At 63.6% G+C, this 56,435-nt stretch carries 56 protein-coding genes and 1 pseudogene (1 of these 57 running past the window's edge); 22 read left to right on the top strand and 35 right to left on the bottom strand.

Annotation, left to right across the window (positions count from 1 at the left end; genetic code table 11):
* From RX331_RS21310 to RX331_RS21270, 9 genes are all read right to left on the bottom strand, one after another.
* Positions 1-563, bottom strand: partial view of an MBL fold metallo-hydrolase gene (locus tag RX331_RS21310; protein WP_317251877.1) — the 5' portion only. Its footprint begins 355 nt before the window's first position; only the first 563 of its 918 coding nucleotides appear in the window; the start codon lies at positions 561-563; the stop codon falls past the left edge of the window.
* A gap of 261 nt (positions 564-824) precedes the next feature.
* The gene (locus RX331_RS21305) at positions 825-1,655 is read right to left on the bottom strand and encodes an alpha/beta hydrolase (RefSeq protein WP_317251876.1); all 831 of its coding nucleotides are present in this window, start codon (positions 1,653-1,655) and stop codon (positions 825-827) included.
* Between the two features lie 260 nt (positions 1,656-1,915).
* On the bottom strand, positions 1,916-2,863 hold the full coding sequence (locus RX331_RS21300; RefSeq protein ID WP_317251875.1) for an AraC family transcriptional regulator: 948 nt from the start codon (positions 2,861-2,863) through the stop codon (positions 1,916-1,918).
* Positions 2,864-3,051: 188 nt separating this feature from the next.
* A complete protein-coding gene (locus tag RX331_RS21295; RefSeq protein ID WP_317251874.1) occupies positions 3,052-3,801 on the bottom strand; it encodes an SDR family oxidoreductase in 750 nt (249 codons plus the stop codon).
* A 280-nt stretch (positions 3,802-4,081) separates the two neighbouring features.
* Entirely contained in the window at positions 4,082-5,653 is a 1,572-nt protein-coding gene (locus tag RX331_RS21290; protein WP_317251873.1) for a winged helix-turn-helix domain-containing tetratricopeptide repeat protein, read from the bottom strand.
* Between the two features lie 215 nt (positions 5,654-5,868).
* Complete coding sequence (gene ppx / locus RX331_RS21285) at positions 5,869-7,371, bottom strand: exopolyphosphatase (protein ID WP_317251872.1); 1,503 nt, start codon at positions 7,369-7,371, stop codon at positions 5,869-5,871.
* Positions 7,372-7,383: 12 nt separating this feature from the next.
* On the bottom strand, positions 7,384-9,582 hold the full coding sequence (locus RX331_RS21280) for an RNA degradosome polyphosphate kinase (RefSeq protein ID WP_317251871.1): 2,199 nt from the start codon (positions 9,580-9,582) through the stop codon (positions 7,384-7,386).
* A gap of 145 nt (positions 9,583-9,727) precedes the next feature.
* Positions 9,728-10,405, bottom strand: coding sequence for a DnaA ATPase domain-containing protein (locus tag RX331_RS21275; protein WP_317251870.1), 678 nt, complete (start codon positions 10,403-10,405; stop codon positions 9,728-9,730).
* Positions 10,406-10,504: 99 nt separating this feature from the next.
* Positions 10,505-11,047, bottom strand: coding sequence for a CDP-alcohol phosphatidyltransferase family protein (locus RX331_RS21270; protein WP_317251869.1), 543 nt, complete (start codon positions 11,045-11,047; stop codon positions 10,505-10,507).
* 150 nt (positions 11,048-11,197) lie between these two features.
* Here RX331_RS21270 and purM point away from each other — a divergent pair, with 150 nt between their 5' ends.
* Genes purM through RX331_RS21255 form a run of 3 tightly spaced genes read left to right on the top strand, consistent with a single transcriptional unit; the run spans position 11,198 to position 13,706 of the window.
* Positions 11,198-12,271: a phosphoribosylformylglycinamidine cyclo-ligase gene (purM, locus tag RX331_RS21265; RefSeq protein WP_317251868.1), complete on the top strand. Its 1,074-nt coding sequence runs from the start codon at positions 11,198-11,200 to the stop codon at positions 12,269-12,271.
* Positions 12,268-12,921 (top strand): phosphoribosylglycinamide formyltransferase, encoded by a 654-nt coding sequence (gene purN / locus RX331_RS21260; protein ID WP_317251867.1) that lies wholly within the window; start codon positions 12,268-12,270, stop codon positions 12,919-12,921. Before purM ends, purN begins: the two co-directional genes overlap by 4 nt.
* Before the next feature lie 53 nt (positions 12,922-12,974).
* On the top strand, positions 12,975-13,706 hold the full coding sequence (locus RX331_RS21255) for a glutathione S-transferase family protein (RefSeq protein WP_317251866.1): 732 nt from the start codon (positions 12,975-12,977) through the stop codon (positions 13,704-13,706).
* Between the two features lie 47 nt (positions 13,707-13,753).
* Here RX331_RS21255 and RX331_RS21250 read toward each other — a convergent pair whose 3' ends face one another.
* Positions 13,754-13,963, bottom strand: a complete 210-nt coding sequence (locus tag RX331_RS21250) for a cold-shock protein (RefSeq protein ID WP_317251865.1) — start codon at positions 13,961-13,963, stop codon at positions 13,754-13,756.
* A gap of 354 nt (positions 13,964-14,317) precedes the next feature.
* On the opposite strand from RX331_RS21250, the gene RX331_RS21245 reads away from it, so the two are divergent.
* Positions 14,318-15,457, top strand: a complete 1,140-nt coding sequence (locus RX331_RS21245) for an autotransporter outer membrane beta-barrel domain-containing protein (protein WP_317251864.1) — start codon at positions 14,318-14,320, stop codon at positions 15,455-15,457.
* Between the two features lie 152 nt (positions 15,458-15,609).
* Here the strand turns inward: RX331_RS21245 and rnd are convergent, their stop codons facing one another.
* The 7 genes and pseudogenes from rnd to RX331_RS21210 form a co-directional block, all read right to left on the bottom strand.
* Positions 15,610-16,758: a ribonuclease D gene (gene rnd, locus RX331_RS21240; RefSeq protein WP_317251863.1), complete on the bottom strand. Its 1,149-nt coding sequence runs from the start codon at positions 16,756-16,758 to the stop codon at positions 15,610-15,612.
* 171 nt (positions 16,759-16,929) lie between these two features.
* Positions 16,930-17,226 (bottom strand): annotated as a pseudogene (locus RX331_RS21235) (hypothetical protein); the annotation flags it as partial.
* Between the two features lie 125 nt (positions 17,227-17,351).
* Positions 17,352-17,612: a type II toxin-antitoxin system prevent-host-death family antitoxin gene (locus RX331_RS21230; RefSeq protein WP_317251861.1), complete on the bottom strand. Its 261-nt coding sequence runs from the start codon at positions 17,610-17,612 to the stop codon at positions 17,352-17,354.
* Positions 17,613-18,005: 393 nt separating this feature from the next.
* On the bottom strand, positions 18,006-19,196 hold the full coding sequence (locus tag RX331_RS21225) for an ABC transporter substrate-binding protein (protein ID WP_410708301.1): 1,191 nt from the start codon (positions 19,194-19,196) through the stop codon (positions 18,006-18,008).
* Between the two features lie 83 nt (positions 19,197-19,279).
* Positions 19,280-20,137 carry a fumarylacetoacetate hydrolase family protein gene (locus tag RX331_RS21220; protein WP_317251859.1) on the bottom strand — a complete coding sequence of 286 codons (858 nt, stop codon included), beginning with the start codon at positions 20,135-20,137 and terminating at the stop codon, positions 19,280-19,282.
* 15 nt (positions 20,138-20,152) lie between these two features.
* Entirely contained in the window at positions 20,153-21,691 is a 1,539-nt protein-coding gene (locus tag RX331_RS21215) for a bifunctional 3-(3-hydroxy-phenyl)propionate/3-hydroxycinnamic acid hydroxylase (protein WP_317251858.1), read from the bottom strand.
* A gap of 74 nt (positions 21,692-21,765) precedes the next feature.
* On the bottom strand, positions 21,766-22,557 hold the full coding sequence (locus RX331_RS21210; protein ID WP_317251857.1) for a DNA-binding transcriptional regulator: 792 nt from the start codon (positions 22,555-22,557) through the stop codon (positions 21,766-21,768).
* A 139-nt stretch (positions 22,558-22,696) separates the two neighbouring features.
* Between RX331_RS21210 and RX331_RS21205 the strand changes: the two genes are divergently transcribed.
* A complete protein-coding gene (locus tag RX331_RS21205; protein ID WP_317251856.1) occupies positions 22,697-23,680 on the top strand; it encodes a VOC family protein in 984 nt (327 codons plus the stop codon).
* A gap of 14 nt (positions 23,681-23,694) precedes the next feature.
* Here the strand turns inward: RX331_RS21205 and RX331_RS21200 are convergent, their stop codons facing one another.
* Positions 23,695-25,167: a protein adenylyltransferase SelO gene (locus RX331_RS21200; protein ID WP_317251855.1), complete on the bottom strand. Its 1,473-nt coding sequence runs from the start codon at positions 25,165-25,167 to the stop codon at positions 23,695-23,697.
* 207 nt (positions 25,168-25,374) lie between these two features.
* Between RX331_RS21200 and aspS the strand changes: the two genes are divergently transcribed.
* A complete protein-coding gene (gene aspS, locus RX331_RS21195; protein WP_317251854.1) occupies positions 25,375-27,150 on the top strand; it encodes an aspartate--tRNA ligase in 1,776 nt (591 codons plus the stop codon).
* Positions 27,151-27,280: 130 nt separating this feature from the next.
* On the opposite strand, the gene RX331_RS21190 is transcribed toward aspS, so the two are convergent.
* Positions 27,281-29,257: a hypothetical protein gene (locus tag RX331_RS21190; RefSeq protein WP_317251853.1), complete on the bottom strand. Its 1,977-nt coding sequence runs from the start codon at positions 29,255-29,257 to the stop codon at positions 27,281-27,283.
* A gap of 258 nt (positions 29,258-29,515) precedes the next feature.
* Between RX331_RS21190 and RX331_RS21185 the strand changes: the two genes are divergently transcribed.
* Both RX331_RS21185 and RX331_RS21180 read left to right on the top strand, forming a co-directional pair.
* Positions 29,516-31,825: an NADP-dependent malic enzyme gene (locus RX331_RS21185; protein ID WP_317251852.1), complete on the top strand. Its 2,310-nt coding sequence runs from the start codon at positions 29,516-29,518 to the stop codon at positions 31,823-31,825.
* 279 nt (positions 31,826-32,104) lie between these two features.
* Complete coding sequence (locus RX331_RS21180) at positions 32,105-32,557, top strand: DoxX family protein (protein WP_317251851.1); 453 nt, start codon at positions 32,105-32,107, stop codon at positions 32,555-32,557.
* Positions 32,558-32,625: 68 nt separating this feature from the next.
* Here RX331_RS21180 and RX331_RS21175 read toward each other — a convergent pair whose 3' ends face one another.
* From RX331_RS21175 to RX331_RS21160, 4 genes are all read right to left on the bottom strand, one after another.
* Positions 32,626-33,135 (bottom strand): dihydrofolate reductase, encoded by a 510-nt coding sequence (locus tag RX331_RS21175; RefSeq protein WP_317258202.1) that lies wholly within the window; start codon positions 33,133-33,135, stop codon positions 32,626-32,628.
* A 59-nt stretch (positions 33,136-33,194) separates the two neighbouring features.
* Complete coding sequence (locus RX331_RS21170; RefSeq protein WP_317251850.1) at positions 33,195-34,151, bottom strand: polysaccharide deacetylase family protein; 957 nt, start codon at positions 34,149-34,151, stop codon at positions 33,195-33,197.
* A gap of 150 nt (positions 34,152-34,301) precedes the next feature.
* Entirely contained in the window at positions 34,302-34,874 is a 573-nt protein-coding gene (locus RX331_RS21165; RefSeq protein ID WP_317251849.1) for a glutathione peroxidase, read from the bottom strand.
* Between the two features lie 84 nt (positions 34,875-34,958).
* The gene (locus RX331_RS21160; RefSeq protein ID WP_317251848.1) at positions 34,959-36,578 is read right to left on the bottom strand and encodes a L,D-transpeptidase; all 1,620 of its coding nucleotides are present in this window, start codon (positions 36,576-36,578) and stop codon (positions 34,959-34,961) included.
* A 322-nt stretch (positions 36,579-36,900) separates the two neighbouring features.
* On the opposite strand from RX331_RS21160, the gene RX331_RS21155 reads away from it, so the two are divergent.
* Positions 36,901-37,377 (top strand): CreA family protein, encoded by a 477-nt coding sequence (locus RX331_RS21155; protein ID WP_410708300.1) that lies wholly within the window; start codon positions 36,901-36,903, stop codon positions 37,375-37,377.
* Positions 37,378-37,405: 28 nt separating this feature from the next.
* Here RX331_RS21155 and RX331_RS21150 read toward each other — a convergent pair whose 3' ends face one another.
* On the bottom strand, positions 37,406-37,711 hold the full coding sequence (locus tag RX331_RS21150) for a hypothetical protein (protein ID WP_317251846.1): 306 nt from the start codon (positions 37,709-37,711) through the stop codon (positions 37,406-37,408).
* A gap of 322 nt (positions 37,712-38,033) precedes the next feature.
* Between RX331_RS21150 and RX331_RS21145 the strand changes: the two genes are divergently transcribed.
* From RX331_RS21145 to RX331_RS21130, 4 genes are all read left to right on the top strand, one after another.
* The gene (locus RX331_RS21145; RefSeq protein ID WP_317251845.1) at positions 38,034-38,249 is read left to right on the top strand and encodes a hypothetical protein; all 216 of its coding nucleotides are present in this window, start codon (positions 38,034-38,036) and stop codon (positions 38,247-38,249) included.
* A 74-nt stretch (positions 38,250-38,323) separates the two neighbouring features.
* Complete coding sequence (locus tag RX331_RS21140; protein ID WP_317251844.1) at positions 38,324-38,728, top strand: hypothetical protein; 405 nt, start codon at positions 38,324-38,326, stop codon at positions 38,726-38,728.
* 99 nt (positions 38,729-38,827) lie between these two features.
* Complete coding sequence (locus RX331_RS21135) at positions 38,828-40,054, top strand: serine hydrolase (RefSeq protein WP_317251843.1); 1,227 nt, start codon at positions 38,828-38,830, stop codon at positions 40,052-40,054.
* A gap of 42 nt (positions 40,055-40,096) precedes the next feature.
* Entirely contained in the window at positions 40,097-40,546 is a 450-nt protein-coding gene (locus RX331_RS21130; RefSeq protein WP_317251842.1) for an ester cyclase, read from the top strand.
* Positions 40,547-40,555: 9 nt separating this feature from the next.
* Here the strand turns inward: RX331_RS21130 and RX331_RS21125 are convergent, their stop codons facing one another.
* The gene (locus RX331_RS21125; RefSeq protein WP_317251841.1) at positions 40,556-40,819 is read right to left on the bottom strand and encodes a DUF6719 family protein; all 264 of its coding nucleotides are present in this window, start codon (positions 40,817-40,819) and stop codon (positions 40,556-40,558) included.
* 81 nt (positions 40,820-40,900) lie between these two features.
* Complete coding sequence (locus tag RX331_RS21120; RefSeq protein WP_317251840.1) at positions 40,901-42,403, bottom strand: PLP-dependent aminotransferase family protein; 1,503 nt, start codon at positions 42,401-42,403, stop codon at positions 40,901-40,903.
* A gap of 75 nt (positions 42,404-42,478) precedes the next feature.
* Here RX331_RS21120 and RX331_RS21115 point away from each other — a divergent pair, with 75 nt between their 5' ends.
* On the top strand, positions 42,479-43,204 hold the full coding sequence (locus RX331_RS21115) for a pyridoxamine 5'-phosphate oxidase family protein (RefSeq protein ID WP_317251839.1): 726 nt from the start codon (positions 42,479-42,481) through the stop codon (positions 43,202-43,204).
* A 46-nt stretch (positions 43,205-43,250) separates the two neighbouring features.
* The gene (locus RX331_RS21110; RefSeq protein WP_317251838.1) at positions 43,251-44,528 is read left to right on the top strand and encodes an ArgE/DapE family deacylase; all 1,278 of its coding nucleotides are present in this window, start codon (positions 43,251-43,253) and stop codon (positions 44,526-44,528) included.
* Between the two features lie 115 nt (positions 44,529-44,643).
* Here the strand turns inward: RX331_RS21110 and RX331_RS21105 are convergent, their stop codons facing one another.
* On the bottom strand, positions 44,644-45,432 hold the full coding sequence (locus RX331_RS21105; RefSeq protein WP_317251837.1) for a cobalamin-binding protein: 789 nt from the start codon (positions 45,430-45,432) through the stop codon (positions 44,644-44,646).
* A 125-nt stretch (positions 45,433-45,557) separates the two neighbouring features.
* On the opposite strand from RX331_RS21105, the gene RX331_RS21100 reads away from it, so the two are divergent.
* On the top strand, positions 45,558-45,959 hold the full coding sequence (locus tag RX331_RS21100) for a PaaI family thioesterase (protein WP_317251836.1): 402 nt from the start codon (positions 45,558-45,560) through the stop codon (positions 45,957-45,959).
* 2 nt (positions 45,960-45,961) lie between these two features.
* On the opposite strand, the gene RX331_RS21095 is transcribed toward RX331_RS21100, so the two are convergent.
* The 3 genes from RX331_RS21095 to RX331_RS21085 form a co-directional block, all read right to left on the bottom strand.
* Entirely contained in the window at positions 45,962-47,011 is a 1,050-nt protein-coding gene (locus tag RX331_RS21095) for a phenylacetaldoxime dehydratase family protein (protein WP_317251835.1), read from the bottom strand.
* A 28-nt stretch (positions 47,012-47,039) separates the two neighbouring features.
* The gene (locus RX331_RS21090) at positions 47,040-48,053 is read right to left on the bottom strand and encodes a carbon-nitrogen hydrolase family protein (RefSeq protein ID WP_317251834.1); all 1,014 of its coding nucleotides are present in this window, start codon (positions 48,051-48,053) and stop codon (positions 47,040-47,042) included.
* A 152-nt stretch (positions 48,054-48,205) separates the two neighbouring features.
* Positions 48,206-49,159: a helix-turn-helix domain-containing protein gene (locus RX331_RS21085; RefSeq protein ID WP_410707931.1), complete on the bottom strand. Its 954-nt coding sequence runs from the start codon at positions 49,157-49,159 to the stop codon at positions 48,206-48,208.
* 254 nt (positions 49,160-49,413) lie between these two features.
* On the opposite strand from RX331_RS21085, the gene RX331_RS21080 reads away from it, so the two are divergent.
* Entirely contained in the window at positions 49,414-50,046 is a 633-nt protein-coding gene (locus tag RX331_RS21080; protein ID WP_317251833.1) for a GNAT family N-acetyltransferase, read from the top strand.
* Positions 50,047-50,141: 95 nt separating this feature from the next.
* On the opposite strand, the gene RX331_RS21075 is transcribed toward RX331_RS21080, so the two are convergent.
* Both RX331_RS21075 and RX331_RS21070 read right to left on the bottom strand, forming a co-directional pair.
* Positions 50,142-50,438 carry a hypothetical protein gene (locus tag RX331_RS21075; RefSeq protein WP_283028039.1) on the bottom strand — a complete coding sequence of 99 codons (297 nt, stop codon included), beginning with the start codon at positions 50,436-50,438 and terminating at the stop codon, positions 50,142-50,144.
* Between the two features lie 138 nt (positions 50,439-50,576).
* The gene (locus tag RX331_RS21070) at positions 50,577-51,260 is read right to left on the bottom strand and encodes a DUF2161 domain-containing phosphodiesterase (protein WP_317251832.1); all 684 of its coding nucleotides are present in this window, start codon (positions 51,258-51,260) and stop codon (positions 50,577-50,579) included.
* A gap of 173 nt (positions 51,261-51,433) precedes the next feature.
* On the opposite strand from RX331_RS21070, the gene RX331_RS21065 reads away from it, so the two are divergent.
* On the top strand, positions 51,434-52,165 hold the full coding sequence (locus tag RX331_RS21065) for a GrlR family regulatory protein (protein ID WP_317251831.1): 732 nt from the start codon (positions 51,434-51,436) through the stop codon (positions 52,163-52,165).
* On the opposite strand, the gene fabG is transcribed toward RX331_RS21065, so the two are convergent.
* The gene (gene fabG / locus RX331_RS21060; RefSeq protein ID WP_317251830.1) at positions 52,162-52,842 is read right to left on the bottom strand and encodes a 3-oxoacyl-ACP reductase FabG; all 681 of its coding nucleotides are present in this window, start codon (positions 52,840-52,842) and stop codon (positions 52,162-52,164) included. The genes RX331_RS21065 and fabG overlap by 4 nt on opposite strands.
* Positions 52,843-52,975: 133 nt before the next feature.
* Between fabG and RX331_RS21055 the strand changes: the two genes are divergently transcribed.
* The 3 genes from RX331_RS21055 to RX331_RS21045 all read left to right on the top strand — a co-directional run bounded on the left by RX331_RS21055 (position 52,976) and on the right by RX331_RS21045 (position 54,761).
* A complete protein-coding gene (locus tag RX331_RS21055) occupies positions 52,976-53,686 on the top strand; it encodes an SGNH/GDSL hydrolase family protein (RefSeq protein WP_317251829.1) in 711 nt (236 codons plus the stop codon).
* A gap of 109 nt (positions 53,687-53,795) precedes the next feature.
* Positions 53,796-53,996 carry a hypothetical protein gene (locus RX331_RS21050; RefSeq protein ID WP_057839937.1) on the top strand — a complete coding sequence of 67 codons (201 nt, stop codon included), beginning with the start codon at positions 53,796-53,798 and terminating at the stop codon, positions 53,994-53,996.
* A 72-nt stretch (positions 53,997-54,068) separates the two neighbouring features.
* Positions 54,069-54,761, top strand: a complete 693-nt coding sequence (locus RX331_RS21045) for a hypothetical protein (RefSeq protein WP_317251828.1) — start codon at positions 54,069-54,071, stop codon at positions 54,759-54,761.
* Here the strand turns inward: RX331_RS21045 and RX331_RS21040 are convergent.
* Complete coding sequence (locus tag RX331_RS21040; protein WP_317251827.1) at positions 54,758-55,504, bottom strand: tyrosine-protein phosphatase; 747 nt, start codon at positions 55,502-55,504, stop codon at positions 54,758-54,760. The two genes, RX331_RS21045 and RX331_RS21040, sit on opposite strands and share 4 nt — an antisense overlap.
* Positions 55,505-55,599: 95 nt before the next feature.
* Here RX331_RS21040 and RX331_RS21035 point away from each other — a divergent pair, with 95 nt between their 5' ends.
* Complete coding sequence (locus RX331_RS21035; protein ID WP_317251826.1) at positions 55,600-55,920, top strand: MliC family protein; 321 nt, start codon at positions 55,600-55,602, stop codon at positions 55,918-55,920.
* Positions 55,921-56,012: 92 nt separating this feature from the next.
* Here RX331_RS21035 and RX331_RS21030 read toward each other — a convergent pair whose 3' ends face one another.
* A complete protein-coding gene (locus RX331_RS21030; RefSeq protein ID WP_410707927.1) occupies positions 56,013-56,210 on the bottom strand; it encodes a DUF2735 domain-containing protein in 198 nt (65 codons plus the stop codon).
* Between the last annotated feature and the right edge of the window lie 225 nt (positions 56,211-56,435).

Below are 56,435 nucleotides of genomic sequence, written 5' to 3'. Positions count from 1 at the left end.
TCGCTCACGAACCGCTTGGCGGCCGACCGAAGCGCATCCGGGAAACCCTGCGGCATAGAGGTGTGGGAGAAATCGGGCGACTCCCAGAACTTGACCTCAGCGGCCGCCACGTGGATTCGGAGGTCTTTACGCAGTCGCTCCTTCACCCCCTCGACGAGCAGCCCGCCAACGTGGTCCATGTGCATGTGGGTCAGCACCAGGTCGGTCACGGACCCAAGATCGATGCCGGCGGCCTCCAGTCGCTTGATCAACTGGCCGGCTCGGGGCAAGTTCAAGTCCGGATCGGATCCTAGTCCAGCGTCAATGAGGATGGTCTTGCCGCCGCTACGCACCAAGACCACGTTCAGCGCCCAGTCGAACGCGTCCTGCGGCAGGAACATGTCTTTCAGCCAGGCCGCGCGGTCGGCCGGGTCGGCGTTGTGTCCCAACATTTGGGTTGGGAGCGGCAGCACGCCATCGCTGACCACCAGCACGTCAATGTCGCCGACCTTCAGCGCGTAGCGCGACGGAACGAGCTCTTCGGGTCCCGATGTAACGGGGTATGAGGTGTTATGCAGGTTCATGTTCGTCTCCTGTTTCATGGTAAAGGCGCCTGGTTGGTCTTGGTTCTGGCTGGTCTTGGTTGAGCAGGCCGCGCAGCCAGAGGAGCGCGGCCGCCATCGCTTGGGCGTATAGAGGTTGGTCACGCGCTCCGGATCGGCCGACCCGAGCGCCGCAGCGCGCTCGGGCGCGGGACGGCGAAGCCGGCGCCTATGATGACCAGTCGCGTGTGATCCACTCCTGTGGTTTGAGTTGCTCTGATGCAAAGACGAAAAGCGAAGACGCTAGGTCTTGATGAACGTAAGCAGTTCGGCGTTGACGAGGTCGGCATGGGTCGTGCACATGCCGTGCGGCAGCTTCTCGTGGATTTTGAGCGTGCTGTTCTTCAGCAGTTTCGCCGACAGGGGCGCGGAGTCGGCGACGGGAACGATCTGATCGTCTCCACCATGCATGACGAGCGTAGGCACCACGATGCTCTTCAGGTCCTCGCTGAAATCCGTCTCCGAGAATGCCTTGATGCCGTCGTAGTGCGCCTTGGCGCCGCCCATCATGCCCTGGCGCCACCAGTTCCAGACAACCGCCGGCGACGGCTTGGCGCCCGGGCGGTTGTAGCCGTAGAAAGGACCGCTCGCGAAATCGAGATAGAACTGAGCCCTGTTCGCGCCGAGCTGTTGGCGCAGGCCGTCGAACACTTCGATTGGCAACCCGCCGGGATTGGCTTCCGTCTTCAGCATCAGCGGCGGCACGGCGCCGATCAGGACCAGCTTGGCCGCGCCGCCCCGGCCATGACGCGCGACGTAGCGCGTGGCCTCGCCGCCGCCGGTGGAATGACCGACATGAATGGCGTTGCGCAGATCGAGATGCTCGACGACCGCGGCCACGTCGGCTGCGTAGTGATCCATGTCGTGGCCATCGCTCACCTGGCTTGAGCGACCGTGACCGCGGCGATCATGGGCGATGACGCGATAGCCCTTGCCGACGAAGAAGAGCATCTGCGTCTCCCAGTCGTCGGAGCTCAGCGGCCAGCCGTGGTGAAAGACGATGGGCGGGGCGGATTTCGGTCCCCAGTCCTTGTAGAAGATCTGTACGCCATCCTTGGTGGTGACGGAGGTCATGGGATCAGTCCTTTGAGCGGGGAATGTCGACGAGCTGTTTTCCTTGCCGGCCGCCGAAGAGGAGCGGACGGTGAGCGAAGTCGCGTAAATGAGCGCGCTTGCGAGCACTTTCCGGCGCGAAGTAGTTGCAAGCTGGCTGATGGATTTGTTCCTGACCATTCTCTTGTCTTCCCTGGTGTTGGCGAATGCTCCGTGATGTCTTAGCGAACCAGTCCTGCGGCTGCGCCAGCCCGATTGCTGTCATCGCAGAGCGATTGCTGTTACCGAAAGCGTCGTCGCCAATCGCTCGGAGTTTCTCCGGTCAGCCGCCTGAACGCCGCAGCGAAAGCGGTTTGAGAGGAGTAGCCAAGCGCCGCTGCGACCGACACGACGGATGAGTCAGTGTCGCGCAGCATTTTCATAGCCTGCTCGAGCCGGTGCTGGCGCAGCCAGGCATGAGGCGAAAGTCCGGCGCTTTCCTTGAAGGCACGGCAAAAGTGGAAGCGCGACAGGCCGGCATCCGAAGCCAGGGCAGCGAGGGAGACGTCGGCATCGCTGTCCGAGCGCAAGCGTTCGATGGCGCGCAGCAGGGTCTTCGGCGGCAGTCCACCCATGGTCGGCTGGAACGTGGTTGGCGAGCCGGTGTGAGCAGCCAGGATGCGCGTGGCCAGGAGGTCTGTCAGCTGGTGCCTGAACAGCTTATCCAGGGCCCCATTGCCCTCCAGAGCATCGGCCGCGCTCAAGAGCAATCGGGAAGTGATGGGGTCGGGATGCGCCGTTCGCTCCAGCAGATTGATCGGTGTGGCGGTGTCGGCTTCGGCGGCAACGCGCTTGAGCGTTGTGTGAGGAAGGTAGAGCTGAACGACGTCAACGGGCTTCGGAATATCCCATCGTGAGCTTGATCCTTCCGGAATGATTATCACGACCCCGCGACGGAACGTTCCAATCGCAACCGATCTTCCTGACCGCCGCTCCATGCGCTGCATCATACCGTTGTAAGCCATGACGACGTGGTGGGTCATGGGCTCGACGACGTCGTGCAATGGCTCGTGTTTCCAGTGGGCAATTCCGGCACCGGAGGGGTCCAAAGACACGTGAAACGGTGTAGTCCCGAGCACGCGTGCCATCTCCGCATCGGGACGCCCCTCGGCAACTGGCACGTTGCTCTGGCGCGCATCGGACGCGGCTGGCAGATCCTCCGACGGCTCACGCAAGTTCGGCTTACTCATGGTTTTGTGCTCGTGTTAGGGAGGGTAGATACGGCATGACGAGCAAGCTCCCGCTAGTCGTCATGATCCGGAATGGTCCGGTCCTTTCGCTATCAACTACGAAAGCGGCAAGCAGACGCGTGGGCTCTGTCTTGCTCGCGATGCGCCGGCCGTCGAGAGTATCGCTTTGCGGGCCTTGGTCGTGCCCGTCACTGGCAGATCTCGGCCAGCCAGTCCTCAAAACGCACGGCGCCGAGCCGGGGATTCTTGCCCGGCGTGAGAGACCGATCGTCCAGTTTTGCTCCGAAATAGCGAGCATGGATGTCGGCGACGACCTTGCGTGGGTCCTTTGTAGCGGTCAGGTATTGCCGGGCAAAATCATCGAGACTGAACGGTTCCGGTCCGGCCAGCTCGACGATTCCGTTGACTGGAACACCGAGCGTGATGTCGGCCAGGACAGCCGCGACGTCGTCTGAGGCCACGGGCTGAAACAGGGCGGGCGACAGTCTGACGATTTGTCCATCAGCAGAAGCATCGACGATCCCGCCGACGAACTCGAAGAACTGGGTCGCGCGCAGGATCGTGTAGGAGATCTTCGAGGCCTTGATCAGATTTTCCTGCGCGAGCTTGGCGCGGAAATAGCCGTTTTCCTGAAGTCGGTCGGTCCCGACAACGGACAGCGCAACATGATGGCGGACTCCGGCGGCGGCCTCGGCGGCGAGAAGATTACGGCCCGACGTTTCGAAGAATTTCAAAACCGCGCGATCCTCGAAGGAGGGCGAATTCGCAACATCGACGACAATCTCGGCACCCGAAAGCGTCTTGTCGAGGCCCTCGCCCGTGATCGTGTTGACACCCGTGCTCGGAGATGCCGGGATTATCTCGTGGCTTTTCCGGCGGAGTTGGCTTGTGAGCTTCGTTCCGATGAGCCCGGTGCCGCCTATAATCACGATCTTCATGGCTTTCCCTCGTCTTTTCGGGCCGCCAATGGCCTTGCTTGTGAAGCGAGGCTAGAATGCGCTCAGACGGGCCGAAAAGCCTTGCGGCCATGTTGGATTGCGGTTGGATTTGCCTTGGAAATTTGTCCAAGCGGCGCGCGGAAGCGCCATTTTTATTCAAAGATTATTGTCTGGATGCGGCTGGCGAGAGCTCAAGGGCGCTTCCGACGCATCCCGGTCGGATCGAAGCCGTTCGATCTTCAGCTCGTTCGGGGAGCAGGACTGCGAGCAAGCGGTGCCGTTACTCCGGCAACCCGGCCCTTCGCAGGCCTTCCGCGGCTACCGCGAAGTCCTTCGGTTGGACCAGCAGCCAGTCATCGAGCGTGGCAATTCGTAGCGTGGGATCGAGCCGGCGCACGTGATGCATGGCTTGTCGCGCTTCTTCCTCCCGGCCTGCAAGCGCGTGGCTTGCGGCCATAAAGGCCGCTACCCGCAGCACGTTCGGTACCTCCCGCCAAGCCATTTCCAAACAGGCGACGGCCGCGTCGAATCGCCCGGAATACAAATGCCCCATCGCGATGCCGGTCTGCATTTGAAATGTCTCCGGATCCAGCGGACTGAGACGCATGGCACGCGCGAAATATTCGATCGCACTATCATGTCTGCCAAGGGAAATTCGTTGGTACCCGCCGAGGTACCAGATCGTCGAGAGATTGGGATTGAGTATCATCGCCCTATCGACATAGGTGACGCAACTTTCGAGGTCACCGCCAAAATGAGGCCATGCATGCCCGCCTCTGGTCAGAGCGACCGCGTCATTCTTTCCCAGCGTCACGGCGTGTCGGCATAATCGCGCAGCCTCGTTGCCGTCTGCCTCGCGATCGTTGAGCCAACGATTCATCTTGCGCCAGTAGTAGCACCACGCCGCCATTCCATACGCGGAGGCGAACTCCGCATCGAGCTCGATCGCCTTGTAGAATAGAGGCAAAGCCTCATCGAGGCCGGCCCTGCTCGCAAGGTGAAACTTGGTCAATCCTCGCAAGTAATAGTCATAGGCGTGGAGGCTTTCGGTCGGCTTTCGGCTCGCACGCTCGATTTCGGCAAGTTCAAGCTGCGGCGCGATCGCACTAACGACGCCTGCGGCGACCGTGTCCTGCAGCTCAAAGATGTCGTCGAGGGTACCTTCGAAACGCTCGGCCCAGAGATGCACGCCATTGGTCGCATCAATGAGTTGCCCGGTGATGCGCACCCTTGTCGCCACCTTGCGCACGCTGCCTTCAAGCACATATCGCACGCCCAATTCGCGCCCCACCTGTCGGACATCTACGGCCCTGCCCTTGTATGTGAAGCTCGAATTCCGAGCGATAACGAACAGCCAGCGTATCCGCGACAAGGCCAGGATGATGTCCTCAACAACACCATCGGCGAAATACTCCTGCTCTGGATCACCGCTCAGGTTCTGAAACGGCAGGACGGCAACCGAGGGCTTGTCAGGAAGAGACGGCTCCTGGCGCTCATTCGAGTTAGCCTGCTCCGCGTTTCGGACGATGGCGCTATCGGGGCCTCTTGCCTCAACCTCGCCCACGAACCGGAGGCCCTTGCGGGCAATCGTTCGGATCAGGCGCTGTTCCTGGCCGCTATCGCCGATCGCTTTGCGCACCGCGTTGATATGGCTGGTGAGTGTTGATTCAGAGACGATGCGCCCGCTCCACACGGTGTCCAGCAGTTCATCCCTGGTGACGACGCGGTCGCGGGCTTGCACCAGGTAGACCAGCAGGTCGAACACCCTTGGGCCAATTGCAATTGCGGCCGAGCCGCGGCTGAGCTCTCGCCGATTAAGGTCGAGTACGTAGTCAGCAAACAGAAACTGCACCTTGTGCCCTTCGGTCGCATGCACGGGTGGCGAATACTGTGGCATAGCGCCAAAGCACCACCACCGGCAAGTCAAGGCATTGAGAGCACGTTGAAAATCGGGAAATATCTAGATTTCTCAAGCGGCACGATTCGCTTTCGGTCCTGCGATCGGGCCACATGCGAATGCGCTCCTCTGAATTTATGGGTTCACGCCCCTAGCAGGCGGTACCGTTCTCAGCTTCGTACGATCGAGCCGGCGCGGCCGACGAGGCGCGCCAGTTGCTTGAAGCGGCTGCCGACGCGGTCGGCGACAAGGTCGATCATGCGGTGCTCGAACACGAGCATCAGCTTGCGGCCGCGGGTGCGGAAATGCGTCGCGGGCAACACGCCGGTCCGTGCGGCCGAGATCAAATGGGCGACGCGGAACGCGGCGCCGAGAAGGCGGGCACGCTCGTCCATCGCCGGCGTCAGCAGCTCGCGGATGTGTTCCGGTGGCTCGTTCTCTTCGCTGAGCCCGGCGTAGCGATAGAACACCGACAGCGCGACAAAGGCGCGGCCCTGATGGCTGATCGAGCCGAAATTGCCATTGGTGATCAGGCTCAGCGTTTCCTCGCCGCGATGGTCGGGATGCACGCGCCAGCCGATGTCGGAGAGCAGGCAGGCGGCGTGGCGCAAGCGGCGTTCTTCCTCGGTCTCACGCAGCCTCACGACGCGCACCAGCCGGTCGGTCCAGGCCACCAGTTCCTCGGCATGGCGCGCCGAGCGCGACAAAAGCCCGTTCAGGGTTTGCGCCGCGCAGATGAAGCCATCCTTGGCGCGCTCATTCGGCGGGAGCATCTCGTAGAGCAGGCCTTCGCGCACGCCGAAAGTCGAGAACACGATTTCCTTTGGGCGGCCGATGCGGATGATGTATTCGAGCACCAAGGCGGCATAGGTCAGGAGCGGGCGGCGCGCATCCGCGACCACTTCGATGTCGGCGAGCATGTTGGCGGCGGCAAGCCGGCGCAGGCGCCGCGCGAAATCGAGCGCGTCGGAGGCCGGGATCGAATAGCCGTGCATGACGCGCAACGGATAGTCGCTCTGCACGATGTGGATGCGCGCCAGCGCGCGCCAGGTGCCGCCGACCGCATAGAAGGTGCGGCCATTGCCGGCCTTGAGCTGGGCGACGTCCGACAGTGCCTCGCGAACGATGCGCTCGGCGCGCTTCAAGGATTTCGCCGAGAGGTCCTGCAGCGCCAAGCTTCCGAGCGGCAGTGTGACGCCGCTATGGACGCGGCTCTTCTGCACGTCGATCAGTTCGAGCGAACCGCCGCCGAGATCGCCGACGATGCCGTCGGGATTGTGGATGCCGGAGACGACGCCGAGCGCGGATAGTTTTGCCTCGCGCGGTCCCGAAAGGATCTGAATGTGCGCGCCGCAGATGCGCTCGGCTTTGGCGATGAAGTCGGGACCGTTCTTGGCGTCGCGGCAGGCAGCGGTGGCGATCGCGAACACGCGGCCGACCTGCTGAATCCTGCATAGCGCCCGGAACCGCCGCAGCGCCGTCAGCGCCTTGGTGACGGCGTCTTCCGCCAGAAGGCCGGTGCTCTGCACCTCGCGGCCGAGCCCGCACAGCGCCTTCTCGTTGAAGATGGTGACGAGGCTGCGCGCCATCGTCTCATAGACGACGAGACGAACCGAGTTCGAACCGATGTCGATGACGGCAACGCTGGAAGCGCGCTTGCGCGGCCGCTTCACGGCCGCGGCCCCTTAAGACGATTGCTGACGCTCGTTGCGGCGCGTGAGGCGGCGCGGCGAGGATTCCTTGAGAGACTTTCCACGTCCAGACAGGCTCGGATTCGTCATGAAATAATTGTGCAGGTTGAACGGCTCTTCGCCTTTCGCGGCCTTCATACGCGTTGAGGACCCATCCGGCAACAACTGCCAGCTCTGCTCGGTATCCTTCAGGTTCGCGACCATGATCTGCTCGAGAACCTGCTGATGTACCGTGGGATTTTGCAGCGGGCAGAGCACCTCGACGCGGCGATCGAGGTTCCGCGGCATCATGTCGGCGGAGGAGATATACACAGCCGCTTTGGGGCCGGGCAGGCCCTGACCCATCCCAAAGCAGTAGATGCGGCCATGCTCCAGGAAGCGGCCGATCACCGATTTGACGCGGATATTGTCCGACAGGCCCGGCACACCGGGCCGCAGGCAGCAGATGCCGCGCACGACAAGTTCGATCAATACGCCGGCCTGCGAGGCCTCGTACAGCGCGTCGATGATATCGGGGTCGACCAACGAATTCATCTTCATCCAGATCGCGCCCGGCTTGCCGTGCCGCACGTGATTGGTCTCACCCCTGATGTGCTCGAGGATGCGCTTGCGCAGCGTCAGTGGCGATACCGCCATGCGTTCGATGTCGCTCGGCTCGGCATAGCCGGTGATGTAGTTGAAGACACGCGCGGCGTCGCGGCCGATGATCGGGTCCGAGGTGAAATAGGACAGGTCGGTATAAATGCGCGCGGTGACCGGATGATAATTGCCGGTGCCGGTGTGCACATAGGTCGTGAGATTGCCGCCCTCGCGCCGCACCACCATCGACAGCTTGGCGTGCGTCTTCAGTTCGAGGAAGCCGTACACGACCTGCACGCCGGCGCGTTCGAGGTCGCGGGCCCAGCGGATATTGGCTTCCTCGTCGAACCGTGCCTTCAGCTCGATCAGTGCGGTCACCGATTTGCCGGCCTCTGCCGCTTCGGCAAGGGCGCGCACGATCGGCGAGTTGTTCGAGGTGCGGTAGAGCGTCTGCTTGATGGCGACGACATCGGGGTCGCGCGCCGCCTGCTGCAGGAACTGCACGACGACATCGAACGATTCGTAAGGATGATGGACGATCAGATCCTTCTGCCTGATAGCGGCGAAGATGTCGCCGCCATGGTCGCGCACGCGCTCGGGGTGGCGCGGCACATAGGGCGTGAATTCGAGGTCGGGCCGGTCGAGCCGCGTGAGCTGCGAGAGCTCGTTCATCGCCAGCACGCCGTCGACCAGGAACACCTCGTCATCCGCCGCCGCAAGCGCCTGCCGCACAAAGGCGCACAGCGCTTCCGGCATCTTGGCTTCCATCTCCAGGCGGATCACCGAACCGCGCCGGCGACGCTTCAGCGCGGTCTCGAACAGGCGGACCAGATCCTCGGCCTCTTCCTCGATTTCGAGTTCGGAGTCCCTGATGATGCGGAAGGCGCCCTGGCCCTTCACGGTGTAACCGGGGAACAGTCGGCCGATGAACAGGCCGGTGGCCTGCTCCAGCGGGATCAGGTGCACGGCGCCATCCTTGCCGGCGGGCATGCGGATGAAGCGGTCGATCTTGCCGGGCATGCGGATCAACGCATTCATCGCCTTGCCGTCTGATGTCCGCGACAATTGCAGGGCGATGGTGAAGCCGAGGCTCGGGATGAACGGGAAGGGGTGCGCGGGATCGATCGCCAGCGGCGTCAGCAGCGGGAAGATGTTGCGGAGGAAGTGGTCCTCGAGCCAGCTCCGCTCCGCCTTGGTGAAGTCGTGGCCGTCGACCAGCTTGATACCGGCGTCCGACAGCGTGGTGCGCAAATCGCGCCAGATCGCCTGCTGGTCGGAGGCGAGTTCCGAAACCGTCTTGTTGATGAGGGCGAGCTGCTCGGCCGGCGTCAGGCCGTCAGGACTGCGTTCGGCGATGCCTTCGCGGACCTGCGCCTTGATACCGGCGACGCGGACCATGAAGAACTCATCAAGGTTATTGGCAGAAATCGACAGGAAGCGCACCCGCTCCAGCACCGGGTGGCCTGGATTGACCGATTCCTCGAGCACACGGCGGTTGAAATGCAGCCAGGATAGCTCACGGTTAATGAAACGCTCCGGGCTGGAAGCGATCGCGGGGGCAGTCTCGGCAGGCGTCTCTTTTTCTTTTATTTCAATAATTTGTGCCGATTCCATGAGGCTTTGATCCATCTCGGGCAAGATAAGGCCGACGTTACGCGTATGCGGCCCAGAGCATGTGATATTCCGATGACGTTTCAATGACATTGATGTTCCGCCCAAAGCCGCCGTCAAGGCGGCAGGAGGCAGCACCCGGTACCGCTCAGAGGTTGCGCAGCAGTTCCACGGCCAGGGCCCGGCTGACGGGCCGGCCGAGCCGCAGCGCCTCGGTATCCAACAGCTCGACCGCCTGACGGGCGGCGGCGTAGGAGCGCTCGATCCGGCTGACGAGGTAGCTCACGACCGTCTCGTCGACACTCATCTGGCGGTCAGCGCAGAATTTGACGATCAGGCCGCGGAGCAGGAGGTCATCGGGCGGCGACAGTGACACCACCGGCACGGCGCGCAGGCGGGAACGGAGATCGCGCAGCTCGATCTCATAGGCTGACGGCGGAACGCGCGCCGTGATCAGGATATAGGCCGCATCCTCCCGTGCCAGGTTCAAGAGATGAAACATCGCGCGTTCGTCGAAATCGGCCGGCCTCAAATCCTCGACAACGAGCGCTCCGGTGGCGAGTGTGCCGGGCACGGCCGTCGGGCTTAGCGCATGCGCCGCCGTCGAACGCGCGCCGGCCTGTTCGGCCCAGATCGCGGCGAGGTGACTCTTGCCGGAGCCCTCCGGTCCGACCAGCAGCATGATGCGGTTCGGCCAGTCCGGCCAGCTTTCGATCAGCGCGAGCGCGGCCTCATTGGCCGGACCTTCCAGGAAATTGTCGCGGGTCAGGCTCTCCGCATGCGGCAGCGCAAAGGCAAGCTGACGAGGTTGAACGCGAACTGCCACGCAGGTCTCCGGGCCGGAATCTTTGGGCATTCATAGCGTTTTCGAGCGAAATGGCTACCCGGTGGCGCGAAGAAAACGTACCAAAATAAGCGAACGCGCTTAGCTCGCTTCGATCGTGCTCATGTGCCGCACCCATTCGACGAGATAGAGCGAGACGGAAGCCAGGGTAAAGATCGTGACGAATCCCATCAGGATCACGTCATAAGGCGCGGGCCTGAAATCGAAACCGAGCGAGGCCAGCACCAGCGCCGCGAATGCCACCTGCGCCACCGTGTTGAGCTTGGAGACCATCAGCGGTTTCATCGCGACCGGCTTGTCGAGCAGCCACGACACGATCACCGCCGCGACGATCATGATATCGCGCGACACCACGAGGATGACCAGCCAGCGCGGCACCGCGCCCCAGATCCCGAGCGCGACGAAGATGGAGACCAGGAGCGCCTTGTCGGCGAGCGGATCGAGCAGGGCGCCGAGTTCGCTCGACATGTTGAACCGCTTGGCGAGGAAACCGTCGATGGCGTCGCTGACGCCGGCAATGACGAAGATCGCAAAGGCGATCTCCATCTGGCTGGACACGATCGCCCAGACGATGACGGGCACCAGAATGATGCGCCCCAGTGTAATGATATTCGGAATGCTCAACTCGGTCGCTTCCCGGCTCCCGGCCTTAGATCCGGCCCCTGGCGGGTTCTGCCGGTTCTTATCTACATAGTATATGCGCTGGGCCCTTGCGAGCCATTGCAGGATCGCTGAATTCCTCGTAACCAGCCGTCATCGTACTGGAATTTGGGCATGAACGACCGCAAAAACGGGCTCACTTACGCCGATTCGGGGGTCGACATCGACGCCGGCAACCGCCTCGTCGATCTCATCAAGCCAATGGTGCGCGCCACCGCGCGGGCCGGCGCCAACGCCGAAATCGGCGGTTTTGGCGGCCTGTTCGACCTCAAGGCGGCGGGCTTCAAGGACCCGGTGCTGGTGGCGGCGACCGATGGCGTCGGCACCAAGGTCAAGATCGCGATCGAGACCGGCCTGCATGGCGGCATCGGCATCGACCTCGTCGCGATGTCGGTCAATGACCTCGTCGTGCAGGGTGCGGAACCGTTGTTTTTCCTCGATTATTTTGCTTGCGGCAAGCTCGATCCGGAGGCCGCCGCGGCGATCGTGGCCGGCGTTGCCGAGGGCTGCCGCGAATCCGGCTGCGCCCTGATCGGCGGCGAGACCGCGGAAATGCCGGGCCTCTACAAGGACGGCGATTACGACCTGGCGGGCTTCGCGGTGGGAGCAGCCGAGCGCGGCACGCTGCTGCCAAGCGGCGACATTGCCGTGGGCGACGCCGTGATTGGATTGGCCTCGTCAGGCGTGCACTCCAACGGTTTCTCGCTGGTCCGCAAGATCGTCGAGAACTCGCGGATCGCCTGGGATGCGCCGGCGCCGTTCTCGCCGGTCATGACCCTGGGCGGCGCGCTGCTGGCGCCGACGAGGCTCTATGTGAAGTCGTGCCTGCGCGCGATTCGCGAAACCGGGGCGATCAAGGGCCTCGCCCACATCACCGGCGGCGGCTTCACCGACAATATCCCGCGCGTGTTGCCAAAGCATCTCGGCGTCGGCATCGACCTGGCGCGGCTGCCGGTACTGCCGGTGTTCAAATGGCTGGCGGAGCAGGGCGGCATCGCCGAGCTCGAACTGCTCCGCACCTTCAACTGCGGCATCGGCATGATCGCGATCGTCAAGGCGGATGCAGTCGAGCGGGTGACGGAAATCCTGACCGCAAGCGGCGAGACCGTCGCGCTGCTCGGCGAAGTCATCCCGGCCACGGGCGAACATCGCGTGGTCTACAACGGCCATCTCGATCTATCGCAATGAAACGCCGCGTCGCCATCCTGATCTCCGGGCGCGGGTCGAACATGGCCGCGCTGATCGACGCGGCGAAAGCCGCGGACTTTCCGGCCGAGATCGTCACCGTGATTTCCAACCGGGCCGATGCGCTTGGGCTGGAGAAGGCCGCCGCCAGCGGCATCAAGACTGACGTGATCGAGAGCAAGCCATTTGGCAAGGATCGCGCCGGCTTCGAAGCCGTCCTGCAGCGGGCGCTCGACGAAGAAAAGATCGAGCTGATCTGTCTCGGTGGCTTCATGCGGCTGTTCACCGCCGAATTCGTGCAGCGCTGGTACGGGAAGATGCTCAACATCCATCCCTCGCTGCTGCCGTCCTTTCCGGGCCTCGATCCGCATGGCCAGGCGCTGCGGGCCGGCGTGAAGCTCTCGGGCGCCACCGTGCACTTCGTCATTCCCGAAACCGACGCCGGCCCGATCGTGATGCAGGGCGCGGTCGCGGTGGCCGATGACGACACTGCCGAGACGCTGTCGCAGCGTGTCCTCGGCGTCGAGCACCGCATCTATCCCGAGGCGCTGCGCCTGCTCGCAAGCGGCAAGCTCCGCCTCGAAGGCGATTTCTGCAGGATCGCCGGCAGCATTGAGCGCGACGGCACCCTGATTTCGCCGCGGACGATCTGATATTATCTGCGGGTGAACGCGGCAGCCGCGCCCGCAAAATACATCGAGGTTCCATGATCACGCTCTATGGCTCCGGGCCGAATTTCGGCCTTCCCGACGCAAGCCCGTTCGTGACCAAGGCCGAGACCTTGCTGCGAATGTCGAAGCTGCCGTTCGAAAAAGCGCTGATGAGCTTTTCGAAGGCGCCTAAGGGCAAGATCCCCTACATCGAGGACGACGGCCAATTGCTCGGCGATTCCACCTTGATCCGCTGGCACCTCGAGAAGAAGTACGGCATCGACTTCGACCAGGGCCTCACCGCCGAGCAACTCGCGATCTCCTGGGCTTTCGAGAAGATGGCGGAGGACAATCTCTATTGGGCCACCGTCTATTTCCGCTGGATGCTCGACGATAATTTCCGCAAAGGGCCGGTCAACTTCTTCAAGGGGGTGCCCGCACCGGTGCGGCCTGTGGTCGTCTCGATGATCCGCCGGCGCTTACGCAAGACGCTGCACGGCCAGGGGCTGGGCCGTCACTCGGCCGACGAGATCACCGCGATCGGCATTCGCTCGATCGATGCGATGGCGGCCTATCTCGGCGACAAGCCGTTCTTCATGGGCCATGCGCCGGCCGGCATCGACGCCACCATGTTCGCATTCGCGGTGAGCGCGATCTGCCCGCTGTTCGAATCGGATTTGCAGCGGGCGGCGGCAAGCCACGATAATCTCAAGCGCTATGTCAGCCGCATGACCGCGCGCTTCTATCCGGAGCTGCAGGAGATCGCGGGGTGCAAGGCTGCGGCCTGAAAAGAAAATCCCCCGGGCGGTGCCCGGGGTTCAAGATGGTGCGGTTCCTAGGAGACCTTGAGGTTTTCGGCGGAAGTCTTTCCGCGATTTTCGACAAGGTCGTACTCGATGTGCTGGTTTTCGTTGAGAGTGGTGAGGCCCGCGCGCTCGACAGCCGAGATGTGGACGAACACGTCCTTCTCGCCGGCCGCCGGCTTGATGAAGCCATACCCCTTGGTGGGGTTGAACCACTTGACGGTGCCCTTGTGCAACGCCATCGCCATGTCTCCCTAGATAGTCCAGACATAAAAAAGACGCGGCCACGTTCTCCACGTGCCACGCCACAAACGGGCTCCCCGGTAGCTGCTAGATTTCCTGCTCGCGAAACGCACAGTCGAACGGCCTGAATCCGATTGCACCGCGGATTGCAACACGAAATTTGGTCGTTCGCAAGGTTTTGGCGCCCTGCCGCGAATCGTTCTGATGTCGCGGGCTGTGGCAGGCGGACAACATTCCCGCGTATTCGGCAGCGCGCCGATTGACCCTTTGCATCAACTGGGGGCAAATCGTTGCGGATTATCGGCATTTGCGCATTTTTCGCCTCGGCGCTTGGCCCTTTCGGAATGGACGGCATGCGCGGCTTACGGCGGCCTTCGCGAGCACTGGAGATCGGACCCGGGCGCGTGCTGGCGCGTCTGGCTGCCGTTGCGTTCGTTCTGATCGCCGTCATGTCGGCCGCGCACGCGCAATCGCCGACGCCAACGCCCACGCCGACACCCACGCCATCGCCGACGCCGAGTCCCACGCCGACCGTGATCAATTCAACGGTGACATCGGGCGCGGCGCTGACAAATCTCGGCAGCAATTTCCTGGAGCGGATGGGCAATCAGGCGGGCAACGGCTTCAACCGCCTGCAGCGGACCAATCCAGGCGGCGGCGGCGCCTCCGAGACCACCGAAGCGCCGCGCTACCGGACCTGGTTCGAGACTTACGGAAACTCGACCAAAAACGGCGCGGTCGGCGATTTCGTCGGCGACAGCAGGAAGACGTGGGGCGGCGTCGCCGGGATCGGCGCGCGGGTGGCGCCGGGCGTCAATATCGGCGTCTCGGTCGATCAGAGCCGCTCCGCGATCGATATTCCGCTGGCGCTGCAATCGGCGACGATAGACCTGACCCAACTCGGCTTCACGGCCTCGGTCGATAGCGGGCCGTGGACCTGGGCGAGCGCGGTGGTGCACGGCTTCGGCAACATCCGTTCACGCCGCGACACCGGCTTTGGGCTCGCGACCGCCGGATACAATGCGCGGCTCGACGGCGTGCTCAGCGAGATCAGCTATTACTGGACCAAGGACCAATACCGCGTCGTGCCCAAGGCTGCGTTCGAATATGTCCGCGCCCAGACCGGCACGCTGCAGGAGATCGGCGGGCTTGATCCGGTGTCGGCGACCGGCGCCACCGTGCAGCGCGGACGGGTGATGATCGGCGCGGAGGTCGGCCGCTACTGGATATTCGACGGCAAGATTCTGGATGTGTCGGGCTACGGCAAGTTCGTCGACAACCTCGTGCAGAATTTCTCCGACATCACCGTCAGCCTCGGCGGCCAGAGCCTGACCCTGCAGGGCATCGGCGAGAGCCGCTACGGCGCCGATGCCGGCGGCTCGGCCTCGCTGAGCCTGACCAACACCGCGCGGCTCTACGTCAATTACGACGGCAAATTCCGCGCCGCGATGCAGTCGCACCAGGGCACGCTGGGGCTGGAATTGAAGTGGTAGGCTCGTTCTTGTCCCGGACGCGATGCAGCGCGTAGCACTGCTTCGCAGAACCGGGACCCACGGCCGCAGCATGGACCCCGGATCGGCAGCGCATCACGCCGCAAGTGCGGCGCGCTGCGCAGCATCCGGGGAACGCAATTGGACAGTGTGCTTTAGGCTCGATCCACCCTGACGACGCGGCCTCGCTCGATCGCCAGCGCCAGCCGGCCGTGCTTCAGCGCAATCGCGGCTTCGCCGAACAGTTCGCGGCGCCAGCCGTGCAGCGCCGGCACGTCGGCATGATCGTCGGCCGCGATCTGGTCGAGATCGTCGACGGTCGCGATTACCTTGCTGGCGACGGCGTGGCGTTCCGACGTCATGCGCAGCAGCACCTTCAGAAGCTCGACGGTGGCCGCGCCATTGGAATTGCCGCGCGGCTTTTCGATCTTCGGCAGCATGTGCGGATCGCGGGCGAGGCCGCGCTGCACGGCGGCGATAATGTCGGTGCCCCATTTCGAACGGTCAAAGCCCTTCGGCAGCGAGCGCAGACCGGCGAGGCGCTCCAGCGAGGTCGGGGCGTGGGTGGCGATGTCGCCGACCGCATCGTCCTTCAGGACGCGCGAGCGCGGCACGTCACGGCTTTGCGCTTCCTGCTCGCGCCAGGCCGCGACTTCCATCAGCACCGCAAGCTCCTTCGGCTTGCGCACCCGCGTCTTCAGCCGCTCCCAGGCGCGCTCGGGATGGAAATCATAGGTCTTCGGCGAGGTCAGGATTTCCATCTCCTCACTGACCCAGTCGTTGCGGCCGCGCTTCTTCAGGTCGGCGTCGAGCGCCGCAAAGACGTCGCGCAGATGGGTGACGTCGGAGACCGCGTAATGCATCTGCTCGGGTGTCAACGGCCGGCGCGACCAGTCGGTGAAGCGGTGGGTTTTGTCGGGCCGATGGCCGGTGACACGCTCGACGAGCTGGTCATAGGCGATGCTGTCGCCATAGCCGAGCACCATCGCGGCGACCTGCGTATCGAAGATCGGATGCGGAATGGTGCCGGACTGGTGCCAGACGATCTCGATGTCCTGGCGGGCGGCGTGAAACACCTTCAGCACCGCCTCGTTGCCCATCAGCTCGAAGAACGGCTTGAGGTCGATGCCGGGCGCCAGCGTGTCGATCACGACGGCCTCGTCCTGGCTCGCCATCTGCACGACGCAGAGCAGGGGGTAGTAGGTCGTCTCCCGCAGGAACTCGGTATCGACCGTGATGACCTTGTGCTGGGCGAGCCGGGAGCAGGCCGCGGCGAGGTCCGAAGTGGTAGTGATCAGATCCATGAACAATCCATGACGCGCGGGTAAGGCGTTCTGCCGAAAACGCTGATATGTCAAGGGTGTCCCGAAGGATTTGAGCCCCGCATTTGAGCCTGAACACGGCTTTTTTGCGTCCCAATCGGGGCCGGGCCGGTGCTCTCCCGTTGGCGGTCTGCCGGTCTTTCAGAATCCGGGTCAGCGCCGCACGGCACGGCCCTTGTTCTGTCGCGCCAGCTCAAGAAACTTCGCCTTGATCTGGGCGAACTGGCCGGGCGGGATGAAGCCATAGCTGAACACGCCCGACCGCCCGGGCAGTGGCGACAGCCCAGCATTTGGCCATTCGTCAACCTTGTATTCGGAAACGATCACCCAGCTCGGCGCGTCATCGAGGCCCTGGGCGTGCTTGACCTTCGTGGGTATTTCGACGCCGACCGTGTCGGCGCCCGGCGGCGAGTGCGTGATCGGCAACACCACTACAAAGCGCGGTTTCGTCGGACTATCGCTCGCGGCGACGAGGCAGGCGGGACGGTCTTTTCCTTGATCACGTCCGGCGGCTGCCTCGTGAGATCAGAGATAGTTGTAGCGGACGATAGGCCCCGGCTTCAGATCGGGAAACGTCACGCTGCTGGCTTCACTTCAAGAGGTCGTCGAGCTTGGCGTGTTCGGAGTCCACGCTCCACCGCATCGATAATCACCGACGTTGCATCTGATGTCCGATGGGTGCGCTTGGCGGCAGCGGTAAGCCAATCATATTGTTCAGCCGACACCAGCACGAACTCGCGCCGGCCGTGCCGTGTAATCTCTACGGGCTCGCGTTGCGCCTTATGCTGGAATTCACCGAACTTGCGCTGGAATTCCAGGGCGGTGGTCTTGACCATTGCCGATAGCCTTCATTGAAGTCTCAGAATTATACGTATAATACGTATATCCTGGGATGGCCAGAGCAATGGGATGGCTAGAGCAATGCCGCCTCGCAGGGGCATGGTCGATTTTGAGAGTTTCCAAGCCTTACTCGTAACCGATGTGCCGAGACCGGCGCCGGCCTGACGGGATCGCAAGCACGGCAAGGCAGAGCGCAATCATCACCATTCCCATGAATTCGAAGGCAAAGGCGTCCACGGCAATTCTCCCTAATATGCCGTTAGATTTGTGGGAGCGCGTTGACCGTTTGTTAATTTGTGGAACGGGGAGAGGTGCCGCGTGTGGTGATGGTGGATGAGCGCTTAAGGATTGCGGTTAACGCAGATGAGTATCACCGCACTCTCCACCCGCTACTTGCCGACCAGACTGCACTTGCTGCGGTCGAGCGGCCGGAACGCATGGTCCGGAGGGATGGTTGCGACCAGTTTGACGAAATCCCATGGGCGCTTGGATTCCTCGGGCGATTTGACCTGAACGAGATAGAGGTCGTGCACCATGCGTTGGTCCTCGCGGATTCTGCCATTCGGGGTGTAGGCGTCCGATACCGGCGTTGCTTTCATTTTTGCCATGACGATCGTGCCATCGTCGCTGTCCGCGTCTTTCACTGCCTGCAGATAATGGCGGACCGCGGAGTAGACGCCAGCCTGGATCTGCGAAGGCATCGCGTTCCTGCGTGCGAAGAATGCATCGGAGAAGCGGCGCGCGGCCGGGGATACGTCCTCGAAGAAGCTGGTAACGATGAGATCACCTTTGGTCGCTTTAAGCCCGATCGCCTGGATGTCCACGTTCTGGAACGACATCGGCACAATCTTGATGCCTTGGCTGGCCAGGCCGAATTCCTCGGCCTGCTTGATGGCGGTCGCGTTGTCACCGGCGACGTTGATCGCCAGTATTTTGGCGCCCGACGCCTGTGCCTGTAACAGGAAGGAGCTGTAATCCGGCGTGCCCAGTTGCGCCTTCACACTGCCGGCAACCTTGCCGCCGAGTTCGGCGATCCGGGCGCGGGCCGTGGTTTCGATCGAGTGCCCGAATGCGTAGTCACCGGTGATGAAGAACCATGGCTCCTTGCTGTTCTGCATGATCCCTGACACGACCGCTGTGGCCGTCGAATAGGCGTCCTGGGTCCATTGCACGCTGGTCGGTGCGCAGGCCTCGTCGGTCAATTGATTGGCGCCGGCGCCGGAGATCAGGAAGATCTTTCCATTGGCACGCACCAGCTCCTGGACTGCCAGCGCGGAGCCCGAACTGCCGCCGTCGGCGATCGCCTGAAGGCCGTCCCGCTCGAACCACTTTCGTGCCAGCGAGGTCGCGATATCCGGCTTGTTCTGATGATCGGCTTGCAGGATCTCGATCGGCTTGCCGTTGATCTTGCCTCCGAATTCTTCCGCGGCCATTCGCGCGGCCTCGACCGATCCTGCTCCCATCGCGGTGGCGAACACGCCGTTCATGTCGGTGAGCACCCCGATGCGAATGGCATCGCCCTTAATCTCGGCCTGCGCCGACGACGCGGAGAGGATGACTGCGAGCAGCCCGATGGTCATTGCCGATGTGCGATAATAGCCCACGTCGTTTTCTCCACTGGATGTTGTTGGATTTCGCCGCGCCTGGCGCCGGCGTTGGTCGGTTAGGCCGCTTCCGCGACGACGTTGTTGCGCAGGATACCGATGCCGCTGATCTCGACCTCGACGGTGTCACCGGGGCGCATCCACAAGGGCGGGGTGCGTTTGGCGCCGACTCCGCCCGGCGTTCCCGTGACGATGACGTCGCCCGGCGCGAGAGGGAAGATCGTGGAGATGTAGGCGATCAGCTCGGGTACGGGCGTGATGAGGAGGTCGGTTGCGGTGTTTTGCACCACTGCTCCGTTGAGCCGTGTCTGGAGCGTGAGCTTTGAAGGGTCGGGAATTTCGTCCGCCGTCACCATCCACGGCCCAAAGCTGCCGCTTTCCGCGAAGGACTTGCCCGCTAGAAACTGGCTGGTATGGCGCTGCCAGTCGCGGATGCTGCCCTCGTTGTAACAGGCGTAGCCGGCGGCATGCTGAAGCGCGCGCGCAGGCGGGATGTGCCGGCCTGCTGCACCGATGATGACTGCCAGTTCCCCCTCGTAGTCGAAATCGTCGCTCACTTTCGGCTTCACGAGCGGCTGCAAGTGTCCGACCTGGCTGCACGGAAAGCGCGCGAACAGGGCCGGTTTCTCCGTCACCGTCCTGCCGGTCTCTTCGACATGATCGCGGTAGTTCAGGCCGACGCAGATGATCTTGCCCGGATCGGAAATGACCGGCGCAAAGCTGATCTCGTCGAGGTGATGGTCGGCCTGAGCGGAGTATGCCAGCCGTGCTGCATCAGAAAGTCGGCCGCTCGCGATAAATTCGCGGAGTGTTGCGGCGCCTTCCGGCGCGAAACGGCGGCCGAGGTCGACCACACCTCCATTCGCCAGAACGCCGTAGCTCGGACGACCATTTGCAGTGAATGACAAGAGCTTCATCGTAACTTCCAAACGCTATGCAAGTGAGTATTTCGCCGTCACCGACGGGACGGCAGGACTTTGGACGGCAGCCAGCAGTGCGGCGAAGTCGCTCTCGTTCCGCGCTGCGCCGAGCACGTAGCGATCGGGCCGCACCATGACGGCGCGGACATCCTGCTGCAGAAGCCAGGGGCCGAGACCTGCAGCTTCGTTGCTGCCGATGACGGTGATGCCGGCCTTGGCCAGCGTGGAATGTGCAGCCTGAGATAGGCCTGCCAGAAAGGCGGATTCGGCGAGCAGGCAGTGGCGATAACCGACATGGTCGTCGGTTCGCCGTCCATCCGAAAGCAGGAATTGCGGCGTGGGTCTGCCGAGAAGAGCCGTATGTCCGGCTGCAAGTCCGGGACCCAGAAGCGGCTTTTGGACGTCCAGTTTGGCGGCGGCGTTGTCGCGCGGCTGGCCCGCCGCCAGCCCGGCCTCGATCGCCTTGGTATTGATCAGGCCGCCGAGACGGATTGCGAGCTCGATGAACTCCCTGACATGCGGAGATCGCTCGCTTTCATAGGTGTCGAGCAGGTCTGCTTCGGCATCCCCGCAAAGAACGGCATACAGTTTCCATGTGAGATTGGCCGCATCGCGGATGCCCGCACACATTCCCTGACCGAGGAAGGGAGGCGTTTGATGCGCGGAATCGCCGGCCAGCAGCAGCCGGCCGTTGCGCCAACGCTTCGCGATCGTCGAGTGAAAGGTATAGACCGCGGCCCGTTCGAGCACGGCATCGTCAGGCGAAATCCAGGGGGCGAGCAACTGCCAGATCTGCTCCGTTTGCGTGACCGCCTGCACCTGCTCATCCGGACGGACCGTGATCTCCCAGCGCCGGCGGTTACCTGTCCCTCGGACATACGTGGCCGGACGCTTCGAATTGCAAAACTGGATGCTGTGGTCGCCGAGATCGGGCCGCTCGCGCTTGAGCAGGGCATCGATCACGAGCCACCGTTCATGGAATCCGAGATCGTCCATCGCCGATCCCATGAAACGACGCACCAGTGACCTTGCGCCGTCACAACCGATGACGTAGCGGGCGCGCGCTTCCGCGAGCCGGCCGGTGTCGAGGTCTTCATATCTGACGCGGACCCCCTGTTCGTCCTGGTCGAGTGCAAACACGTCACACCGGTTGCGGACCACGAGATGCGGCCAGCGCCGCAGGCCATCGTTCAGCACCTTTTCGAGGTCCGGCTGATGGAAGCGATAGCTGAGATGCCAGCCCATCGGGGTGATTTCGGCCGGCCGTGGCCAATCGAGCACCAAGCGCCCGTCGGCGTCGACGAATCGCATGCCCGGGCTGAGGATCACATGGGGCAGGATCGCATCGCTGAGGCCAATGGTCTGAAACACGCGCATCGTTTCGTCATCGAAATGGACGGCGCGCGGCAGGTGATAGGCCTGCGCCTCGCGTTCCAGCACGAGCGTGTTAACGCCGCACAGGCCGAGCAGGTTGGCCAGCGTCGATCCGACGGGTCCAAGGCCGACCACGGCGACGTCGAAGGAAGGCCTATGGGCGCGGCGAATGTTCATCGCGCCATCTGTTCGCAGCCGGGGCGGCGCTTCAACCTCCGCGCCAACACTGTCCGCGGAGCGGACGCCCGACCTCAGGAGGTGACCGGAATCTCGGTGGCGGCCGATTGCATCGGCTCCACGAAGCCTGCGACGGCCTCGTTGAGCGAAAGCGCCGACCTGATCCAGATGATGGAGATGCAGCCAAGGACGACGCCGGCACGGACCACGGGTACGGCGATGCTGGAGGTTTTTGCGTTGAACTCCCCCTTGCTGCGGACGGCATAGCCTCGCTGCATCGTCTCCTTGACCATCCGCGCAAGATAAGAGTCGTCGAGGAACGGCCGGTCCTCTGGATCGTCGATGCGCCGCAGATGGTGGAGAATGACGTCGCGCTCGGCCGCCGGGCAGGCGGCAAGATAGGCGCGCCCGGCGGAGGTCCGCAGCATCGGCAGCCGCTTTCCGATCATGCCGCGATCGATCGATAACGGGCTGCGCGAATGGGTGGTTTCCTGGATCACCATCGCGGCATTCTCGTACGTCGACAGGTCGACCGGCCAGACCAGGCGCTTGCTGAGTTCGGCAAGATAGGGCGCAGCGGCCTGGCAGATCAGCATGCCGGGATGATGGCCGTCGCCAAGGCTGCTGGCTCGCCGCGTCACCCTGAAGCGGTCGTCGCTGGCGCTGCGCGCGACATAGCCCAGCTCTTCCAGGGTTTCGAGCAGCCGATAGACCGTGGGCCGCGGCAGGTTGAGCTGACGCGCGACCTCGCCTGCCCGGATTCCGCCCGAGCGGTTCACCTCGTGCAGTACATCGAGGCCGCGCTTGAAGGCGCGCACGCCCTCCGACCGCCGCGGTTTTCCTGATCGCGTCCGCTCCTTGGACACTTCCGAAACCTCCCTTGTGCTGCCTATCCCGTCGCCTCAGCATCGACGAGGCAGTTGGCAGGATCCGCACCTTACACCACGCGTTCGCACGATCGGTAGCCAACAGGCATTGTCGCTGCGATCCCGAGAAGGAACTGACATGGAAATTACCGCCTTGGGCTATATCGGGATTCTGTCCTCCCAACTGGACTTGTGGAGCGGGATGGCGACCGGCCTGCTCGGCATGGAGCAGGTCGATCGCGGCGGCAAGGTACGCGCGTTTCGCATGGATGACCGCAAGCAGCGGCTGATTGTCGATGGCAGCAGCGACGCCGGGCTATCTGTGATGGGCTGGGAGGTGGCAACGCACGACGAACTCGATCGTCTGGCGGCCCGGCTCGACGATCACGGTATTGCGGTGACGCGCGGGACGCGGGCGCTCGCCGACCAACGTCATGTCGAGGAGCTGATCTCGTTTCGTGATCCGGAAGGCAATCCGCTCGAAGCTTTTTGCAAGCCGGCGTTGGCCTCGAGCCCTTTCAAGCCGGGTCGGCCGATCTCAGGCTTCCGGACGGGCGCGCTCGGTATGGGGCACGTCGTCCTCAGCGTCGAGGACGTCGAGCCACTGCTGCCATTCTACCGTGATCTCCTGGGCTTTAAGGTCTCCGACTTCGGGCTCAAGCCGTACAAGCTCTATTTCTTTCACGTCAACGGAAGGCACCACAGCTTCGCCATGGTAGGAGCGGGGCGTCGGGCGCTGCACCATTTCATGCTCGAAGTGGGCCAGCTCGACGATGTCGGCCAGGGCTACGATCTGGCGCAGCTCGAGGAGGGACGGATCGCCTACACGCTCGGTCGTCACACCAACGACCATATGACCTCGTTCTACGTCAACACACCGTCGGGCTTCTTCGTCGAGTATGGCTGGGCGGGCCGGGTGATCGATCCGGCAACCTGGCAGCCCCACGAGACCTTCGATGGTCCGTCGCTATGGGGACATGAGCGCCTTCATATGCCGGAGGAGCAGCGCAAGAGGATGCGGGACATGCGGCTTTCCGCAGCCGCCCGCGGCATCCGTGCCCCCGATCCGAACGTCGCGGCCTTAAACTGTGCGTGGCTCGACGCGGCGATCGCGCGCGAGTGAGAGCTTGCAGCGTCTTAAGTTCCGCAGAACGTCCGCAGCACGCGTTGGTCCGGCAACGGCGGCTCGGCATAGGCCACAAACGCCGGCTGATCCTCGTACGGCTTCGCGAGCACCGTTAGCAATTCCTCGAACGGCGCGTAGTCGTCGTTCACGGCCGCCGCAATCACCGCTTCGACGCGGTGGTTGCGCGGGATGAAGGCCGGGTTGACTGCGCGCATCGCAGCTTGCCGCTCGGCGGGTGATTGCGGCTCGTCGGCAAGGCGCTTGCGCCAGCGCGCGGCCCATTCGTCGAGGACCGCGGGGTCGGTGAACTGATCCCTGACCTTGTCGTCAGCGCCATCGCCGGCGGCATCGCTGAGGCGGCGGAAGGTGAGGGTGAAGTCGGCCTCGTTCTTTGCCATGGCGTCGAGCAGATCCTGCACCAGCGCCTCATCGCCATCTTGCGCCGTGAACAGGCCGATCTTCTTGCGCAGCCCGGCCTGATAGGCGGCGGTGAATTTTTCGGCGAATTCACCGAGGATGAATTGCGCCTGCTCGATCGCCTTGTCCTGGGCGTCGGCAAGCAGCGGCAGCAGGCATTCGGCGAGACGCGTCAAATTCCACAGCGCGATCCGCGGCTGATTAGCATAGGCGTAGCGGCCGAGCTCGTCGATCGAGGAGAACACCTGAGCCGGGTTATACGCGTCCATGAAGGCGCAGGGGCCGTAGTCGATGGTCTCGCCGGATATCGAAGTGTTGTCGGTGTTCATCACGCCGTGGATGAAGCCGACCAGAAGCCAGCGCGCGACGAGGTCGGCCTGGCGGGCAACGACGCCGGCAAGGAGTTCGTGATAGGAGCGCTCGGCCGCCGCCACTTCAGGATAATGCCTGGCGATGACGTGATCGGCGAGCGCCCGCACGCCGTCGGTGTCGCCGCGCGCGGCGAAGAACTGGAAGGTGCCGACGCGGATATGGCTGGCGGCAACGCGCGTGAGCACCGCGCCCGGCAGCATCCTCTCGCGCTGAACGCGCTCGCCGGACATGACGGCGGCGAGCGAACGCGTGGTGGGGATACCGAGCGCGAACATCGCCTCGCTGACGATGTATTCGCGCAGCACCGGCCCGAGCGCGGCGCGGCCGTCGCCGCGGCGCGAGAATGGGGTCGGGCCTGAGCCCTTAAGCTGGATGTCGCGGCGGACGCCGTCCTTGTCGATGACTTCCCCGAGCAGAATGGCCCGGCCGTCGCCGAGTTGGGGCACGAACTGGCCGAACTGGTGGCCGGCATACGCCATGGCGATCGGATCGGCCCCCTCCGGCAGGCGCTTTCCGGCGAGGATTTCCGCGCCCTCCGGGCTCTCCAGCACGTCAGGATCGAGGCCGAGGTGGACCGCCAGGGCCCGGTTCAGCTTGATCAGGCGAGGGGCGGCCACCGGCGTGGGCGCCACGCGGGCGAAAAAGTTCGCCGGCAGGGCCGAATAGGTGTTCTGGAACGGGAAATGGACGGTCATCGCCTAAAGATAGGCGCGACCCCGGAATAGGCAAACGGTTCGCGCCTAAGGACCGAGCTTGGCCGCCGAAAATCTGCGATTTCCGAGCAAAACCGGCCGTTCCCTTGGTTGCCGCCCCCGGCCTCGTCGGGTAAACCCTCCGCAACTTCGGGAAAGGGCTTTGGGCCCGCCGATTCGATTCCTCCGACATCAGTTCTTGGGACTACCATGCATCGCTACCGGTCACACACATGCGGCGCGCTCCGCGAGAGCGACATCGGGCAGACCGCCCGTCTTTCCGGCTGGTGCCATCGCATCCGCGACCATGGCGGCGTGCTGTTCATCGACCTGCGCGACCATTACGGCATCACGCAGTGCGTGGCTGACCCGGACTCGCCGGCCTTCAAGGAAGTGGAAAAGTTCCGCTCGGAATGGGTGGTGCGGATCGACGGCAAAGTGCGCAAGCGCCCCGAGGGCACCGACAATCCGGAACTGCCAACCGGTGCGGTCGAGGTTTACGTCAACGAGATCGAGGTGCTCGGGCCGGCGGCCGAGCTGCCGCTGCCGGTGTTCGGCGAGCAGGAATACCCCGAGGACATCCGCCTCAAATACCGCTTCCTCGATCTGCGCCGCGAGAAGCTCCATCAGAACATCATGACGCGCGGCGCGATCGTGGATTCGATGCGCCGGCGGATGAAGGAGCAGGGCTTTTTCGAGTTCCAGACCCCGATCCTGACGGCGTCCTCGCCGGAAGGGGCGCGGGACTTTTTGGTGCCGTCGCGCATCCATCCTGGCAAGTTCTATGCGCTGCCGCAGGCGCCGCAGCAATACAAGCAGCTCCTGATGATGTCGGGCTTCGACCGCTACTTCCAGATCGCGCCGTGCTTCCGCGACGAGGACCCGCGCGCCGACCGCCTGCCGGGCGAGTTTTATCAGCTCGACGTCGAGATGAGCTTTGTCACGCAGGACGACGTGTTCGCCGCGATGGAGCCCGTCCTGACGGACGTGTTCGAGGAGTTCGCCAAAGGCAAGCCGGTGACAAAGGGCTGGCGGCGGATTCCGTTTGCGGAAGCCGTGAAGAAATACGGCAGCGACAAGCCCGATCTGCGCAACCCGCTCGAGATGCAGGACGTCTCCGAACATTTCCGCGGCTCCGGCTTCAAAGTGTTCGCGCGAATGCTGGAAGATCCAAAGAACCAGGTCTGGGCGATCCCGGGACCCGGCGGCGGCTCTCGCGCGTTCTGCGACCGCATGAATTCCTGGGCGCAGGGCGAGGGACAGCCGGGCCTCGGCTACATCATGTGGCGCGAGGGTGGCGAGGGCGCGGGGCCGCTCGCCAACAACATCGGCGCGGAGCGGACCGCTGCGATCCGCAGCCAGCTCGGCCTGAAGGAAGGCGATGCCGCCTTCTTCGTCGCCGGCGATCCGGACAAGTTCTGGAAGTTTGCCGGCCTGGCGCGCACGAAGGTCGGCGAGGAGTTGAACCTGGTCGACAAGGACCGGTTCGAACTCGCCTGGATCGTCGATTTCCCGATGTACGAGTATGACGAGAACGAGAAGAAGATCGACTTCTCGCACAACCCGTTCTCGATGCCGCAGGGCGGCCTCGAAGCGCTGCAGACCAAGGAGCCGCTGACCATCAAGGCGTTCCAGTACGACATCGTCTGCAACGGTTACGAGATCGCCTCGGGCGGCATCCGCAACCACAAGCCGGAAGCGATGGTGAAGGCGTTCGAGATCGCGGGCTATGGCGAGAAGGACGTCGTCGAGCGGTTCGGCGGCATGTACCGCGCGTTCCAGTACGGCGCCCCGCCGCATGGCGGCATGGCGGCTGGCGTCGATCGCATCGTGATGCTGCTCTGCGGCACCACGAACCTACGCGAGATCTCGCTGTTCCCGATGAACCAGCAGGCCGTCGACCTCCTGATGGGCGCGCCATCGGAAGTCACGACCAAGCAGCTCCGCGAACTCCACATCCGGCTCAATCTGCCGGACAAGGGCTAGGGTCTAGTGAGGTCAGGTTCGGTCAATCGCCTGCCACCTTGCCCTTGACGGCTACTGTGCATGGGGTTGTTTTCGATATTTTGTTGGGGCGGTCAACGCAGCACCGCCCGCGAACCTGACCTCATCATGCTCACAGGCCGGTGGAAGCCTCGATCCGGAATTGCGCCAGCGCGATCAGCGGGTCGGTCTTTAGCATCTGAAAGAGCTGCATCGCCGGCACCTTGCCGAGCGGCGTGAACTTGATCACCAGCGTTTGCCCCGGAGTCTCGACAAAGCGCGCCAGCGCCTGCACGGCGTTCACGGCATCCGGATTGGTGGCAACCTCCTCGCTGCTTGCCTTGATGCTCTCGACGATCGCCTTGCGCGCCTCCTCGCGGCTGACGTTCTCGGCGCGGGCGTATTGCACGATGCCGAGATCGACGCTGCCGAGATCGCGCACCGTAAGTTCGATCGCGCCGGCCTCGATCTGCGCGGCCGCGCTCGCCGCCTGGACTACATTGGCCGAGAATACCTGCCGCGGCACGTTGGCGAGCGTCATCCGCGCGGATGCCTTCAGCACGCCGCCGATCTCCAGTTTCGGGGCGTCCACCACGAAGCTGCGCGGCGCTTCGGTCCATTCCGCGCCGATATCGCCGTCGACTGAAAGCGGATCGATGCCCGCCGCCACCAGCTGCCGCATGGCCGGGTCGCTCGCATCGACCGGCGTCGTCATCTTGGCGGTGACGCGCAGCTTGCTCGGGATTGGTCCGACAAACTGGCCCCAGTTCACATCGAATCTGTCGAGATTGACGAACTTGCCGGTGTTCTTGAATGGCGCCGTGACAGCCTTGACCTCGACGCCCTGGATCAGGGGAAACAGCCCCGCGATCAGTTCGGGCGAAGGCGCCTGCGCGGGATTTGTGAACTGTGCCGACAGCCGTATGAAATTGGCGATATCCAGCGATTTCAGCGCGAAACGTCCGAGCTTGAGTGGGCCTTTCGGCGTGTTGGTATCAAGCCCTTCCATGGCAAACTCGCCGATCTTGCCGTCTTCCAGGTTGAACCTAACAGCCGCGAGCTTGAACGGACCTTGCGGCATTTCGGCCGCGAGGCCGCGCATCTCGGCTCTGTCGACGCGCATGCCCTCGTAGATCGTGGCCGCCTTTTCGACCAGCTCGCGCGCCTGCGCCGGCGAGGGCGGCGCGTCTCCAGCCGTCTGGATCATGGCCAGCAGTTCCGGCAGTTGCAGCCGCGACGGACGCAACGCGATTTCATCGACTGTCATCGCATCGATGCGCATGCGAACGCCTTGCGCCGAAGTGACGGCGTAGGGGCCGGCCGTCATCTTGCCGTAGGCGCGGAGATAGCGATCCTCGCTGCTTTTTTGCGGGTCGAGCGTGGCGGCGATCGCGCTGGCGTCGAAGTCGCGCCAGTCGATATTGGCGATTTCGCCGGTCATCTTGTCGGGCTTGCCGCCCTGTTGCGTATTGACCGTAAAGCTGGCGCGCTCGATATCCATTGCGGCGATCTTGCCGTCCCTGATGTCCTTGAAAGTCATGCCGGAATAGGCGAATTCGCCCGACATGGCGCTGCCGAAGTTCATCGTCCCCGTAATGCTGGGGGCGGACACCGATGTCGCTGATATCGCCGCGAATTGCTGCAATCCGGATCGGTAGGCATCAACGAGGGATGCCGACGCCGGCGGGTGCGCGACGCTGGCGGGGCCGGAATAGTCCGTCATGACGATGCGTGGCATCTTGTAGGCGAGTTTCCCCTCCGTCTGGCCGGGAATGCTGCTGCCGATCTCCAGGTCCGATGCCTCGATCGTATCGGCGGAGAACCGGCCGGCGTCCGGCTGGGCGACCCCGGCGGCGATAATACTGGCGACCTTCACGCGAACCGGCGGCTGCGTGGCCGACTCCGTCGCGATATCGTCGATCCGGAGCGTGCGGCTCTTCAGGTCGAACGAAACCTTGCCGTGGCTGGCCTTGCCGCCGGAGGCTCTGATCTGCTCGAACGCGGTCTCCACCTCGCGGGCAACCCGGTGCTGCGTGTAAAATTCGAAGCCGAAGAAGCCGCCCACCGCGATCACGACCGCGGCGACCAGACCCAGCAGTATTTTTGCCATTCGTTGTGCTCCGGACGCCGGCATCTGCGGAGACAAAATTGCCATAATGCCGGTCAGGGGGACGGGGTAGGGAGGAAATTATGCTACCGGCTTTGCTGCTATGCGTCGATGCCCTGTTGATGGGAAAGCTGGCGGATGTTGCATCCAAGTGGTTGCCCGTGCTTCACATCCAGCTCAATCTGCCGCAAAACCGACGGTTCGAATGAAGATCGGCCTCGGCACGTAATTCGGGGTCGTTGAAACCCGTGGGGGGAGTGTATGTCGTCCTTTTCTGAAGATCTCCGCTCCGCGGCGCTTGCGTATCACCGGCTGCCGCGCCCGGGCAAACTTGAGATCCAGGCGACCAAGCCGCTCGCCAACCAGCGCGACCTCGCGCTGGCCTATTCGCCCGGGGTGGCTGCGGCCTGCACCGATATCGCCAACAATCCGGCAGAAGCGGCGTCGCTGACCTCGCGGGCCAATCTGGTCGCCGTGGTCTCCAACGGTACCGCGGTGTTGGGGCTCGGCAATATCGGTCCGCTGGCTTCTAAGCCCGTCATGGAAGGCAAGGCGGTCCTGTTCAAGAAATTCGCCGGCATCGACGTGTTCGACATCGAGATCGCCGCCGACACCATCGAGCGCGTGGTCGAGACGGTGGCGGCGCTGGAGCCGACCTTCGGCGGCATCAACCTCGAGGACATCAAGGGTCCGGAGTGTTTCGAGATCGAGGCGCAGCTCAAGGAGCGCATGAAGATCCCGGTCTTCCATGACGACCAGCATGGCACCGCCATCATCGTCGGCGCCGCCATCGTCAATGGCCTGTTGCTGAACGGCAAGAAGCTGCCGGAGGTGAAGATCGTCTGTTCGGGCGCGGGCGCCGCGGCGATCGCCTGCCTCAATCTCCTGGTGTCGATGGGCGCGCAGCGCAAGAACATCTGGGTCTGCGACATCGACGGCGTCGTTCACGAGGGCCGCAACACGCTGATGGACCGCTGGAAGGCGGTCTATGCGCAGAAGACGAATGCTCGCGTGCTGGCTGACGTGATCGGCGGCGCCGATATCTTCCTGGGGCTGTCCGCTCCCAACGTGCTGAAGCCCGAGATGGTCCAGGCGATGGCTGACAAGCCGCTGGTGATGGCGCTGGCCAATCCCAATCCGGAAATCATGCCGGACGAGGCGCGCAAGGCGCGGTCCGACGCCATGATCTGCACCGGGCGTTCCGACTTCCCCAACCAGGTCAACAACGTCCTGTGCTTCCCGTTCATCTTCCGCGGCGCGCTCGATGTCGGCGCCACCACCATCAACGAGGAAATGAAGCATGCCGCGGTCGAGGCCATCGCGCAGCTCGCGCGCGACCCGCCGTCGGATGCGGTGGCGCAGGGCTTTGACAGCGGCGAGGCGCAGGGTTTCGGTCCGGGCTCGCTGATCCCGAGCCCGTTCGATCCGCGGCTGATCCTGCGAATCGCACCCGCTGTGGCGAAGGCCGCGATGGAATCCGGCGTGGCGACGCGCCCGATCAAGAATTTCGAGGAATACAAGGCGCTGCTTGAGCGTTTCGCCTTCCGCTCCGGCCTGACCATGAAACCGGTATTCGCCAAGGCCAAGACCCAGCCGGTGCGCGTGATCTATGCCGAGGGCGAGGACCAGCGCGTGCTGCGCGCCACGCAGGTCGTGCTGGAAGAGAAGCTGGCGCGGCCGATCCTGGTCGGGCGGCCGTCAGTGGTGGAAGCCCGGATCAAGCGGTTCGGCCTCTCGATCAAGGCTGGGCAGGATTTCGACCTCGTCAATCCCGAGGACGATCCGCGCTACCGTTCCTATGTGCAGACCTATATCGACGTGGCGGGGCGGCGCGGCGTCACGCCCGAAGCTGCACGCACGGTGGTTCGCACCAACAACACCGTGATCGCTGCGCTGGCGGTGATGCGCGGCGAGGCCGATGCGATGCTGTGCGGCGTCGAAGGCCGCTATATGAGCCATCTGCGCCACGTCCGCGAGATCATCGGCTTTTTGCCGGGGGTCAGCGATTTCGCCGCGCTCGCGATGATGATCACCAGCAAAGGCTCCTATTTCATCGCCGATACCCAGGTGCGGCCCAACCCGAGTGCCGAGGAACTTGCGGAAGTGGCTTCGCTCGCGGCCACCCATGTGCAGCGCTTCAACATGAAGCCGCGCATCGCCTTCGTGTCGCATTCCGACTTCGGCAGCTACGATACCGAATCCTCGCGCAAGATGCGCCGCGCCACCGCGCTGCTTCGGGAAAAGCATCCGGAGATCGAGGCCGACGGCGAGATGCAGGGCGACACCGCACTTTCGGCTGCGGCACGAAAACTCGTGCTGCCGCACTCGAACCTGGAAGGCGACGCCAACATCCTGATGATGCCGAACCTCGACACCGCCAACGTCGCCTATCAGATGATCAAGACGCTGGCGGACGCGTTGCCGGTCGGCCCGATCCTGATCGGACCAGCGCGGCCGGCGCATATCCTCACCCCGGGCGTCACGGCGCGCGGCGTCCTCAACATGACGGCGGTTGCCGCCGTCGAAGCCCAGGAACGAGCCGGGCGCCAGCAGCCGACCCTGTTCGGCTAGATCTGTTCGAGCCGAACCAGAGCTGGCATCTGCCTTTGTTCTGACGCGTTTTCTTCGCGAACCATACATGTCCCCGGATCACGTCCGGGGCATGCATGGCTCGAATGGCTATGATCAACAAAGCGCCTTGGTTCTACTCCTATAGAGAGGTCTGGTTGCAGGCGCGCAGGCTCCTGCGCGGGCGGTTTCGATTTGAGCGTTTGAAAAGCAAGGACGAAACGCCCATAATCGTTTCGTGCCGCCTGCTAATTTTGCATGCCATTCAGTGAGGCCAATCCCATGCCAGCGTTAGTTACCTTCGGGCGAGTCCTGTTCGCCGTGCTTTTCATGTACACGGGGACGACCAAGCTGTTCGCGATACAGCCGACGGCGGACTACATCGCCTCCAAGATAACCATTCCGGCAATGCTGACGCCCTATACCTCGCAGCTCGAGACCATGACGGGCATGCCGTTGCCGCAACTGCTGGCGATCGGCGCCGGCGGCTTTGAAATTCTTGCCGGCCTGATGATCGCGGTCAATTTCGGCGCACGCTTCTTCGCGATCCTCCTGATCTTCTTCGTGATCGGCGCGACCTTCTATTTCCATGATTTCTGGAATCAGCCGGCGCCCGAGAATGCCAAGGCGCTGATCGACGCCCTGAAGAACCTGTCGATCATCGGCGCGCTGTTCATGATCGCCGGCTACGGCAAGGGGCCGCGGCCGAACGAGGCGGCCTACGGGGATATCTAGATCGGGCAAGCCGCGCTGACGGACCAGCATCAAACTCTTGATCAGGACTGGAAGGCGAGAGTCGCCGCTTAAGCGATGCGCTGCCATGGCGTGACGCTGACCTCATGGGTGGCGTCCAGCATCTGCGGCTCGCCGGCGCGCAGGCCGTGGGCGGCCAGGACGTCCTGCGGCGACCGCGTGGGCACGCCGGGGAAGCAAGGCTCACCGCCGGGAAGGCGGACGTGCGGCGCCAGCGACAGCCAGAATTCGTCGTAGCGGTCCATGAACATGCCGAACACGCCGGGCCCACCGATGACAGCGACGGTGCCGGTATCAACGCCGGCATGATGGCAGGCGGCTTCAAACGAAGCGCCGGCCGGATTCCACAAGGTCGCTTTCGGATTGGCCGGATCGGGCGTGATCGCATCGACATGCCGCGTCAGGATGATGCGCTTGCGGCGCGGCGAGTTCGGCTGGTCCTCGTAGGAGTTGCGGCCGTGCAGGATCAGGTCGGCACGGTCGAGGGCGGCGGTGAAGAACGCCTTGTCGCCCTCGAACTTCAGCTCATTCGGCATGACATTGCGCGCGTCGGCCAGCATGCCGTCCGCGGAAACGATGACATAACCTTCGATACGCAGCGCCGGCACGGCGGCGTGCGTTATTCCGAGATCGTCTGGACGACGCTGGAGACCGGACGCGAACTCACGGTCGGCAGCTTCAAATCCTTGACGATGTCCTCGTCATATTGCGCCAGCGTCTGCACCGGCGTCTTGGCGCGCATCGCGACCACCTTGTAGCCGCCGGCCTTCAGCCTCTTCAGAAGCTCGGGCAGGGCTTCGGCGGTGTGCTTCTGGAAGTCGTGCATCAGGATGATGCCCTTGCCGTTCTTCTCGACCTTGCGCATCACGGTGTCGATAATGGTCTGCGCCTTGCTGGCCTTGAAGTCGAAGGAGTCGAGATCGCAGGAGAAGATCGCGATGTTGCGTTCGCCGAGATAGGTCACCATCTCCGGCGGGTGCTGCAGCGCGGGGAAGCGGAAGAACGGCGCCGGCGCCTTGCCGCCAAGCGCCCATTTCACGGCGCTGAACCCCTTTTCGATTTCATCCTTGCGCTGCTGCTCGGTCAGTTTCTTGTTGACGAGGGCGGCATGCGACCAGGTGTGCGATCCGATCGAGTGGCCGGCCGCCATCACCTGCTTGAGGATTTCCGGATGGTAGGTGGCGTGCTTGCCGATCGGGAAGAAGATGCCGGTGGTGCATTCTTCAGCGAGCGTCTTCAGCACCGAGGGCGTATTCACCGGCCACGGGCCGTCATCGAAGGTCAGCACGACCTCCTTGTCGCGCAGGAAGTCGAGCTCCTTGAAGTGCTCGAAGCCGAAGCCGGGACCGCCGGTGGTATCGATCTCGACGGTGCGGCCGATGCCGAGGGCGTCGGGATTATTGCAGGGCGGGCGGGTCGAGACCGGGGCCGGCGGCGGAGCGGGGGCTGGGGCCGGAGCCGGGGCTGCCTGGGGAGCGGCCGCCGCGCCTTTCGCGGGCAGTGCCTGCGACCACGCCGCGCTCGATGCCAACAGCGAAATCGCGCCTGCAAAGATCATCCCTGCCGCAACACGCATCTTGTTTTCCTCAAAGTTGAATCCCGCACCCGGTCGCGGCGCCGCCGTGATCCGGTCTGCCCCGAAGCAGATAGTAGCCTAGTTGGAGCCGGCCCGCCAACGCAACCCGCCGCGGTTACGCCCAGCCGATTTGTTTGCGGAGTGGTGCGTTCAGGATGCAGCCAGCGCTCGCGCGATCGCGGTTTTCACCCGTGTATCTACGGGCTCGACGGATTCCGGGAAGACATCGGCGATATAGCCGTCGCGCCCGATCAGGTATTTATGGAAGTTCCAACGTGGAACATCCTTCGGCCGTGCCTCTGCCGCCCATTTGTAGAATGGATGCGCGTTCGGACCGCGGACGGCAGCCTTCCCGGCGATTGGAAAGGTGACGTGGTGGTTCTGCGTTGTCGCGGTGATCTCGCTCGCGCCGCCGGGTTCCTGGCCGCCGAAATCGTTGGAGGGCACGCCGATGATCATCAGGCCGCGGTCACCGAACTCGCTCCACAATTGCTGCAGTCCGCCATATTGCGGCGTGTAGCCACAGAGCGAGGCGGTGTTGACGATCAGCATCGGCCGGCCGGCGAATTCGGAAAGGCGGATGTCGCCGCCGGCGAGGCCCGGAAATGAAAACGCGTAGGCCGTAATCCGGCTCATGCCGGCCTGTGACAGCGATTGCCTGGTTGAGCTGACGGCTGCGATCGCGGCCAGCGCAGCAGTCATCATGCTTCTACGGTTCATCATGAGACGCGCTCCGGCTGGTGGTTCGATGGAGCAAAGCATACCGCACGGCTGCGCCGTCAGCCCCTCAACAAGGCGTTATGAAAACTACCGCAGCGGGACGATGAAGTCGGTGCCTTCGCCGGTCTCGCCGCCCTGGTTGACGCCGAGATCGGACACGATGATCGAGGCACCGGTGGAGAGCACTTCGGCGATCCGCGCCATCGCCTCTGGCGCGACGCTGATGCGGTCGAGCGCTTCGGCCGGGCTGTTCGGCACTGGCGACGGCTTGGCCTCGGCAGTGGCAGCCTTCTTGCGGCCGGCGGTGCGTCCGTCCTCCTCGGTGCGGGCGGCGCTACGGGCTGTGACGGGCAGCGAGACCACGGACCAGCGCAACAGATTGGGGTCGGTCTTGTCGGTCTCGGCGGTGAAGACGTGCGTGCCCAGCGGCCGGTCGCTGGGGGCGATCGTGACTGGCGCCTCAAACTGCGGCTTGAAGTTCTCGCGGACATAGAGCCTGGAATCCTTGCGGCTCACGAAGACCGCAATCTGGCCGGCGCGCCGGGGCGCCTCGGCCTTGGCAGCCTTTTCCGCGCCGGGCAGACGCGACGAATCCTTCTTGGCGTCGGGCGAAACAGCCGGCGCTGCCGGTGCACCGGCGCCTGTCTTGGCACGCTCGGCGACCTTCTCAGCTGATGTCTCGGTCGCGGGAGTCTTGGCTTCGGCCTTCGCTTCGTCGGCCTTCATACCCTCGCTTGCGATGACTTCCGTCTTGGTGGCTTCGCCGGTGTCAGCCGCGTTGGCTGCCGGCTCCGACTTCGCTGTATCAGCCTTGGTTTCCACGCTTGACGCATCGGATACGACGGCATTGGCGGCCGGCAGCGCGCCGCTGGCATCAGCGGTGTGGGTCTGTTCGCGCAGCGGCGCGGCGTGTCCGACGGTCGGGCGAAGATCGAGGCCGGCCTGCGAATTCGCGGCCTTGATGGCGCCGCCGGCGTCCGCGCCCTTGTCGCTCTTCACCGCGGGCGCATCATTCGCCGGATCATCGGCGAGGAGGGGTTGCGGTACGACCTTCTGCGCCACCAGCAACGGGTGCGCGAAATTGGCAGGCGTGATTTGGCCGGGCGTAATGATCACGCGGGCGCCCATCCGGGTCCAGTTCCACATCTTCACGGCAAAGGCCATCGGCATGCGGATGCAGCCGTGCGATGCCGGATAGCCCGGCAACACGCCCGCATGCAGCGCGACCCCCGACCACGTGATGCGCTGCATGTAAGGCATCGGCGCCCCGCTATAGATGTTGGAGCGGTGCATCTTGTGTTTCTGGATGACGCTGTATACGCCCATCGGGGTCGAATGCCCCTTCATGCCCGTCGATACCGGGCTCTCGGCGAAAAGACCCTTGGCGTCATAGACGCGGAGCTTCTGCTGCTCGATCGAGACCGCGATGATCAGCGGCCCCTGCGGCTTGGCGTTGATTTCCTTGACGGCCGCCGCGGACTTAGCGGACGGCCGGCGCACCTTGGGCTTGCGCGGCTGCACCGGCGGCATGGGCCGGTAATAGCTGGGGTCGGAATCCTGCCAGTAGAACATCGTGGCGGCATCAGCCTGGGTAGCGGCCACGACGGAGCCGGCCGCGGTCAATATCGCAATCTGCCAAAATCGTTGTTTCGAAATGGTCGCGCCCGCACTATTCGCACTGAAAAACCGATGCCCATTCACGCGCATTACCTCAAATCCGGCTACTCGAATCTACTGTCCTGCCAATTCATTTGTGTCGCAGAGGGGAAAAGCGTTCACCAGCGTAGGCCTTCTAATTTCAGCGCTTTTCGCCCCGATCGTAGCAAGAAAGCCTCACATTCCGTTAAACGGCCGATCGGACGTTTCAGGTGATATCGCACCGTCGCGTCAGCACCATGGCCTTCCTGTGCGACATTCCGGCACTACATAGGCGGCATGCCCTTCAGCGGAGATATCAATGACATCCAAGGCCGTCGTTAAGTGTGACAGGAAGTGGAGACTATTGGCCTTGGCGGTGCTGGCGCTGACGATGTGGCAGGCCGCCCCGGCGTCGGCCGCGGAGGAGCCCGACCTGATTTTCCGCCGCTCCACGGTCTTCAAATGGCTCAGTCCCAACGACAAGCTGGCGACCTATGCCCTTGACGATCCCGAGGTCGAGGGCGTGGCCTGTCACTTCACGGTGCCGGAAAAGGGCGGCTTCAAGGGCTGGCTTGGGCTAGCCGAAGAAGTCTCTGATATTTCGCTGGCCTGCCGCCAGATCGGCCCGATCAAGTTCAAGCACAAACTGGAGCAGGGCGACGACATGTTCCGCCAGCGCCGGTCGCTGTTCTTCAAGAAGATGCAGATCGTCCGCGGCTGCGACGCCAAGCGCAACGTGCTGGTCTACATGGTCTATTCGGATCGCCTGATCGAAGGCTCGCCGAAAAACTCGACGTCCTCGGTGCCGATCATGCCGTGGGGCGCAACCGATACCGCCATTCAAAAATGCGGTGAATTCATTCAGTAAGCCTCGATCCGGGATCAGAACCTCAAGCTTACCGTTTGAGCGGATTGGAATATGGGCGGGCCTCCTGGCCCGCCCCGTCCTTGCGGTCGCGGCAGCCGACCAGATGCACGAATTGTTGCGGCGCCGAGACATTGCCGCGAAATTCGCTGCCTTGCTGCGACATCGCGCCACAAGGGCCCGCGGCATGCACGGAGCTCTTTTCTTGGCGCTCGGTCTTCACCGAAGGATGGATCCGCGGTTCGGGGCCGTTATTCCCACACAAAACTTCAACCACCGGCTGGCCGGATTTGCGGGTCGCCGTTGCACTGCCAACATCATTGTTGCCATTACCCACGACGGCTGTCCTTTGTTGAGGAAGGGATCAGAACGCGCCAACGCGCGCAAAGTTGCGCGAGCTGCTCGATTGAGTCGGCCGGCGACGGCCTGCGGTTCACCCGATAAACCGCCGCCCAAGGCTGTTCTAACCCATTGGGCAAGGGCCAAAGCGCACCGCAAGGGGCGGTTCACGGGTTCCGCCTGGTTATTGCCGCCGACGCCATCGCAACTGAATTCATTGAGCTTTTCCCGCCATTGTTTCGTCTGACGCGGCCGACGAAACAATTCTCCAGGGCAATGAAACCATTTTCCATTTTGGCGCAGAGGTGCGGAAACAGCCGGTGGTTATCAGGGTGACCAACGAGCTGGCGATGCTGGCTACCGACACCGGAGACAGTCAGATGCGGACCCTCAGCTTCATCCTCGCCTTCGCCTTTATCCTGGCTGGGCCCTCGATGGGTGGCTCTGCGGATCAGACCCTGCCGGGGGTGGGCACCTTCGCCTATAATGGTTCGCCGGTTGCGATGGCTGTACCCATGGTTGTCGCCGCCAAGTGAGCATGGTGGATCTCCTGCAAGGAGATCCTGAGCAAGAAGAATCCTGGCAAGAAGTTCGCCGATAAAGGCACCGTATGCTGGTACGCATCTGTTCTGCCGTAATTCTCTCGCTTCTTCTTGGCGGTGCTGCGCAGGCCCAGGCCCAAAAAATTCAGGTTCAGCCGCCGCAAACCACATTCCGTTCGCTGTTCAAGGTGCCCGATCCGCGCGGCGAGTTCGTGCGGCTCTGCGCGCCGCATATGGTTGGCCGCTGGGCGCATCCCGAAAGCGTGTGCGGCTGCCTGCACGACTATGCCGCCGCGACCATCGAGGATGCCGATTTGCGCGAGGCGCTGCTCCGCGGCATCAGCGAGACGGGTGTGCCGACGATCGAGACCGCGTGGGTGCCGCCGTCGAAGCAATCCGAGATCGGCCCGACCTTCACCAAGATCGCCAAGCCCACGCTGCAATGCATGTTCGATCCGGCGACGAACCAGTAACGCCGGCGATACTTAGTCGCCGATAAGCCCGCAGGCTCGACACACCGGTAACCGCCATTGTAAGCAATGTCTGGTCGACGATCTCCAGCGAGCCAGCCGATGCAGCCCGGGCGTGTCCTGCTCTCATGCGCGATGCTTGTCGCGACGGGCCTGCCAGCTTTCGCCGCGCCCGACGAAGACCTGCTCGGCAAGGCGGCCGGCTATCCGGTCGGTTCGCGCGCCAACTGGTACTACGAGGAGAGCGTCCGCGTCGGATCGTTCAGCCATCTCGACCTTATCCTGCCACACTACACGCTGGCGAAATCGGCTGCGCCGCTGCGGCTTGCCGCGGCCGCCAGCCCGCCTGCGATCGAATATCGCTTCGAAAAGCAGAGCTATTCGCTCGACGACTTCCTGGCGCATCAGCGCGTCACCGGCTTTCTCCTGATCAAGGACGGCGAGGTGCTGGCCGAGCGCTATCAATACGACCGCAAGCCGGACAACCGTTTCGTTTCGCACTCGATGGCGAAATCGATCGTGAGCCTCGCCGTCGGCATGGCTCTCGACGAGAAGAAGATCGCCTCGCTCGACGACACCATCGCCAAATACGTGCCTGCGCTGTCGGGCAATCCCTATGGCGAGACCACGATCCGCAACATGCTGCGGATGGCGTCCGGCGTGCCGTTCGAGGAGGTCTATGATGGCAAGGACGATCTGGCGAAGTTCAACAAGATCCGCTTCACGCAGGACTCGGTTGCCGCGCTGCGCGCCTTCACCACGCGCGAAGTGGCGCAGGGAACGCGCTTTCACTATGCGTCCAACCAGACGGTGGCGCTGACGCTGCTCATACGCGCGGCGACCGGCACGTCGCTCAGCGAATATCTGACGACGCGGCTGTGGCAGCCGATGGGCGCGGAGGCCGACGCGACCTGGGTCAGGACCAAGGACGGCACCGAGACGGGATCGGGCAATTTCAACGCGGTGTTGCGCGACTATGGCCGGCTGGGGATCCTGCTGGCGAACGATGGCGCTCTGGGCGGCCGCCAGATCGTGCCGAAGGACTATCTGCTCGACGCCACCGACTGGCACCGTCAGCCCGAGGCGTTCGGGCCGCGCAAGGCGACGCCCTATTTCGGCTATGGCTACCAGTTCTGGCTGTTTCCGGGTGAGAAGCGGCGGTTCGCGCTGCTCGGCGTATACGGGCAGTCGATCTTCGTCGATCCCGAGCTCAAGCTGGTGATGGTCATTACGGCTGCTGCGAAGAACGCCAGCGTCGGCAAGGAGCCGCTCGCGCGCGAGCGCGATGCGCTGTGGCGCGCTGTCGTCGGAAAATACGGAAGCTGGTAGGGGAGGTCCATTATCGGGTACCTCTTGCACAAAGGAGCTGTCATGCGATCTCTGGTTATCGGCCTGATCGGCCTGTTCTCGCTAATGATCTCTCCGGCGCTTGCCGCCGGCGAAGCGATACAGGAGGCCAACAAGAAGGCCGTGCTCGAATTCTACGATGCGGCGCTCAACCGTAAGGATTTCGACGCCGCCGCGAAATATTTCGGCTCCCATTACATCCAGCACAATCCGACCGCGCCAGACGGCATCGAGGGTTTCAAAGGCTTCCTCGGCTTCCTGCGCGAAAAGTTTCCGGACTCCCGCAGCGAGATCAAGCGCGCCTTCGCCGATGGCGACTACGTGATCGTCCACGTCCACAGCGTCCGCGAGAAGGGAACGCGGGGCCGGGCAATCATCGACATCTTCAGGCTGGAGAACGGCAAGATCGTCGAGCACTGGGACGTCGTGCAGGAAATCCCCGAGAAGGCCGCCAACAACAACGGCATGTTTTAGCAGCCGACGCTAGCGCAGCTTCTTCGTCCCCAGTCGCGGAATGCATTTGCTGGTGCGGAGCACGCCCGAAGCCGTCATCTGCGAGCCCTGGACTTCCTTGATCTGGCCCGCCGGGCACGATCCGTCATCGACCATGACGCGCTGGCCGAGCCTGAGGTCGCCGATGTCCTGCTCGCGCGAGACCGTCTGCGCGAGCGCTGTCGTCGCCAGGCCGAGCATGCCTGCGATCAATGTGCCGGTGACGAGATACGAGACGTTGCGAGGGCACGGCATCCGGTGTTTCCGTTGGTGGTGTTGATTGGGGCCCGACCTTAATAAGGGGACCGCGATTCTGATAGGGCGCCGCCAGCGCGCTCAACCCACGGCCTTCACCCGTTTGAGCCTGGTTCCACCCTTGGCCGGCCTGCGATGGGCCTGCAACGCGGCCAGCGATGCCTGCGCCAGCCGCTCGGCTGATGCGATCAGCTCCGGCAGCGGATGACCGGCGAAGCCGAGGACGAAGCCCGGCAGCGGGCGGACGCGAAAACAGGTTTCCGCCAGCAGCCATCCCCCGACGCCGGCAGCGGCCTTGGCCTCCGCTGCGACGCGCGGATCGGCCTTTGGATCGAACCGCGCGACGAGGTGCAGGCCTTGCGAGGGCACCGGCACCGACAGTTCGCCATGCGATGCGCGCGACAATGTCGATGCCAGCGCGTCGCGCGCCTCGCGGTAGAGCCCGCGGACCCGGCGCAGATTGGCGGCGAAGGCGCCGGAATTGAGCATATCAGCCACCGCGCCTTCCAGCAGCGTGCCGGGAAAGCGATCAAGCACGGCGCGTGCGGCCGCGACCGGTCCGACCAGCCGCTCGGGCAGGGCGCAATAGCCGATGCGCAAGCCGGGAAACAGGGTCTTGGCAAACGTGCCGACATAGATGACCCGCGAGAGATGATCGATGCCGGCGAGCGACAGCAGGGGCGCGCCGTCGTAGCGAAACTCGCTGTCGTAATCGTCCTCGATCACGAAGCCGCCGGCCTCCCGTGCCCAATCAAGCAGTTCAAGCCGCCGCGGCATCGACATCTGCACGCCCAGGGGAAACTGGTGCGACGGTGTCACATAGGCGGCGCCGGCCGTGGGTGCGAGGGCGCGTCCCCTCGCCACAATCAATCCAGAAGCGTCGACCGGCACCGAGACCGGGCGCAGTCGGCAATGTTCAACCGCCTTTCGTGCGGCCGGATAGCCGGGGTCCTCGCACCAGATCTGGTCGCCGGGCCTTAAGATGGCACCGAGCACGACTCGCAGCGCATGCTGCGTTCCCGACGTCAGCATGATCTGGTCCGGATCGCAGCGCAGCCCGCGCGCCGACAGCAGGTGATCGGCAATCGCCACGCGGAGCTCGCGGTTGCCGCGCGGATCGCCGTAATGCAGGTGCTCGCTGCCGAACGCGCGCATGCGGCGGCCGGCGAACGCCCTGAAGCGCTGCAAGGCCCGTTCGTCGATATGAGTGCAGCCGAGCGCGAGCGGACCTTGCTGCGGCTCCTCGACCGCGATCTTCGCCTTGCTTCTGTCGCTGCCGCGGGCGGGAATGCGCGCGGCGACGAAGGTGCCGGAGCCGACGGTTGCGACCGCAAAGCCGTCGGCGATCAGCCGCTCATAGGCTGACGTGACGGCGTTGCGGCGAAAGCCGGTCTGCTTCGCCAGCGTGCGCGAGGGCGGCAGCGGCTCGCCGGGCTTGGCGATCCCGCCGGTGATGGCATGGCACAGCGCCTGATAGAGCCGATGCTGGGAAGACGCGCCCGGTGTGATGTGCGCGCCGGAGAGGTCGAGCGCCAGTTCGGGCTTGCGCCGTGAGGCCTGCGAATTGGTCGGAATTTTTCGCATGGAATTGGCACTATCGCAGACCAAATGGGCCGGTACAACTCATCATGACCATATTCGATTGGAAGAGGATCTGCCGTGACTGACGCCGTGACCCCTGACGCATATCCGCTATCGCCGCGAAACCAGGTGAAGCGCCTGCACGAACGTGGTCGCTACGACCGGGCGACGATCCATGGCCTGCTAGACGCCTCGATGCTGTGCCACGTCTCCTACGTGATCGACGGCCAGCCCTATTGCACGCCGACATTCTTCTGGCGTGAGGGCAGCAAGCTCTATTGGCACGGCTCGAGCGCCAGCCGCATGCTGCGCAACCAATCCGCCGGCCAGCGGGTCTGTCTCACGGTTGCGCATCTCGACAGCCTGGTGCTGGCGCGCTGCGGCTTCAACCATTCAGCGGACTACCGCGCCGTGATGGCATTCGGTACCGCCTATCTCATCACGGACCCCGTGGAGAAAGAGCAGGCGTTGGTTGCGATGGTCGACCGATTCTTTCCCGACCGGACCGCGAGCCTGCGACAAAGCACGGTGCAGGAGATCAAGGCGACGGCTGTCATTGCCATGGAAATCGAGCAGGCTTCCGCCAAGATCAGGTCGAAGGGCGTTGCCGACGACGACGAGGACTATGCGCTGCCGATCTATGCCGAGCGCATTCCGGTGCGCACCGTGCTGGGGCGGCCGGAACCCTGTCCACGCCTTCTCGATGGCGTCGAGCGTCCGGCGTCGCTGAATGCCTATTCGGAGGGCCGCCTGCTCGAAGATGCATTGCGGGATGCACATTTTGCGCATTACGCCAGCGGCTGAGATCGGGCTAGGGTGCGCACTCCCTAATTCCTGATTGGAGCGCCGCATGACGACCGAGACGCAACAGAGAATCCTTGACGCCGTTGACGCCGGCTTCGATGCGCAACTGGTGACGACCAGGGATTTCGTTGCGATACCATCCACGCGCGGCGCGGAGGGGCCATGCCAGGACATGATCGGCGACCTCCTGCGCCAGCGCGGCTACGAGGTCGACGATTGGCATATCGATGTCGAGGACCTGAAGGATCTGCGCGGCTTCGGCCCCATCGAGCACGATTTCTCCAAGGCGCGCACCGTGGTCGGCACCTACAGGCCGTCCAACAATGCAGGCAAATCGCTGATCCTGCAGGGCCATTGCGACGTCGTGCCGGCAGGTCCCCTCGACATGTGGGAGACGCCGCCATTCTCGCCTGTAATCAAGGACGGCAAAATGTACGGCCGCGGCGCCTGCGACATGAAATCCGGCACCATCGCCGCGCTCTATGCGCTGGACGCGATCAAGGCCGCAGGACTGAAGCCGACGGCCCGCATCCACTTCCAGTCCGTCATCGAGGAGGAGTCGACCGGCGTCGGCGCGCTCTCGACCCTCCAGCGCGGCTACCGCGCGGATGCCTGCTTCATTCCCGAACCGACTGGCGGGAAGATGGTGCGCTCGCAGGTTGGCGTGATCTGGTTTCGCCTGCGGGTGCGCGGCATCCCCGTGCATGTGGCTCATGCGGGTTCGGGCTCGAACGCGATCATGGCGGCTTATCATCTGATTCACGCGCTGCAAAAGCTCGAGGTCGAATGGAACGAGCGCGCCAAGGCCGACCGCCATTTCAAGACGCTGACGCACCCGATCAATTTCAATCCCGGCATCATCAAGGGCGGTGATTGGGCCTCCAGCGTGCCTGCCTGGTGCGACGTCGATTGCCGGATTGCCGTGCTGCCGGGCTGGTCCATCGCCGAGTGCCAGAAGGAAATTCTGGCCTGCGTCTCCGCCGCCTCGCGCGATCACCGTTTCCTCTCCAACAACCCGCCCGAGGTGCAGTGGTCCGGTTTTCTGTCGGAAGGCTATGAGCTGACGGATTCTGCCGCGCCCGAGGCCGCCTTCGGCAAGGCGTTTTCGGCCGTCTACGGCGGCAAGGTCGAGGACCTTGTATTCACCGCACTCACCGACACGCGTTTCTACGGGCTGAACTACGACATCCCGAGCCTGTGCTTCGGTGCGAGCGGCGCCGCGATGCACGGCTTCAACGAATATGTCGACCTGGACTCGCTGCGGAAGTCGACCAAGGCGACCGCGCTGTTCATTGCGGAATGGTGCGGCGTGGAGAAGGTGTGAGCGCTAGGCCGCGCTCCTTCACCGTCATTGCGAGCGAAGCGAAGCAATCCATCTCTCCGCGCGCCGAGGCATGGATTGCTTCGTCGCTTCGCTCCTCGCAATGACGACGGAAAGTTCACGGCTGATCAGGCCACAACGCTGCAACAATCGCATCGAGCCCATCCGTTAACGCCGCCGGTCCGGGCTGCAAAATGATCGTCGACTTGATCTCGGTAATGCGGTTGTTGCGCACGGCCGGGATATCGGCCCACCCCGGACGCTGCCGGATGCGGTCGGGCACGACCTTCTTGCCGCACCAGGAGGCGAGGATCACGTCGGGGGCGGCATCGCGCACGACGTCGGGCGAAATGATGCGGTCCTTGGCGGCCTGCTGAAACCTTAAGTTCGGCAGTGCGTCCTCGCCGCCGGCAATCTCGATCAGTTCGGACACCCAGCCGATGCCGGAGATCAGCGGATCGTCCCATTCCTCGAAATAGACTTTTGGCTTTGGCGCGGGCCGGGGCGTTGCCGCGATGCGGGTGAGGCGTTCCTCGAATGATCTTGCAAGATGATCGGCGCGCTCTGTGGCGCCGACGATGGCGCCGAGCGTGCGGATCATCGCGAGGATGCCGGCAATGTCGCGCTGATTGAAGACGTGGACGGCGACGCCCGCGCGCACCAGATCGGCGACGATGGCGGCCTGCAGATCGGAGAAAGCCAGCACGAGATCGGGCTCGAGCGCCAGGATTTTCGGAATGTCCGCGGAGATGAAAGCGGCGACCCGCGGCTTCTCGCGGCGCACGCTCGGCGGGCGCACCGCATAGCCGGATACGCCGACGATGCGGTCCTGTTCGCCGAGCAGATACAGCGTCTCCACGGTCTCTTCGGTCAGGCAGACGATACGGCGGGGCGGGAACTGGCGCATGGTAGCGGTATGCCGAATTCTACCGCGCATGTCACGGCAGCCATTACCTCGGAGGTCATTGCCTGATTTACCGGCAGCGTCCATGCTGCCCCGATACACCGCAAGGAACAACCGCCGGAGGACGAATGTCGGTGCTGCTCAAAAAGATCCAGTTGATGAAGATGCCGTTCGCAGAGCTGAAGGGCGTGACCTTCACGGAAGCCGAGCTGGACCGGGTGGTGGCGAAGATGGTGGTCCGGCCCGATCTGTGCACGCTGCACAACACGATTCATGGCGGCGCGGTGATGGCATTGGCGGACTCGGTCGGCGCTGCGGCAACCGTCATCAACCTGCCGGCGGACGCCAAGGGCACCACCACGATCGAGAGCAAGACCAATTTCATTGGCGGCGCCAAGGAAGGCTCGACCGTGGTCGCCACCGCCACCCCGGTGCATCGGGGGCGGCGTACCCAGGTCTGGCAGACAAGGCTGGAGACCGAAGACGGCAAGCTCGTTGCCGTCGTCACGCAGACGCAGATGGTGTTGTAGCCTCAGGCCGCCTCGACCGCCTGTGCCGCGTTCAGCATCCCGGTCTGCGGATGGCAGCCCACATATTCGAAAAGCTGCTCGTCGGCGCGGGCCACCGTGACCTCATGGTAGAGGCGCAGCTTTGCGGCTGGCCCGAGCGTCGACAGATATTTCATGGCGGCGCCGAAAATCCTAACATGGGTCGGGTGCGATTCAGCCCAGCGTTCCAGCGCGGAGAGGCTTTTCCACCAACTCATGCCGTAGGATTTTTCGGTCACCGCGCCGTTCGCACCGAGCACCGTCATGTAACGATTGGCGTAGCAGCCGATCGATCGGCCCTCATCGCGCAGAAAGTCCATGCCTTCGCGCAGCACCGGCTCGACATCGGCGAGATACATCTTGCGCTCGGCGGCTTCGGTATCGCCCCAATCCTGGCCCGACCGGATCAGGCAGATATTGTCATGGGGGATGACCCTGATGCGCGCGCCGTCGCGGATCGCGCGGGCGGCGCCTGAGGACGCCATCTCGCTGGTCTGCGACAGCGGAATGCGATCGCGCATGCCGCCCCAATAGGCGTGCTCCAAGACTTCGCCGCTCATGCCGTCGGCGAGAACCGCAACGCCCTCGGGTCTTCCAAGGGAAGAGAACAGGGTCTCATAGCCTTCGACGGACGGGTAAAGCGCCTCGAGGAAGGTGCCGAATCCGTCATTGCTTCGCTGCTCACCGGTCCAGCGCTCGCGCGCGGCTGGAAACCAGCCATCGAATTTTTGCCGGTCGTCCCAATAGGCCACGGTGATGATGTTGGTGAAGCCGGCCTCGTCGATGTAGCTGGCACGGTCCCAATGCGACGGACCATCCGCGGCCGTGAACTCCGATGCCAGTCGGTCCAGCGCCCGCCCGGTGGCGGCCGATGGCGCGTCGCGGGTCTGCAGGCCGAAATAGGCCATCACCACGCGCGTGACGGTCGGTTTGTGCCGCGCCACGAAGGACGGGTAGGGCGGCGCATAATCGTCGCCGACGCGGCGGTGGCGCGTGCGTGCGGTTTGCAGATGTGCAGGGATCGCGGATTCCATCGGCCTGCTCCTTTTCAGAATGAATGCGTCAGGCCTGCAGCCTGATTTCGCTCATCACCTCGGCATCGACCGGAAGCGAGAAATGCTCGACGCGGTTGGCGCGCTTGTTGTTGAGCAACAGCCGCGTGACGTCGGGCCGCGAATAGTGCCCAGCCGGATCGGCGGCATTCTTGGCTACCCCGATCATGCCGAGGTCGATATCGGCGTACAGAATGCCTTCCTGGTCGGGCGGCAATTTCTCGGCCAGCGAACTTCCATCTGGCCCGTAGATCACGGCGTGGCCGCCGCCGGCATGAAGAAACGCGTGTTTCTCCGGGCTGTCGCAGAGCTCGTCGATCATCGCCTGCGAGACCACAGCGCAGGGGCCCAGGAAGAAGCACGAGCCTTCCACCGCATAGACCTTGCTGGCGGCGTTATTCACCTCATGGCCGAGCGCATGCGCAAACGGATCGTACAGCGAGAAGCTCGGCCAGGCCCCGACATGCACCTGTTCGTTCTGGGCATACATTGCGTATTTCGACAGTGGCTGCAGATGCTCCCAGCAGCACAGCGCGCCGAGGCGCCCGATGTCGGTGCGATCGTGGACCGCGAGGTCACTGCCGTCGCCTTCACCGAAGACGGTGCGCTCGGCGTGGGTCGGACGCAGCTTTCGCCGCTTGGCGATGGTCTCACCGTCGGGGCCGATCAGCCATTGCGCGATGTAGAGGCTGCCACCGTCGCGCTCCGATAATCCGAGCACGGCGGTCAGTTTCGCGCGCTTCACGGCATTGCGGATCTGGTCCGCTTGCGGACTGTCGTAGGAGAGCGAGTTGTCGAAATAGCGCTGCACGAAGCCTCGGCCGATCGCCCAGGCTGGCGCGCCGAGCCAGATCTGCCACGGATATCCGGGAATGAAGGTTTCGGGAAAGGCGATCAGCTTGGCGCCCTTGGCCGAAGCTTCCTCGATCAGCTTGATGGTCTTGTCGACGGTTGCATCGAGGTCGAGAAAAACCGGCGCCGCCTGAACCACCGCCACCTTGTATTTCTGATGAACCAGACCCATCGCAACACTCCCTTCATCTCGGACTGACACTTGTCGATACCGAGCCTACAGCCGCGAGCGCATGGGCCGCTTGTCCGCGGTGGAACGAAAGCTTGTCTAAATCGGCGGGGGCTGGCCGAACGGACGCCGGGAGCGGCGGGCAGGCAAGGGCGTTATCTGCCGGTCTGCTCGCGCCATTCGCGCGGCGAGACGCCGAAGCGCTGCTTGAAGATGCGGCTGAAATGGGCGAGGTCGTTAAAGCCCCACGCAAAGGCGATCTCGCCGATGTGTCGGGCCTGGCTGGCGGGATCGGCAAGGTCGCGCTTGCAGCGTTCCAGCCGCTGCATCTGCACATAGCCACGGAATGAAGTCCCTTCGGACGCCATCAGGTCGCTGGCGTAGCGCGGCGAAATTCCAACTGCCGCCGCGGCGCGCGGCAGCGATAGTTCGGGATCGGCGAGATGCGTCAGGACATGGTTCTTGAGACGATAGAGCAGCGCCGATCGATGGACCGACTGGTCCGGCGAACGCGCGTGCAGCCGCTCGGCCAGCGTCATCGCAAGAAGATCGAGCGCCTGGTCGAGTAGCCGCGCCGCAGCTGCAGGATCGATCAGCTCGATCGTCCGGCTGACATTGCGCGCGAAATCATAGGTCAGCCGTTCGAGCGGACGGTCACCGGTAAACGTGGTCGCGGTCAAGCTCTCGAACGCGCCGACGCGCCGTTGCAGCAGCTTGCGCGGCATCTGGAAGATCGTCTGCGAAAAGCTGTCGTCGAAGCGCAGCTCATAGGGGCGGGTGGTATCGTAGATCACGAATTGCCCCGCGGAGACGACGGCTTCACGGCCGTCCTGGAAGACACCGTTCACGCCGTGATTGCCGAGCGCCATCAGCACGAAATCCTCGCTGGCGCGGGCGATGCGCGACGGAGTGCGGAATACGCGCTGTGCGGTGGAGTCGACCTGGGTGAGCGACACCGATCCCATTCTGGCCTGCGAGACCGAGCCCCAGAACGCGCCGCGCCTGTCCGACTTGCAGTCGAGTCCGACGAAGGTGTCGCAGACGATGTCCTGCCACAGCGCAAGCCGCCGCTCCGGCAGGCAAGAACCCGTGTCGAGCATGACAGCCACGAAGGACCTCCATTATCCCCTGCGGAAAGGTTTGCCAGCGCGGAAACAAGCAAGCCCCATAGCCAGTCTGCGCCGGGCGCTGTGTCTTAACAATTGGTTAATGAGGTTGCCGCTAAACGGCTGCAACTATTGCTATTATTTCAGGCAGTATACGCAATAATACGGCCTTGTATTTGATGTTGCGACGCACAATATTGGCCGCCTAGGGATTCGACGCCTCCTCGAAGGGCCTTTCTGAGAGGAGTTTTTGGACTATGTACCTCACCGTTATTGCGGCCGCGCTCGCCGATTCCAGCGTGCGCACGATGAGCCAGCAGGAAGAATTGCCGCTGTTGCGCGATCACCTGCTGCGGCTTGACCGCCTGAGCCGCCGCGACCGCTTCCACGGCTTCATGGATGACAGCTTCATCGAGCGCTACGCCGAGAAATGCGCCAATGACGGGACGGTCATCATTGCCTTCTTTGAGAATGGCGTGGTCCGTGGCGCTGCCGAATTGCATCCGCCGGATCAGTCGCCCGATTCGCTGCCCGAGATCGCCTTCAGCGTCGAATCATCGGTGCGGCGCCGCGGCGTCGGCAGCATCCTGTTCCGCAAGCTGATCAAGGAGGCCCGCGCCAAGGGCTACAAGAGCCTGCGGATCACCACGGGTGCGCAGAACGAGGCGATGCGGGCGCTGGCCAGCAAGTTCGGCGCGCAGCTGGTGTTCCGCCATGGCGAATCCACGGGCACCATCGACGTGACGAAGTATGATCAGGCTGAATTCGCCACGTCCTGGGCCGAAACCACGCTGAATGCGGTTCGTGCGGTCGTGGCTTTCAACCGCGCCTACTGGCGAATGCTGCTTCGGATGGCCGGCGGCGGGCCGACCGAGTGGGGCGCCTCGTAAGCCATTTTGACGTTCGAGCACGTAAAAAATGCCCAAGGCCAAACGAGCCTTGGGCATTTTTCTTAAGCAAGTCAGGTAGGGCTGCGGCGATCCGTTCAGGTACCGGTGCGCGTAGCGAAGCGCCGGACAACCTTGCGCTCGACCACCACCGCGCGCTGGGCACCCTGTTCGCCTGCGATGACGCGGGTTGCCGATCGCGCCAGGGCACGGCCGGTCTTCTTCACTTCAGCCAGCACTTCCTCGTAAGGCAGGCCCATCAGCGCAGCCGCGATTTCCGCCTGTTGCTGCTGGTCGTCGGTGATCCCCACGGCGGCGAAGATTGCCTCCTCCAGCGTCGGCGGATCCCGCCGGACGCGCCGTGTGCCGTATTTCGTGTTCCAGTCTTCGCTCATAGGGGCCTCGCATTGAATCGCGGAGATACCTATGTCTCCACATATTGCATTGCAATATGAATTTCGCATGGCAATACAGCCATGCATCTACAATTCCTCGGGTACGATAGGCTCCGTCCGTCCCCGATCACGATACCGTCATGGCGCCGCATCGGCAGCGGATAGCTCTCGCGGCGGCTGCGGCCAGCGTTTCAGCGCAGCATGGCCGGCGTCGGTCAGCACATAGACGCCGCGCTCGGCGCGGTCGAACCAGCCATAGACGTTGTGCAGCAGGATCTTGCCGGCATCGGGAATTTCAACCCGCAAATCCCTGACACGCCGCGGCCCACCCGACAGCGCCGACGCGCAGGCCAGCGCCTGCTGACGGTAGGCCGTCATGATCGGCGCACGGGTCGATCCGCCCAGGACAGGATCGCCCTTGCGCTTCTGGTGCTCGGCAATCAGCCGCGAGCGCTTCTTGGGATCGCGGCGCGGCGCCGACGTCGGCGGCTTGACAAGCACCTCGACATCGCCGGTATTGGTGACGGCGAGCATGCCAAAACCGAGGCGGCGGCAGAGATTGCGGTAGCGCGCGTCGCTTTCTCGGCCCTTGCCGCGGGCGGACAGTCTGGCGGCAAGCCAGACCTCGTCGGCGGCGCCGGCGCGATCCACCGCCTGCAGGATCAGTTCGAGATTGAAGGCGAGCTTCAGTTCGCCGATTACCACAACCCGCGGGTCGTCGCCGCTCAGCGCCACCAGATCGCAGCCGCCGACCTCGCCCTTGACCGTGAAGCCGAGCTTTTCGAGGAAGCGTTTGACGGGAAGATAGAGCTCGGTTTCCAAAATTCGCTCCGGCGGCCCAGGCGGCCGCGACTCAGTGCCCGGACTCTAACCGATATCAGGCAAAGCGTTTGATCGGGGGCCGCACGGGCGGCTATTCTGGCTCCGGGGACAAGGCCAGAGGCAATCGAGGGAACCCGCGAATCCAGAGTTCGCGGGCCAAATCGGGTTGCCGGATGCTAGGCGGGCAGGGCGTGCTGGAAGGACTATACAAATTCAGCTTTGTCACCGAGCGCGGCACGGGATGTGGCGTGATGTTCGCCACCGAAGGCGGCCGGCTCTACGGCGGCGATTCTGGCTCGTCCTTTGCTGGCGGGTTCACTTCGGTGGACGGCGTCATCTCGGTCGAGGTCACGATGTCGCGCCACAACCACGATCCGAACCACGTTCCCATGTTCGACGTCAACCACGCCGTCCTCAATTTCACGGGCGTGCCGCGCGGCGAGGAAGTTCATTTCCAGGGTGGCAGCGGGGCGCTGCCGGGGGTGCGGTTCAAGACCGTCCTCACCCGGATCAATGATGCTGACGCACCGCCGCCTGGCGAGGTCGGTCCCGACGGCATCGGTAACGGGCTCTATTCCATCCACATCCGCATGCTCGACGGCATCGACGCCGGCAACACCGGAGTAATGCTGCTGCAGGACGGCCGGATCAGGGGTGGCGACGCCTTCTTCGACTATATCGGGGCTTATTCGGCGGCAAACGGAAGGTGGAAAGGCGAACTCGTCAACCGCGAGCACACGTCCGCCCTGAGCGACCGGCCCATATTCGGTGGCCATGAAGTCGGGATCGGCTTTTCCGGCACCTATGACGGCGACGGCGCGGAAGGCGAAGCCACCGCGCTCGCCGGCAAGCGCAGCATCCGCTTCAAGGCGGTGCTGCGAAAGCTCGCGGAGGTGGAGGACTAAACCCTCCCGTTCACCGGCAGCAGTGCGCCGGTGACCGCGCTCGCCGCGTCGCTGGCGAGGAACAGGATGACCTCGGCCAATTCCTTTGGCGTCACCCATTTGGCGAAATCCGCCTTCGGCATGCTGGCGCGGTTGGCCGCGGTGTCGATGATCGACGGCAGCACGGCATTGACCGTGACCTTGCCCTTGAGCTCGGCGGCAAGCGCTTCTGTCAGGCGATGCACGCCGGACTTGGATGCTGCGTAGGCGCCCATGCCGGAGCCGGCCTGCAGCGCACCCATTGCGCCGACATTGATGATGCGCCCGCTGCCCGATGCGACGAGATGCGGGATCGCCGCGCGCGAGGCGTTGAGCGCGGTCGTGACGTTGAGGGCGTACATCCGTTGCCATGTCTTGGGATCGCCGTCCGTCACCGTCTCGAACGCGAAGCCGCCGGCGATGTTGATCAGCGCGTCGAGCTTGCCGAAATGCGCGGCGGCGGCACGGATCGCCTTGCTCGCCTGGGCCGCGTCGGTCAGGTCGACGCCGCCGAGCTCGAACCTGTCGGCCGTGGCCGGGACCTGCGTCGGGGCGTGGTCGACACTGGCAATCCTGGCGCCGCGCGCTATCGCTTCGTCGGCCACAACGCTGCCAAGCGCGCCGAGGGCCCCCGTCACCACAATGACCTTTCCGTTCATGATGGGCCTCCATACACCGGGGAAACAGGGCACCGCAGCCTAGCGCCGGGAGCTTTTCATTTGCAATGCGGTGATTTTGACGGAGAGATACACAGCTTCAATGTGGGATCGCGTCAGAACCGCGGGGGTTCAAATGATTGACAATTTTGCCCTTGCCGATCTTCCCGACGAAGTCATCGGCTTCAAATATCCGCTCCGGCGCCTGGCCGCGGCGCTTCGCAAGGAGCCGGTCAGGATCGTTGCGATGGGATCGTCCTCGACGGCCGGGCGAGAGGACGTAGTGCCTTATCCGCACTGGATGGAGATGTATCTGCGCCGCGATACCGGCAACGCGAGGATCGACGTGCTCAATCGCGGCAAAGGTGGTGAAGAGGCGGACAGGGAATTGCCTCGGTTCAACACCGATATCTTTGCCGAAGCCCCCTCGCTGGTGATCTGGCAGGTCGGCACCAATGCGGTCTTTCGCGACAAAGAGTTCGATTTCGATACAGTCGTGGCGGCGATCGAGAGCGGTCTGGATCGGCTCCGCGGCCACTCGGAGGACATGGACGTCATGCTGATCGATCCGCAATATGTTCCGGCGATGCTCCTCGACGACAAGGCCGACCTTTCCGAACGCATGGTCGCGCGGATATCGGCGGCAGCGGAACGCGTCAAAGTGAATGTGTTTCACCGCTGGGCGCTGATGCGGCACTGGCACGTGCATAACAATATCGCCCTCGACCGCATGATCGATCCGACCGACCCGGACAGGCTGCATCAGAGCGACGGCAGCACGCTTCGACTTTCGAGAGGCCTGAGCAACACGATTCGGAGGGCGGTCGCGACTGCGGAGATCACGTAAGACGACGGATTGGGGGCTAAATCGATAAAATTTGCGGAAGTTCTGTAAGCCGTTTGCAGACTCGGTTCGATACAAGGCGGATACCAACAAAAGGCCAGGGGGATTTGTCATGGGTTTGCCGGATCATGGTTTACCGCTTGTTCAGCTTAAGGAGCAGCGGCGTGACCTCGTCGTTGCGCTGCAGAACCGCAGCGGTCCGGTTTCGAGCTGGGAACTGATGCAGATCGCGGCGATCCAGCAGGCGATCTCGGCATTTGAGGACGTCATCGCCGACCTCGATGCCGAAATGGAAATGGAAGCGGCGGCCTGAGCCGATAGGCGCTTCTCTCCGGCCGGATTGCGCGCTTCTTTACGGCTGACGTCCGAAGGGTAGGATCGCGGCATGCACCGCGCTCTGGCATTTCCACTCGTTCTCGTCGCATTGCTTGCGCAGCAGTTGGCTGCTGCCTCGGCGCCGGCCTGCATCGCCGACCAACATGGCGGTCTCGTCTGCGGCGAGGGGAATGCCGCGATGCGGGTCGTCGACGATACCATCTCACCATCGAAAAACTACGCGTTCGCCTGGCGCGGCGAGCAGGGCCTGTCGGTCGGCGATCCGCCGCCGCCCGGCGTTGAAAATCTCCTGATCCGCCTCAGCGACAGCACCGTGCTTGCCAAGCTCGGCGGCGAGTACTGGGCGACCGGCGAGATGCGCGCTAACCGCTACCAGCTGGTCGCCGTCTGGTCACCGGACAGCCGGTCCGTCGTCGAGGTCGCGAACAGCCGCTGGGACAGCGACTCCTTTGCCTATTACCGGATCGATGGCGCAGCCGCCGCGAAGCTCGATCTGCGGGCGCTGGTCGAGCCTGTCATGAAAGCCCGGCTGCCGCCGCGAAAACGCGAGGGCAATTCCTTCAGCGTGCGCACCGATCGGCCGCTGACGCTCGATGCGCGCGGTCGCCTGCCCTTTACCGCGATGCTCTATGTGCCCAAGAGCGAAACCAGCAATGACTACCAGATACAGGTCAACATCAGGACCACGGGCGGCAAGCCATCCGCGCAAGTGGTGTCGATGCGGCGGGTGAAGGCGGATTAGCGCTGCAGATAGCGCGCTTCGAGGTGGGCGCGCTCGGATTGACCGATGCCGAGGCCGTCGCGGATATAGCTTTCGAGATCGCCATAATCGGCATCAATGGCCTGGAAGGCGGCAGCGAGGAACGCGGCCTGCACCGAGCCGAGCACCTGGCTGACCTCGTCGGGCAGGTCGATGCTGTGATTGGGATCCCTGCGGTAGAAGCGGTTGGTCAAAAGATAGTCCTCCGCGATGACGTCCTCGGGAACGCCGAGCGTATGCAGGATAAGCGCGCAGGCGAAGCCGGTGCGGTCCTTGCCGGCGGTGCAATGGATCACCAGCGGCGCGTGGTCTTCGAGCAGGTGCGCAAACAGCGACCGGAAGTGCCGCGTGTTGTTCTGCACGTAGCTGCGGTAGGAATCGCACATCACCTCGACGGCATGATCGGTCGACAGCGGCGTGCCGCCGGCCGCGATCGCGCGCAGGGCCGCGACGACCGTGGGTTCGACCGGCAGCGAATGAACTGCGATTTCAGGCATGGCGCACAGGGCGGCGGCGCGCTCTTCGCTGCCACGAAAGTCGAACGCGCTGCGGACGCCGAGATCACGGAGGATAACGACATCGTCGTCGGTCAGATGGCCGAGATGGTTGGAGCGGAAAATCTGCCGCCAGCGCACGGTCCGGCCGTCGCCCGTCGCGTAACCGCCGAGGTCGCGGAAATTGCTGGCGCCGGAAAGGTGGAGATGGCGGGCAGGGGTCACTGACATCGGCTGGTTCGGACGATCTCGTGTGGTGGACAAGCACGGAAGGACATGTCGTCTGCTCCGGTCTCGTCTATACTGAACTCTGCAAGGGGCGAAGCATGAATTGTCTTAAAGATATGATTTTTGGCGCAGCACTATGCGCAGCAGCGGTAGCAACCATCCCGTCGGCCGTATCCGCGCAGTCCAGCTTCCGGAACTATCGCTGCGCCGACGGCTCGCAATTCGTGGTCGGATTTTTCGAGTACGACAAGCGCGCCCACCTGCAGCTCGACGGCAAGGCATTGACGCTGCCCAAGCGCGTGGCGCTGACGGGTTCGCGCTATCAGGCGAAAGGCGTCACGCTCCGGATCAGCAAAGCGGGGGTTGTTACGCTCAAGCATGCCCGGCGGAAGACCACGACCTGCGAGCAGCAGACATGAAAAAGGGCCGAAACGTTATCGTTTCGACCCTTTTTGGTTTGCCGTCCGCGCCGTATTGATCGGGCGGGTCCCTGCCAGACACTTCCCGGGCATCAGTGATCCCGCTCGGTGTTGGCATCTTGGATGGCGGCGGCGTGGTACCAGCTGTCGCTGCAGTCCGCGAGGTTGACCGCCTCGGCGGCAAGCTCGGCCGGCTTGGTCTCGCCATAGCGCCGTCCCCGGAGAGCCGCGCGGCCCCCGGTTGGGAACTGGTAGATCGTGGCAGACCCCTGATTAACACCCGTATTCATCATTTCAATCTCCTCATCCCTCGGGCGAGTACCTCCATGGTGCGCCCGACTCGTTCTCTAGTGGTTACTTAAGTCGATATTGTCCGTGCCCCTGCGGGGTGCAAGTGCCCAAGATCACGGCAGTCTTTGTTTATTTTATAGGCAGATTTCGCGTTGCTTCCTGCGGGGCAGCATTCGCATGATCAACGCGCGACCGAGCGGGATGGTTGCTCGGACGATCCGGCG

This window comes from Bradyrhizobium sp. BWA-3-5, from assembly GCF_032917985.1.
Lineage (GTDB): Bacteria > Pseudomonadota > Alphaproteobacteria > Rhizobiales > Xanthobacteraceae > Bradyrhizobium.
This window is presented reverse-complemented; position numbering and strand designations above follow the sequence as displayed.

Coding starts and splice junctions, on each gene's coding strand:
- RX331_RS21065 (WP_317251831.1), top strand. CDS start 51,434: ATGCTAGGCGGGCAGGGCGTGCTGGAAGGACTATACAAATTCAGCTTT.
- RX331_RS21045 (WP_317251828.1), top strand. CDS start 54,069: ATGCACCGCGCTCTGGCATTTCCACTCGTTCTCGTCGCATTGCTTGCG.
- RX331_RS21225 (WP_410708301.1), bottom strand. CDS start 19,196: ATGACCATCGGGCTGCTCGCAGTCATCCTCTCCGCGTCGTCGGCGCAG.
- RX331_RS21155 (WP_410708300.1), top strand. CDS start 36,901: ATGTGGCAGGCCGCCCCGGCGTCGGCCGCGGAGGAGCCCGACCTGATT.
- RX331_RS21140 (WP_317251844.1), top strand. CDS start 38,324: ATGCTGGTACGCATCTGTTCTGCCGTAATTCTCTCGCTTCTTCTTGGC.
- RX331_RS21245 (WP_317251864.1), top strand. CDS start 14,318: ATGCGCGGCTTACGGCGGCCTTCGCGAGCACTGGAGATCGGACCCGGG.
- RX331_RS21215 (WP_317251858.1), bottom strand. CDS start 21,691: ATGAACATTCGCCGCGCCCATAGGCCTTCCTTCGACGTCGCCGTGGTC.
- RX331_RS21180 (WP_317251851.1), top strand. CDS start 32,105: ATGCCAGCGTTAGTTACCTTCGGGCGAGTCCTGTTCGCCGTGCTTTTC.
- RX331_RS21295 (WP_317251874.1), bottom strand. CDS start 3,801: ATGAAGATCGTGATTATAGGCGGCACCGGGCTCATCGGAACGAAGCTC.
- RX331_RS21125 (WP_317251841.1), bottom strand. CDS start 40,819: ATGCCGTGCCCTCGCAACGTCTCGTATCTCGTCACCGGCACATTGATC.
- RX331_RS21095 (WP_317251835.1), bottom strand. CDS start 47,011: ATGGAATCCGCGATCCCTGCACATCTGCAAACCGCACGCACGCGCCAC.
- RX331_RS21300 (WP_317251875.1), bottom strand. CDS start 2,863: ATGAGTAAGCCGAACTTGCGTGAGCCGTCGGAGGATCTGCCAGCCGCG.
- RX331_RS21030 (WP_410707927.1), bottom strand. CDS start 56,210: ATGAATACGGGTGTTAATCAGGGGTCTGCCACGATCTACCAGTTCCCA.
- RX331_RS21305 (WP_317251876.1), bottom strand. CDS start 1,655: ATGACCTCCGTCACCACCAAGGATGGCGTACAGATCTTCTACAAGGAC.
- RX331_RS21055 (WP_317251829.1), top strand. CDS start 52,976: ATGATTGACAATTTTGCCCTTGCCGATCTTCCCGACGAAGTCATCGGC.
- RX331_RS21200 (WP_317251855.1), bottom strand. CDS start 25,167: ATGACCGTCCATTTCCCGTTCCAGAACACCTATTCGGCCCTGCCGGCG.
- RX331_RS21170 (WP_317251850.1), bottom strand. CDS start 34,151: ATGCGTGTTGCGGCAGGGATGATCTTTGCAGGCGCGATTTCGCTGTTG.
- RX331_RS21120 (WP_317251840.1), bottom strand. CDS start 42,403: ATGCGAAAAATTCCGACCAATTCGCAGGCCTCACGGCGCAAGCCCGAA.
- RX331_RS21050 (WP_057839937.1), top strand. CDS start 53,796: ATGGGTTTGCCGGATCATGGTTTACCGCTTGTTCAGCTTAAGGAGCAG.
- RX331_RS21160 (WP_317251848.1), bottom strand. CDS start 36,578: ATGCGCGTGAATGGGCATCGGTTTTTCAGTGCGAATAGTGCGGGCGCG.
- RX331_RS21250 (WP_317251865.1), bottom strand. CDS start 13,963: ATGGCGTTGCACAAGGGCACCGTCAAGTGGTTCAACCCCACCAAGGGG.
- RX331_RS21255 (WP_317251866.1), top strand. CDS start 12,975: ATGATCACGCTCTATGGCTCCGGGCCGAATTTCGGCCTTCCCGACGCA.
- purN (WP_317251867.1), top strand. CDS start 12,268: ATGAAACGCCGCGTCGCCATCCTGATCTCCGGGCGCGGGTCGAACATG.
- aspS (WP_317251854.1), top strand. CDS start 25,375: ATGCATCGCTACCGGTCACACACATGCGGCGCGCTCCGCGAGAGCGAC.
- RX331_RS21100 (WP_317251836.1), top strand. CDS start 45,558: ATGTCGGTGCTGCTCAAAAAGATCCAGTTGATGAAGATGCCGTTCGCA.
- RX331_RS21080 (WP_317251833.1), top strand. CDS start 49,414: ATGTACCTCACCGTTATTGCGGCCGCGCTCGCCGATTCCAGCGTGCGC.
- RX331_RS21110 (WP_317251838.1), top strand. CDS start 43,251: ATGACGACCGAGACGCAACAGAGAATCCTTGACGCCGTTGACGCCGGC.
- RX331_RS21090 (WP_317251834.1), bottom strand. CDS start 48,053: ATGGGTCTGGTTCATCAGAAATACAAGGTGGCGGTGGTTCAGGCGGCG.
- RX331_RS21075 (WP_283028039.1), bottom strand. CDS start 50,438: ATGAGCGAAGACTGGAACACGAAATACGGCACACGGCGCGTCCGGCGG.
- RX331_RS21190 (WP_317251853.1), bottom strand. CDS start 29,257: ATGGCAAAAATACTGCTGGGTCTGGTCGCCGCGGTCGTGATCGCGGTG.
- RX331_RS21105 (WP_317251837.1), bottom strand. CDS start 45,432: ATGCGCCAGTTCCCGCCCCGCCGTATCGTCTGCCTGACCGAAGAGACC.
- RX331_RS21230 (WP_317251861.1), bottom strand. CDS start 17,612: ATGGTCAAGACCACCGCCCTGGAATTCCAGCGCAAGTTCGGTGAATTC.
- fabG (WP_317251830.1), bottom strand. CDS start 52,842: ATGAACGGAAAGGTCATTGTGGTGACGGGGGCCCTCGGCGCGCTTGGC.
- purM (WP_317251868.1), top strand. CDS start 11,198: ATGAACGACCGCAAAAACGGGCTCACTTACGCCGATTCGGGGGTCGAC.
- RX331_RS21035 (WP_317251826.1), top strand. CDS start 55,600: ATGAATTGTCTTAAAGATATGATTTTTGGCGCAGCACTATGCGCAGCA.
- RX331_RS21130 (WP_317251842.1), top strand. CDS start 40,097: ATGCGATCTCTGGTTATCGGCCTGATCGGCCTGTTCTCGCTAATGATC.
- RX331_RS21040 (WP_317251827.1), bottom strand. CDS start 55,504: ATGTCAGTGACCCCTGCCCGCCATCTCCACCTTTCCGGCGCCAGCAAT.
- RX331_RS21165 (WP_317251849.1), bottom strand. CDS start 34,874: ATGATGAACCGTAGAAGCATGATGACTGCTGCGCTGGCCGCGATCGCA.
- RX331_RS21220 (WP_317251859.1), bottom strand. CDS start 20,137: ATGAAGCTCTTGTCATTCACTGCAAATGGTCGTCCGAGCTACGGCGTT.
- RX331_RS21205 (WP_317251856.1), top strand. CDS start 22,697: ATGGAAATTACCGCCTTGGGCTATATCGGGATTCTGTCCTCCCAACTG.
- RX331_RS21185 (WP_317251852.1), top strand. CDS start 29,516: ATGTCGTCCTTTTCTGAAGATCTCCGCTCCGCGGCGCTTGCGTATCAC.
- RX331_RS21280 (WP_317251871.1), bottom strand. CDS start 9,582: ATGGAATCGGCACAAATTATTGAAATAAAAGAAAAAGAGACGCCTGCC.
- RX331_RS21175 (WP_317258202.1), bottom strand. CDS start 33,135: ATGCTGGCCGACGCGCGCAATGTCATGCCGAATGAGCTGAAGTTCGAG.
- RX331_RS21135 (WP_317251843.1), top strand. CDS start 38,828: ATGCAGCCCGGGCGTGTCCTGCTCTCATGCGCGATGCTTGTCGCGACG.
- rnd (WP_317251863.1), bottom strand. CDS start 16,758: ATGGATCTGATCACTACCACTTCGGACCTCGCCGCGGCCTGCTCCCGG.